Consider the following 56177-nt stretch of genomic DNA (forward strand, 5'->3'; position numbering starts at 1 on the left):
CGATGGTGCTGATCGGGGCGGCCTTCTCGATGCGCCACGTGCGATTCGGCGGCCTGGGGCTGATGGCGCTGGGGGCGATCGGCACGGGGCTCGCCTATTTCTTCCTCGCCAACGTCACCCAGGCCTTCGGCGGATCGGGGGCGATCGCCGCCCCGCTCGCGGCCTGGATCCCGCCGGTCGCGATGACGTTGTTCGCCCTCGGCTTGCTCCTGCATCTCGAGGACGGCTAAAGGAGGGGGGCGGCCGGCCCTGCCCGGCGACCGATCCGGAGCTCCCGACCCCGTGCAGTCCCGCGCCCCCTCCGCCGACCGTTCCGCCCTGCGCGCGTCCCGCCGTCGTTCCGCCCTCGCCGTGCTGCTGGCCTCGGCCGCGGCGCTCTGCGCGCCGCCGGCGGCGATGGCGCAGGAGTCGCTTTCCGAGATGATGGCGGGCGAGTCGACCCAGGGCCCCGTCTCGCTGGTCGCCGACCGGGTCGAATACGACAACGAGGCCTCGACCCTGATCGCCGAGGGCAACGTCGAGGTCTATTACGGCGAGCGCACGCTGACCGCCTCGCGCATCGTCTACCAGCGCGAGTTCGACCGGCTGACCGCCGACGGCCCCATCGTGCTGCGGGGGCCGGAGGGGGCGACCGTGCTCGCCTCGGCCGCCGAGCTCGACACCCGGCTGCGCAACGGCATCGTCCGCGGCGCGCAGGCGGTGATGCGCGACAACCTCAAGTTCGCCGCGACCGAGGGCCGGCGCATCGACGGGCGCTACAACGTGATGAGCCGGGCGGTGTTCTCCCCCTGCCTCGTCTGCCCGGAGGACCCGACCCCCCTGTGGCGGATCCGCGCCGAGCGCATCGTCCACGACGAGGAGGCGCGCACGATCCACTACGAGGACGCGACCTTCGACCTGTTCGGCGTGCCGGTGGCCTGGACCCCCTACTTCCGCCACCCCGACCCGACGCTGGAGCGCGCCTCGGGCCTGCTGCCGCCGGAATACCTGCAGAGCTCCAACTTCGGCTACGCGCTGAAGGTCCCCTACTACTGGGTCATCGACGAGCAGACCGACGCCACCGTCACCCCCTACGTGACCACCGACGACGGGCTGATCGTCGAGGGCCAGTTCCGCCGCGCCTTCCGCCGCGGATCGATCGCGCTGCAGGGCTCGGTCACCCAGCAGGACTACGACGGCTCGGAGGAGCTGCGCGGGCACATCTTCGGAACCGGCCTCTACCGGCTGGCCGAGGTCGAGGGCGGGGGGATCGAGGCGGGCTTCTCGCTCCAGCAGGCCTCCGACGACGGCTACCTGCGCCGCTACGAGTACACCAACGACGACCGGCTCGAGTCCGAGCTGTTCCTGCGCGGCTCGGACGCGAAGGGCTGGGGCGAGATCAGCCTGGTGCGCTTCCAGTCGCTGCGCGACAACGAGCCCTTCGGCCAGATCCCCATGGCCCTGCCGGTGTTCGAGGGGCGGCGCGTCTGGGACGGGCCGCTGGGCACGCAGTTCGGCGCCACGCTCTCGGGCTACGCGCTCAAGCGCACGGCGGGGCAGGACACGGTGCACGGCTTCGGGCGGGTGGACGTCGAGCGGCAGTGGCTGACCGACTCGGGCGTCCAGCTCACCGCCTTCGGCGCCGTGCGCGGCGACGTCTGGCGGCTGAACGACGAGACCCCGGGAACCCCGGACGAGGAGCAGCGCGTGGCGCCGATCGCGGCGCTCGACATGCGCTACCCGCTGCTGCGGCGCGACGAGGGGGGCGACCTGCTCTCGCCCCTGCTGGGCGCGGGCGCCGTCACCCACGTGATCGAGCCCATCGCCCAGGCGGTCGCGGCCCCCTACTACTCCGACGTGCCGCCGTTCCCCAACGAGGACAGCCTGGTCGTGGAGTTCGACGAGACCTCGCTCTTCGACGTGCGCCGCCACGCGGGCTACGACGGGTTCGAGGAGGGTCCGCGCCTGAACCTCGGCCTGCGCTATGCGCGCATCGCCGACGACGGGGCGCGGCTGGCGGCCGCGGCGGGGCGGGTGTTCCGCACGCGCGAGATCGCCTCCTTCCCCGCGGGCCTGGGGCTGAACAAGCGCGAATCCGACTGGGTCGGCGCCTGGTCGCTGGAGATCCCGGACCTGGTCAAGCTCGCTCACCGGGTGCGGGTGGGCGACGATCTCGACCTGAACCGCAACGAGGTCTACGGCGCCGTCACCTTCGAGAACCTGGAGGTCGCGGGCTCCTACGTGTGGCTGGCGCAGGACGCGATCACCACCATCGACCGCCACGAGGTCACCGCCGAGGCGCGCTATGCGCTGACCCGCAACTGGTACGTGGGCGGCGAGCTGCAGCGCGACCTGCAGAGCGAGCGCTGGGTCGAGACCGAGGCGCTGGTCGGCTACGCCAACGAATGCGTGGACGTGGCCTTCTACGTCGGGCGGCATTTCACCTCGACGGTGGACGTGCCGGCCTCGACCTATATCGGCGCCCGGGTGAACCTGTGGGCGCTGGGCGGCGCGGGCGCGCCGGGCCCGAAGGCGGGCGCCTGCGCGCCCCGCTTCGAGTGACCGGCGCGGATCGCGCGCCCCGGAACGGCGCGCCCGGACGCACGGCGCGCGCGGACGCACGGCGCGTTCCGGCGCGCCCGGATGCACGGCGCGCGACGTCGCGCGCGGGCTCGCCGGGCTGGACTGGGGGCGCCTGCTGCGGCATGGGTGGCGCATGGCTGAGGAACTCCGAATGACTCCGATCTCTTCGCGCCCCGGGCGGCGCGCGCGCGCCCTGCTGGCGGGTCTGGCCGCGGCGCTGGCGCTGCTGGCCGCCGCCGCGCCGCAGGCGCGGGCGCAGGCCGCCCCCGACGCCTTCGCCGCCGCGGCCTTCGTCAACGGCCGGGCGGTGACCAACTTCGACGTCGACCAGCGCCAGAAGCTGATCGCGATCGCCGGCGCCGGCGCCGACGACCGCGAGACCGCCCTGCAGTCGGTGATCGACGACCGCTTGAAGCGCGGCGCGGCCGAGGCCGCGGGCATCCGGATCCCCCCCGAGGAGATCGAGGCCGCGCTGGGCCGCTTCGCCGCCTCGCTGGGCGTCAGCGGGCCGGCGGCGCTGGAGGCGCGGCTGAGCCGGGCCGGCGTCTCGCTGCCCGTGGCGCGCGAGTTCATCGAGACCGAGCTGCTGTGGTCCGCCCTGGTGCGCCGCGACTTCCTGCCCGGCGTGCAGGTGACCGAGGCCGAGGTCGACGCGCAGATCGAGGCGATGGGCCTCGACAAGCGGGTCAGCTACTCGATGGGCGAGATCGCGGTCCCCGACGAGGGCGACCCGGTCGCCAAGCGCGACGAGGTCCAGCAGTGGGTCGAGGAGCTGCGCGCCGGCGCCGACTTCGAGGCGATGGCCCGCGCTCGCAGCCGCTCGCGCACCGCCGCCGAGGGCGGGCGGATCGGCTGGGTGCCGGCCTCGGAGCTGCCGGGCGCGCTGGCCGCGATCCTGGCGCAGCTTCCCGCCGGCGGCGTCACCGACGCGCTGACCGCGCAGGGCGCGGTGGTGGTGCTGAAGGTCTTCGACAAGCGCGAGGAGCCGCGCGAGCTGAGCGCCGAGGACCGCGACCAGATCCGCGCCCAGATGCTCGAGCAGCGCCTGGCCCGCCAGGCCGAGGGCCGCTTGCAGCAGCTCCGCGCGCGGGCCTATGTCGAGCGGCGCTGAGGTCCCTGCCGCAGGGGCCGGCGCGCCGCCGCTGGCCCTCACCTGCGGCGATCCCGCCGGCATCTGCGCCGAGATCGCCGCGGGCGCCTGGTCGCGCCTGCGCGGCGCGGCGCCCCTGTTCCTGATCGGCGACGCCGACCACGCCGCCGCCCACGGCCCCGTGCAGCGCATCGCGGCGCCCGAGGAGGCGACGGCCGAACTCTGCGCCCACGCGCTGCCGGTCCTGCACCGCCCGCTCGCGGTCCCGCCCCTGCCCGGCCGCCCCGCCCCCGAGAACGCCCCCATGGTCGTCGCCGCGATCGAGGAGGCCGTGGCCCTCTCGCGCGCCGGCCGCGCGGGCGGGGTGGTGACCTGCCCGATCAACAAGAAGGCCCTCTACGACGGGGCCGGCTTCGCCTTTCCCGGCCATACCGAGTTCCTGGCCGACCTCGCCGGCGTCGCCCGCCCGGTGATGATGCTGGCCGGCCCGCAGCTGCGGGTGGTGCCGGTCACCATCCACATCGCGCTCGCCGCCGTGCCCGCCGCCCTGACGCCCGCGCTGCTGGAGGAGACGATCCGGGTGACGCACGCGGGCCTCGTCCAGGACTTCGCCCTGCCGAGCCCCCGCATCGCCGTGACCGGCCTGAACCCCCACGCGGGCGAGGGCGGCGCGATGGGCCGCGAGGAGATCGAGGTGATCGCCCCGGTGCTGGAGCGTCTGCGCGCCGAGGGCTTCGACCTCGCCGGTCCCCTGCCCGCCGACACGATGTTCCACGAACGGGCCCGGGCGCGCTACGACGCGGCGGTGTGCATGTATCACGACCAGGCGCTGATCCCGATCAAGGCGCTGGACTTCGACCGCGGGGTGAACGTGACGCTGGGCCTGCCCTTCGTGCGGACCTCGCCCGACCACGGCACCGCCTACGACATCGCCGGCCAGGGGCTGGCGGACCCGACCTCGCTGGTCGAGGCGATCCGGCTGGCCGCGTCCATGTCCGCGGCGCGGATGGGGGCGGGCGCGTGAGCGGTTCGCCCGACGGGTTGCCGCCGCTGCGCGAGGTGATCGCGACCCACGGGCTGGCGGCGAAGAAGAGCCTCGGCCAGAACTTCCTGCTGGATCTCAACCTCACCCGGCGCATCGCGCGCGCCGCGGGGCCGCTGGAGGGCGTCGAGGTCTTCGAGGTCGGCCCCGGCCCCGGCGGCCTGACCCGCGCCCTGCTGATCGAGGGCGCCGCCCGCGTGGTCGCCGTCGAGCGCGATGCCCGCTGCCTGCCGGCGCTCGCCGAGGTGAGCGCGGCCCATGGCGGCCGGCTGGAGGTGATCGAGGGCGACGCGCTGCAGGTGCAGGCGGCCGAGATCATGACCGCGCCCTGGCGGGTGGTGGCGAACCTTCCCTACTACGTGGGCACCGAGCTGCTGGTGCGCTGGCTGACGCCTGGCTCCTGGCCTCCGGGCTGGGAGAGCCTGACGCTGATGTTCCAGAAGGAGGTGGCGGAGCGGATCGTGGCCGGGCCGGGCTCGAAGACCTGGGGTCGGCTGTCGGTGCTGGCGCAGTGGCGCTGCGACGCGCGCATCGCCTTCGACCTGCCGGCCCGCGCCTTCACCCCGCCGCCGAAGGTCGATTCGGCGGTGGTGGTGCTGACCCCCCTGCCCGAGCCGCGCTTTCCCGCCGAGCCGCGCCTGCTCGACCGCGTCGTCGGCGCCGCCTTCGGCCAGCGCCGCAAGATGCTGCGCCAGTCGCTGAAGACCGCGACGCCCGCGGCGGCGGCGCTGTGCGAGGCGGCCGGCGTGACCGAGACGCTGCGGGCCGACGACGTCTCGCTGGAGCAGTTCTGCGCGCTGGCCCGGGCGCTGGGCGAGGCCTCGGCCGGCTGACCCTGCGCCCGCGGCCGGCGGAGCGATCCTGCGGCGCCCGCCGACGCGGGCATTCCCTCGTCTCGGCCCGCGCCTGCGCGCGGTCCTCGAGACGGCGGGCCGGAGGCCCGCCCTCGGCGCGGGCGGCGGGGCCCGGACTTGACCGGGGCAGGGTTCGGGGGGCGAATGGGGGCCCGCTCCCGTTTCGAAGGGTCCTCCCCCATGTCTCTCGACGCCTATGCCGCCGGCGCGGCCTATGTCGACGGCCGCTACATGCCCGTCGCCCAGGCCGCCGTTCCCGTCACCCATTTCGGCTGGCGCCGCTCGGACGTGACCTACGACGTGGTGGGGGTGTGGGAGGGGAGCTTCTTCCGGCTCGACGACCACCTCGCACGCTTCGCGGCCTCCCGCGCCGAGCTGCGCATGACCCCGGACGAGAGCGACGCGGACCTGCGCGCGATCCTGCACCGGGTGGTGGCGCTGTCGGGACTGCGCTCGGCCTACGTGTCGATGGAGTGCCTGCGCGGCGCGCCGGCGCCGGGCCAGCCGCGTCACCCGGCCTTCGTGCGGCCCTATATCCTCGCCTTCGCGATCCCCTGGGTGACGCTGGCCCCGGCGGAGATGATGGCGCGGGGGATGCACCTGATGGTCTCCGACACGCTCCGCATCCCGCCCGAGAGCGTCGAGCCGCGGGCGAAGAACTTCCACTGGGGCGACATGACCCGCGCCCAGTTCGAGGCGCTGGAGGCGGAGGCCGACTACGCCGTGCTGCCCGACCGCGAGGGCAACGTCACCGAAGGGCCGGGGTTCAACGTCTTCTCGATCACCGACGGGGTGGTGGCGACGCCGGTCCGCGGCGGGCTCGACGGGATCACCCGGCTGTCGGTGATGGAGCTCTGCGACGAGCTCGGCCTGCGCCTGGAGGTGCGCGCGATCCCGGTGGAGGAGTTCCGCGCGGCCGACGAGATCTTCACCTGCACCACGGCGGGCGGGATCATGCCGGCGAGCCGGATCGACGGGCGGCGGATGAACAACGACCGGCCGGGTCCGATCTCGACGCGCCTGCTCGAGCGGTTCTGGGAGAAGCGGGCGGAGGGTTGGCACGCGACGCCGGTGGACTACGCCGCGGCCGAGGAGATGGCCTGAGCGGTCGGCGCCGGGCCGCCCTCGCCGCCGCCGCCGCGCCGGCAGAACGGGCGACCGCGTCCCCCGCGGACGCTCCCGACCGGCGCGGCCTCGGCCTCGCGCCGCGGGCGGAACCGCGCGGCCGGCGCGCGGTTCGACGCGGCGCCTTCGGCGGGGTCGGGGCGGCGCCTTCGGCGGGAGCACGGAGTCGCCTTCGGCGGGGCCGGGGCGAGGGCTCAGTAGATGTAGCGGATATGGTCCATCCAGAACCGCTCGATCCGTTGCAGGGTGGCGTTGGCGTCCGGCAGGCGGCCCTGGCCGGCCATGGCGTCCTCGGCCAGGGCGCCGGCGTGGCGGCCGAAGAGCTCGGCCACGGTGTCGTGGATGAACCGGCCCCGGTCGGTCAGCCGGATGCGCACCGAGCGGCGGTCGACCTCCGAGCGCTCATGGTGGAGATAGCCCGCCTCCACCAGCTTCTTGAGATTGTAGGAGACGTTGGAGCCCTGGTAGTAGCCGCGGGTCTTGAGCTCCCCCGCCGTCACCTCGGCGTCGCCGATGTTGAACAGCAAGAGCGCCTGCACCGCGTTGATGTCGAGCAGGCCCAGACGCTCGAACTCGTCCTTCACCACGTCGAGCAGCAGGCGATGCAGACGCTCGACCTTCGACAGGAGATCCAGGTAGCACTCCCGATAGGCCGCCGGATCGGGCGCGGACGCCCCGGAACCGACGCCCGTGACCGACTTGGTCGCCTGAGCCGCCTTGGCCATAGCTCGACTCTCCCCGATGTGATCCTAGGCGGGGAAATTGAGAGCAAAAGCGAAACATGAGGTTAACGCGACCTGACCGGGCCGCGCCGGCGTCAGGCCAGGTAGTGGAAGCGGCGCACGGCGTCGAGCGCGGGCAGGTGCTCGGCCGGCGCCTCGCGCGCGCCGGAGACCCACAGGTAGAGGTCCTGGTCGTTCTCCTCCATCAACGCCTCCAGCGCGTCGAGGTCGCAGGTCTCGCGCCCCTCGACCAGCGCGTCGGCGTAGGGGCCCAGGATCATGTCCATCTCCTTGGTGCCCCGCCGCCAGCCGCGGATCTTGAGGCGGCGCAGGCGGCCCTCGAGGGCGGGATCGGCGCCCGGATCGGTGCGGGGATCGGTCATCGGGGGTCCTCCTCGTTCCACAGCCAGGCCGCGCCGCGCACGCCCGAGCTGTCGCCGTGCACCGCGCGGCGCACCTCCGTCTCGACCACGTCCGAGAACACGTAGGGCAGCATCGCCGCGCGCGCCCGCTCGGGCGCGTCGGGCAGGTTCGAGAGCCCCCCGCCCAGCACGATCACGTCGGGGTCGATCATGCCCGCCAGCAGCGCCAGCGCCCGGCCCCAGCGGTCGTAGAGGCGCGCGAAGGCGGCCTCGGCGTCGGGGTCGCCGGCGGCCTCCATCTCCGACAGCTCCCGGGCCGAGGGGCCGTCGCCCTCGCCGGCCCCGACCCTGCGCGCGAAGTCGGCCTCGAGCCCCGGGCCCGAGATCCAGACCTCGAGGCAGCTGCGCCGGCCGCACCAGCATTTCGGCCCGGGGAACTCGTCCTCGCGCGCCCAGGGGAGGGGGACGTGGCCCCACTCGCCGGCGATGCCGTTGCGCCCGCCCCAGGGCCGGCGGTCGACCACCAGGCCGCCGCCGACGCCGGTGCCGTTGATCGTGCCGAAGACCACCCGGCCGTCGGCGCCGGCGCCGTCCACGGCCTCGGACAGGGCGAAGCAGTTGGCGTCGTTCTCGATGCGCACGGGGCGGCCGATGGCCTCCATCAGGTCGCGGTCGAAGGGTTTGCCGAGCAGCCAGGTGGCGTTGCCGTTGCGCACGGTCCCGTCTCTGGGCGACAGCGAGCCGGGGATGCCCACGCCCACGCCCGGCGCCCGCCCGCCGGTCTGCGCCTCGAGGGCTGCGACCAGCTCGGCGATGGCGCGCACGGTGCCGGGATAGTCCTGGCGGGGCGTGGGGGCGCGCAGGCGGGCGAGCTCGGCCCCCTGGGCGTCCAGCGCCAGGCCCTCGATCTTGGTTCCGCCGAAGTCGATCCCGATGCGCATGCGCGGCCTCCCTGCCCTCGGGCGCGATCCGGCCCGGGTGGGCCCGAGCGGTAGCCGAGCCCGCCGGCTCAGGCAAGGCCGCGTCCTCGCCCCGCCGCCCCCCGCATCCCCGGCGGCCGGGGGCGGGCGGGGCGCGGGCCGGCCTCAGCCGGTCTTGCCGGCCTGGCGGATGCGCTTCTCCAGCCGGGCGAGGCGGTCGAGCAGGCGGCTCTGGGCCACGCGGATCTCGCGCATCTCGGCCAGCACGCCCTTGAGATCGGCGTCGGCGTCGTCCTCGGGCGAGACGCCGCCCTCCCCCTGCCCGGTCAGCAGCCAGATCATCGAGACGTTGAGGATGCCGGCGATCATCTGCAGCTTGTTCGCCCGCGGCTCGGAGCGGTCCCCCTCCCAGTTCTGGATGGTCGAGAGGCGCACGCCGGAGCGCGAGGCGAGCTGCGCCTGGCTGAGCCCCAGCGCCTCGCGCGCGGCGGCGAGACGGTCGCCGAAGGTGGCGGCGTCGTCGCTGTAATAATCGTCGTCGGTCATCTGCGGTCCTTCCCTCCGGGGGGTGGGAGACTCGGCCCCCTTGGCCGCAGTCTGCACCGGACCCAACGTCGCACCTGCGCCCCGGGCCGACCCCTTGGGGCGCGAAAGCGGCGGCGGGGCGCCCGCCCCAGCCGGCCGGCCGACAGGATGGCTCGACAGCGCCGGCCCCCGCGCGCAGGATCCGGGTCGCCGGCCGCCCCTCGCGGGGCGACAAGACCGTCCGGAGACGACGGCGGGAGGCGGGAGGACGAGATGCGCATGAGCGACCGCGCCTGGGCGGAGATGATGCTGCTCGGGCTGATCTGGGGAGCGTCCTTCACGACGGTCGCCGTGGCGATCCGCGAGATGGGACCCTTCCAGGCGGTGCTGTGGCGCACGGGCCTGGGCGCCGTGGTGCTGTGGGGGGCGGTCGCGTCGATCCGCGCGCGGGCGCCTGCGACCTGGCGCTTCTGGGGCGCCTGCACGGTGATGGGGATCCTCAACAACGTGATCCCCTTCACGCTGATGGCCTGGGGCCAGCAGAGCATCGAGAGCGGGCTGACCTCGATCCTCAACGCCTCGGCGGCGGTGTTCGGCGCGCTGGTCGCCGCCGCCGTGCTGCGCGACGAGCGGCTGACGGCGCGCCGCGCCATGGGCGTGGCGCTGGGGGTGGCCGGGGTCGCGGCGATCACCGGGGCGGAGGCGCTCACCGGCCTCGATCCGCGCAGCCTCGGCCAGCTCGCGGTGCTGGGCGGCGCGCTGAGCTACGCCTTCGCCTCGACCTGGGGGCGCCTGACGCTGGGCGGCGCCTCGCCGATCGCCGCCGCCGCGGGGATGTGCACGATGGCGTTCCTGACCATGATCCCGCTGACGCTGGCGATCGAGGGGCCGCCGCCGCTGGATCTGTCGCCGCGCGCCTGGGCGGCGGTGGCCTTCTACGGGATCGCGGGGACCGGCTTCGCCTATGTCATCTACTGGCGCCTGATCGCGAGCGCCGGCGCGGCCAACGCGCTGCTGGTGACGCTGGTCACGCCGCCGGCGGCGATTCTCCTCGGCCGGCTGCTGCTGGACGAGACGCTGCCCCCCCACGCCTACCTCGGCCTGGGGCTGATCGCGGCCGGGCTCGCGGTGATCGACGGGCGGCTGATCGCCCGGTTCCGGCGCCGGCGGGACGCAAGGATCGGGGGAAATGCGCCCTGAGCGGCGTTCGAGGGGCCGCTTTCGCTTGCCCTGCCGCGCCGTCGGGCCTATCAGTCCGACGCCCCGACGTGGGGCGAAATCCAACACCCGGGAGCATCATCATGGCCTTTCTCGCCGACAGCCTCGCCCGCGTGAAGCCCTCCGCCACCATCGCCGTGACCAACAAGGCGCGTGAGCTGAAGGCCGCCGGCAAGGACGTCATCGGCCTCGGCGCCGGCGAGCCTGACTTCGACACGCCTCAGCACATCAAGGACGCCGCCAAGGCCGCGATCGACGCGGGCCAGACCAAGTACACCGCGGTCGACGGCATCCCCGAGCTGAAGCAGGCGATCTGCGAGAAGTTCGCGCGCGAGAACGGCCTGACCTACACCCCCTCCCAGATCACGGTTTCGACCGGCGGCAAGCAGGTGCTCTACAACGCCCTGATGGCGACCCTGAACCCGGGCGACGAGGTGCTGATCCCCGCGCCCTACTGGGTCAGCTACCCCGACATGGTGCTGCTGGCGGGCGGCGAGCCGGTGGCGATCGACACCGGCATCGAGACCAATTTCAAGATCACGCCCGCGCAGCTCGAGGCGGCGATCACCCCCAAGACCAAGTGGCTGATCTTCAACTCGCCCTCCAACCCCTCGGGCGCGGGCTACACCGAGGCGGAGCTCAAGGCGCTGACCGACGTGCTGATGAAGCATCCGCACGTCTGGGTTATGACCGACGACATGTACGAGCACATCGTCTACCCGCCCTTCGTGTTCTGCTCGCCCGCCCAGGTCGAGCCCGGCCTCTACGACCGCACGCTGACCTGCAACGGCGTCTCCAAGGCCTACGCGATGACCGGATGGCGGATCGGCTATGCCGGCGGGCCGGAGGAGCTGATCAAGGCGATGGCCAAGATCCAGTCGCAGTCGACCTCGAACCCCTGCTCGATCTCGCAGTACGCGGCGCTCGCCGCGCTGACCGGGCCGCAGGACTACATCGACGAGAGCCGGGTCGCCTTCCAGCGCCGCCGGGACCTGGTGGTCTCGGCCCTGAACCAGTGCGAGGGGATCGAGTGCCCCGAGCCCGAGGGCGCCTTCTACGTCTACCCCTCGGTCGCCGGCTGCATGGGCAAGACCGCGCCGTCGGGCAAGGTGCTGGAGACGGACGAGGACTTCGTGACCGAGCTGCTGGAGACCGAGGGCGTCGCCGTGGTCCACGGCTCGGCCTTCGGCGCCGGCCCCTGCTTCCGCGCCTCCTACGCGACCTCGGACGAGTCGCTGACCGAGGCCTGCAACCGCATCCGCCGCTTCTGCGGCGCGCTGAAGTAAGCGCCCGGCCCCAGGCCGGGCCCATCGCCGGAACGACGCGGAGCGGCCCCTCGGGGCCGCTCCGTTTCGTTTCGGGCCGCCGTCAGGCGGCCAGGCGAGGCCGGCCGGGGGCGCGGCGCCCGCCCCCTCTCCCCGACGCCCTCGGCCGGCCTGCGCCGCCCGCCGCCGGCGCGCCGTGCGGCCCTCGCCCCGCCTCCGCCGCCGGCGCTCGCCCGCCCCCCGGCGCCGCGCCAGCCGCGCGCCGCGGGCGAGACCTTGCGGCCGGCGCGGCCGCCGACGCGGCGCTTCCCCGGGCCCGGCCGCCGCCGCCGGCCGCCCTCGGGGCGGTCTGCGACGAAAAACGCCCCCGCGCAGGGGGCGCGGGGGCGTCGGATCCGTCTTGGGCCGGATAGGGGTCGGCTCAGACCTGGGCGCCGAAGTTGGTGCCGGCCTTGGGGTCCTTCTCCGGCTTCGACCAGTCGCGGCTGACGCCCAGCTTCAGCAGGAAGAAGGCCGCGATGAAGATCGAGGAGTAGGTGCCCACCACCACGCCCCAGATCATCGCGAAGGTGAAGCCGCGGATCACCTCGCCGCCCAGCGCGTAGAGCGCGATCAGCGCCAGCAGGGTGGTGCCGGAGGTCATCACGGTGCGCGACAGCGTCTCGTTGATCGAGAGGTTGAGCACGCCCGCCAGCGGCATCTGCTTGTACTTGCGCAGGTTCTCGCGCACCCGGTCGAAGACGATGACGGTGTCGTTGAGCGAATAGCCCACGATGGTCAGCAGGGCGGCGATGATCGAGAGGTTGAACTCGAGCTGCAAAACCGAGAACAGCCCCACCGTCAGCAGCACGTCATGGACCAGCGCGATCACCGCGCCCAGCGCGAACTGCCACTCGAACCGCAGCCAGATGTAGATCAGGATCGCCCCGATCGAGAGGGCCAGCGCCAGCAGACCGTCGGTGATCAGCTCGCCCGAGACCTTGGGCCCGACCACCTCGACGCGGCGGAACTCGATGCCCTCGAACTCGGCCGAGAGCGCGTCCTGCACCTGGCCGACGACCGCCATCTGCGCGTCGCCGTCGCCGTCCACCGTGCCGATGCGCAGCATCACGTCGGTGGGGGCGCCGAACTCCTGCACCTGCACCTCGCCGAAGCCGAGGTCGGAGGCGGTGGCGCGGATCGCGCCGATGTCGGCCGGCCCCTGCGTGCGGGCCTCGATCATCGTGCCGCCGCGGAAGTCGATGCCGAAGTTCAGGCCCATCACCACGACCAGCGCGATCGAGGCGAGGATGCCGGCGATGGACAGGCCCGCGGCCCACTTGCCGAGCGACATGAAGTCGAAGGACGTCTCCTCGGGAACCAGCTTGAGACGCATCGTTCCCTCCTCAGACCTTGAGCGTCTTGGGACGCGCCCGGTCGAACCAGGCGGCGACCATCAGACGGGTGACCAGGGTGGCCGAGAACACCGAGGTGACGATGCCCAGCGCCAGCGTCACCGCGAAGCCCTTCACCGGGCCCGAGCCCATGAAGAACAGGATCGAGGCCGCGATCAGCGTGGTGACGTTCGCGTCCACGATCGAGGTGAAGGCGCGGGCGTAGCCGGCCTCGATGGCGCGCGCGGGGCCGCGGGCGGTCTTCAGCTCCTCGCGTATGCGCTCGAAGATCAGCACGTTGGCGTCGACCGCCATGCCGATGGTCAGGACGATGCCCGCGATCCCCGGCAGGGTCAGCGTGGCGCCGATCAGGCTCAGCAGCGCCATCAGCATCGCCACGTTCAGGAGCAGCGCGATGTTGGCGAAGAAGCCGAAGAGGCCGTAGCTGACGAACATGAAGATCAGCACCGCGGCGAAGGCCACGACGACCGCGATCTCGCCCGCGGCGATCGAGTCGGCGCCCAGGTCCGGGCCCACCGTGCGCTGTTCGAGCACGGTGATCTCGGCCGGCAGCGCGCCGGCCCGCAGCAGGATGGCGAGCTGGCTCGCCGTCTCCACCGTGAAGGAGCCCGAGATCTGGCCGGAGCCGCCGGTGATCGCCTCGCGGATGGTGGGCGCGGTGATCACCGCGCCGTCGAGCACCACGGCGAAGGGCCGGCCGACGTTGGCGGCGGTGACCTCGCCGAAGCGGCGGGCGCCGGCGGCGTCGAAGCGGAAGTTCACCACCGGCTGGCCCGAGCGGCTGTCGAAGCCGGGCTGGGCGTCGGTCAGCCGGTCGCCGGTGATCAGCGCGGCCTCTTCGAGCAGGTAGAAGACGCCCGGCTGCTCGGCGTCGGGCAGCTTGATCTGGCCCGGGGGCGGGGAGGCGTCGGCGTCCTGGGTGGTGCCCTCGACCATGTGGAAGGTCAGCCGGGCGGTGGTGCCGATGATCGCCATCACCTCCTCGGCCGAGCCGACGCCGGGGACCTGCACCAGGATTCGGTCGTCGCCCTGGCGCTGGATGGTCGGCTCGCGCGTGCCGGTCTCGTCGATGCGCCGGCGCACGATCTCCAGCGACTGCGCCATGGTGCGGTCGTCGATGGCGGCCTTGGCCTGGTCGGTCAGCTCGGCCGTGACGGTCGCGCCGTCGACCGAGACCGTCAGGTCCGGCCCGCCGCCGCCCAGAAGCCCCGCGTTGACCGGCTGGGCGAGGCCGCGCAGCACCTCGGCGGCGGCGTCGGCGCCCGCGGCGTCGTCGAGCCGGATCTCCAGCGCGTCGGGGCGGTCGCCCACCCGGCGGAAGGCGCCGACCTCGTCGCGCAGGTCGCGGAGCGCGCCGCGCGCCTCGGGCCAGAGCGCGTTCATCCGCTCGGCGTAGACGTCCGCGACATGCACCTCGACCAGCAGGTGGGCGCCGCCGCGCAGGTCGAGACCCAGGTTCACCAGGTCCGAGGGGGCCCATTCGGGCCAGGCCTCGGCCTGGGCCTGCAGCTCGGGGCCGTCGCGGCCGGCCTCGATCGCGGCGCGGGCGTCGTTGGCCTGCTCCACGGTCGGGTAAAAGAGGTTGGGCGCCGAGAACACGACGCCCGCCAGGCAGACGAGGATCACCGTCGCCATCTTCCACGTGGGAAACTGGAGCATGCGCCCCTCCGCCTTTCAGGCCTTCGCGGGGATCAGGCGTCCTTGACCGGCTCGGTCTTGGAGACGACCTGGGCGATGGTGCCGCGCACGACGCGGACCTTGACGCCCTCGGCGAGCTCGACCTCGACCTCGTCCTCGCCGTCCTTCACCCGGGTCACCTTGCCCATCAGGCCGCCCGCCGTGACCACCTGGTCGCCGCGGCGCAGGGCGTCGAGCATCGCCTTGTGCTGCTTGGCGCGCTTCTGCTGGGGGCGGATCATCAGGAAGTAGAAGATCGCGAAGATCAGGATCAGCGGGATGAAGGAGCCGAAGGCCCCCATCGGATCGCCTGCGGCCGTCTGGGCGTAGGCCGGGGTGATGAACATGCCGCCTCCTCGTTATGCGGTGCGTAGCTGCGTTGCGCGGAGGCATATGGGGAGGCACTCCCCGCCCCGCGAGGCCGCGCGGACTATAGCCGCGGGCGGCGCCGATGCAAGGCGGCCGGCCGCGGCAAGACCGGGCGCCCCCGCCGCCGGAGCGGCCGGGTCCGTTCACATCGCCGTGGGCGGGCCCTCGAACCCCGCCGGGCGCACTTGGATGCGCCCTCCCGTAGGGCGCATTTCAATGCGCCGTCCCGCCGCGCGCATGTCGACGCGCCGGCCGCCCCCCGATCAATAGGGCAGCCCCACGTAGTTCTGCGCCAGGGCCGTCTGGGCGGCCTCGTTCTCGGCCAGGAAGGCGAAATCGGCCTGCTGCATCCGCCGCTCGAAGGGCGACTGGTCGGGGAAGCGGTGCAGGAGCGTGGTCATCCACCAGCTGAACCGCTCGGCCTTCCAGACCCGCGCGAGCGCGCGGTCGGAATAACGCGCGATCCCCTCCTCCTCGCCGTCGGCATAGAAGGCCGCGAGCCCGTCGAACAGGTAGCGCACGTCCGAGGCGGCGGTGTTCAGCCCCTTGGCCCCCGTCGGCGGCACGATATGCGCCGCATCCCCCACCAGGAACAGCCGGCCCCAGCGCATCGGCTCGCAGACGAAGGAGCGCAGGGGGGCGAGGCTTTTCTCGATCGACGGGCCGGTGACCATGCTCTCGGCGATCTCGCCCGGCAGGCGGCGGCGCAGCTCGTCCCAGAAGGCCTGGTCGCTCCACGCCTCGACCCGGTCGGTCATCGGCGCCTGCACATAGTAGCGCGAGAGATTGGCGTTGCGCATCGAGCAGAGCGCGAAGCCCCGGTCGGAGGAGGCGTAGATCAGCTCCTCATGCACCGGCGGGGTTTCCGACAAGATCCCGAGCCAGCCGAAGGGATAGACCTTCTCGAACTCCCGGCGGACGGCGGCGGGGATCGTCTCGCGCGAGACGCCGTGGAAGCCGTCGCAGCCGGCGATGAAGTCGCAGTCGATGCGATGCTGCGTTCCGCCGTGGAGGTAGGTCACGAAGGGGGCGTCGCCGTCGGCCTCGTGGATCGCGACGCCCTCGCAATCGAAGCGCAGGTCCGCTCCCTCCGCCTCGCGCGCCTCGTAGAGGTCGCGGGTCAGCTCGGTCTGGCCGTAGACGAGGACATGGGCGTCGGCGAGCTTCGCGAAGTCGATGCGCAGGCGCCGCTCGTCGCAGGAGATCACGGCGCCGTCGTGGACGTAGCCCTCGGCCTCCATCCGCGCGCCGACGCCGGCCTCGCGCAGGAGGTCGGCCATGCCCCGCTCCAGCACCCCGGCCCGGATGCGGGAGAGGACATGCGCGCGCGTGCGCCGTTCGAGCACCACCGAGGCGACGCCCCTCCCCGCCAGAAGCTGCGACAGCAACAGGCCCGACGGGCCGCCCCCGATGATGCAGACCTGCGTGCGCATGATCCCTCCCTGACGTTTCGGGCGAAACTAGGCGGGGGGAGGCGACGCGCGAATGGATTTCCCGGCGCGATTCCGGCATTTTTCGACCATGTCCCGCGCCGAGTCCCCGCCCCCGACCACGCCCCCGATCCCCGCCTACGCGCTCTATGGCGAACAGCGCGAGTTCCCCGATGTGCTGCATTGCGAAGGGATCTGGGACCGGGCGCATCGCTACGACTGGGTCATCGCGCCCCACCGCCACCCGGGCCTGGAGCAGGTGTTTTTCATCGCCGAGGGCGGCGGCTGGGTGGAGCTCGACGGGACCCGCCGCGCGCTCTCGCCGCCCTGCGCGATCTGGGCGCCGCGGCGGGTCGTGCACGGGTTCCGCTTCGTCGAAGGCACGCGCGGCCACGTGATCTCGATCCCCTCGGCCGAGCTCGCCCCCGCCGTCTCCGCCGACCCCGACCTCGCCGCCTTCGCCCGGGCGCCGCGGCTGATGCCGGGCGACGCGGCCCTGCGCGGGGCGGTCGAGGCGCTGCACGAGGAATGGCGCGGCGCGGCCCCCCTGCGCGCGCCGCTGCTGCGCGCGCTGGCGCTGGCGCTGGTCGCGCGGCTCGCCCGCGCGTCGGCCGCGCAGGGGCGCGCGCCGGGGGCGGTCGAGGCGCGGATGGAGGCGTTCGAGGCGCTGGCCCGCGAGACGCTGTCGAAGGGCTGGAAGGTCGCCGACTACGCCCGCGCGCTGGGCTGCTCGGCCACCCACCTCACCCGCCTGACGCGGGTCCACGCGGGCCAGTCGCCGGCGGCGTTCCTCTCAGGGCTTCGGATGCAGGAGGCGCGCCGCCTGCTCGCCTACACGCTGATGGACGTGGCCGAGGTCGGCTACCGGCTGGGCTACGAGGACCCCTCCTACTTCTCCCGCGCCTTCCGGCGGGAGACGGGGCTCAGCCCCTCCGCCTTCCGCAGGCCGTATCGCAGCGACCCGTAGGGCGCATTTCAATGCGCCTGCCCACCACGCCCGCCCGCGCCAAGGCGCATCGAAATGCGCCCTACGTCTTCAGCCAGATCTCGTCCTGGCCGCAGAACTCCACCAGGCGATGGCCGGCGGCCTCCATGATCGCGCCGATCTCGGGGGTTCGGGTGTTGTTCTCGATGGCCCAGACGCGGACCGGGTGGCGCTCGAACGGGAACGCCTGGAGGGCGGCGACCTCGCCCCCCTCGATGTCGAGCGAGACGAAGTCGGGGGTTCGCGGCGCCTCGTCCAGGATCGCGGCGAGGGGTCGGAGGGGGACCCGGCGCAGGGTCTCGGCGTGGCGGGGGTCGGCGCGGACCCGGGCGAGCAGGCCGGGGTCGTAGCTGGCGGTCAGGCCGCTCATCTGGGTGTAGCCGGCGGAGACGTCGAGGAACTCGGCCTCCCCCTCCTGCGCCCCCACCGCGACGCCGAAGCAGGGGCAGCGGCGGACGGCGCGGGCGGTCTCGAGACGGGCGGGCGAGGGCTCGACCAGGACGCCGCTCCAGCCGCGGCGGCTCTCGAAGAACAGGGTGTTGGAGCCGGTGACGCCGTCGTAGCCGCCGATATCCGCGAAGACCCCGCCCGTCATCCCCTCCAGCAGCCGGTCCACGGCGCGGTCCTGGCCGGCCTGGCTCGCGTGGCCGCTGTCGGGGGCCAGCATCCGCTCGATCTCGTGCAGGCGCTGGTTGAGCATCCCGCGCCGCCGGGTGCGGTCCGTGCGCAGCGCCGCCCGCAACCCGTCGCGGGCGGCGATCAGCTCCCGCCGCGCGGCCTGCATCGCCGCGGCGGCGCGGGCCTCGGGCGAGGGATCGGGGTCGGGCATGGCGGCCTCCTGCCTTGGCGCCTCCCTGCAATGGCAAGCGGGGGCGGGCGGGGCAAGCGCTCAGGCGTTGCGGATGGTCATGCCGCCGTCGACCGGCAGCGCCGCGCCGGTGATGTAGCCCGCGGCGGGCAGGCACAGGGACAGGGTGGCGTGGGCCACCTCCTCGGGCTCGGCGTAGCGGCGCAGCGGCACCCGGCGGCGCACGAAGATCGCCTTGTGCTCCTCGGGGATGGCTTCGGTGATCGCGGTGCGCACCGGGCCGGGGCAGACCGCGTTGACGGTGATCCCCTCGGGGCCGAGATCCACCGCCAGCGCCCGGGTCAGGCCGATCACGCCGTGCTTGGCGGCCGTGTAGGGCGAATGCCGCGGCGAGGCGCCCAGCCCGTCGGTCGAGGAGACGTTGACGATCCGCGCGCAGTCCGAGCGGCGCAGCAACGGCAGCGCCGCCCGGATCAGCCGCTGGTGGGCGCTCAGCATCACCTCCAGCGTGCGCGACCAGACCGCCTCGTAGTCCTCGGCCTCCAGCGCCGAGGTCTGCAGGAAGCCCGCGTTGTTCACCAGCATGTCGAGCCGCCCGAAGCGCGCCTCGACCGCCGCCATCGCCGCGCGGCCCGCGGCCTCGTCGGCGACGTCGAAGGCGAGCGGCAGCACCTCGCCCAGCGCGGGGTTCGCCGCGCGCGCCGCGTCGATCTCCGCCGCCACGGCCTGCGCGGTCTCGGCGTGGAGGTCGGCGGCGACCACGTGGGCGCCTTCGGCGGCGAAGACATGGGCGGTGGCGCGGCCCATGCCCGAGCCCGCGCCGGTGACGAAGACGACGCGGCCTGCGACGGAGCGGGACAGGGAGAGGGGGGCGGACATGGCGGCTCCGATGCGGCCTCGGGCGAGGCGGGGCGGGATCGGACAGGCCGCCGCCCGCGCGGGATGCGCGGGCGCGTGGAACGCACCTCCCCGGCCGGGCCCCTGTGGCCGGGGCCTCGGCGGGCGCAGCCTAGGGGCGCCGCGGGGCGGGGGCAACGCGCGCGGCGCTCAGGCCCCCTGCCCCTCCGCCATGCCGTGACGGGCGAGGCGGCGGTAGAGCGTCATGCGCGAGCAGTTCAGCGCCCGCGCCGCCGCGGCCTTGTTGCCGCCGGCGCGGCGCAGGGCGGCCTCGAGCGTGGCGCGCTCGTCCTCGCCGGGGTCCTGCCAGCCGCCGGCGCCCTCGCCCACCCAGCCGGGGGGCCGCAGGCCGGGGGGCAGGTCGGCGAGGCGGATCTCGGCCCCCTCCCGCCCGATGGCCGCGACCTCGAGCGCGTTGCGCAGCTCGCGCGCGTTGCCCGGCCAGTCGTGGGCGGCGAGCGCGGCCGCCGCCGGTTCGGAGAGCCGCGCGGGCGAGGGCAGGCGCGAGAGCAGCAGGCGCGCCAGCGGCGCCACGTCCTCGCGCCGCTCGCGCAGGGGGGGCACGCGGATGCGGGCCACGGCGAGGCGGTAGAACAGATCCTCGCGGAACCGGCCCGCGGCGACCTCGGCCGAGAGGTCGCGGTTGGTGGCCGCGATCACGCGGGCGTCGAAGCGGGCGGGGGCGCGGGCGCCCAGCGCATGCACCTCGCGCGTCTCGATCGCGCGCAGCAGCTTGGCCTGCGCCGCGGCGGAGAGATCGCCGACCTCGTCGAGGAACAGCGTCCCCCCGTCCGCCAGCCGCATCTTGCCCGGATGGTCGCGCACCGCGCCCGAGAAGGCGCCGCGCACGTGGCCGAAGAGCTCGCCCTCGACCAGTTCGTCGGGGATCGCGGCGCAGTTCAGCGCGACCAGCGGGCCCGCGGCGCGGCGCGAGCAGCGGTGCAGCATCAGGGCCGCGCATTCCTTGCCGGCCCCGGTCTCGCCGGTGATCAGCGCGGTCGCCTCGCTCGCCGCCACCCGGCGCAGGAAGGCGCGCAGCTCGGCCACGGCGCGGCTGGCGCCGACGAGGCCGCAGCGCTCCGCCTCCCTGTCGGGGGCGGCGTCGGCCCCGGCCTGCGCCTCGCCGCGCAGTTCCGCGAGGTGGTGGGCCACCCGGGCCGCGAGGTCGGCGTCGCCGCCGGCGAGCGAGACGAAATCGTCCGCCCCCGCCCGCAGCGCCTGCACCGCGGCGGCCTGGCCGCGGTCGTCGCCCGCCACGATCAGCCGGGCCCCGGGCGCGGCCGCGCGCAGGCGGGCGAGCGCCGAGGCCTCGGCGGGGCCGACGCTGATCACCAGGGCCGCGCGCGGCGCGGCGCCGGCCGGGGCCTCTCCCGCGGCGCGGATCGGCGCGCAGCGCAGGCCGAGCTCCCGTCCCAGCGCCTCCAGTCTTGCGCGGCGGCGGTCGTCCGGATCCACGAGGACCAGCCTCGGGCGATAGGCCGGCGACGTCATGCAACCCCTCCCTGCGCGGCCGGATCGGACCGCGTCTTCCAGGTTTCGCCTCCCTCTCCGGCGAGTCCCGCCAGGGGCGGGCGGCCGGCACTCTGTATCGCGCGATGTAAACGATCTATGAACCTTCGTTTCAGAAAGATGAAGATCGCCTGCATCTGCGTAAGGTTTGCTTAATCCGGCAATGGATTGAAGTGACGAAACTCACAGACCGCGACGAGGTTCACATGGTTTTAATTGATTCCAACGTAATGTAATGCGCCCGTCGCTTGCCCAATGCTTCGCACAGGGGACCGATCGCCATGCCCGAAGACGCGACCCTTCTCGCCTTCGCCGGGGAGGCGGAGCTGATCTCCGACGACCGGCCCTACATCGAGGCGGCCGAGACGCTCGGCTGCGAAGTCGCCGCCGTGAAGGCGGTGGCCGAGGTGGAATCCCGCGGCGACGCCTTCCTGCCCGACGGCCGCCCCAAGATCCTGTTCGAGCGTCACATCTTCTCGCGCACCACCCGCAACGCCCATGACGCCGGGCATGGCGAGATCTCCAACCCCTCGCCCGGCGGCTACAAGGGCGGGGCCGCGGAATACGACCGGCTGGCCGAGGCGATCAAGCTCGACCGGGCGGCGGCGCTGGAATCCGCCTCCTGGGGCAAGTTCCAGATCATGGGCTTCAACGCCTCGACCTGCGGCTTCCGCACGGTGGAGGATTTCGTCGAGGCGATGTGCGCCTCGGAGGAGGCGCAGCTCGAGGCCTTCGTGGCCTTCGTGAAGCGCAACGGGCTCGACCGCGCGCTGCGCGCCCGCGACTGGGCGGCCTTCGCGCGCGGCTACAACGGCCCCGCCTTCCGCAAGAACAAGTACGACGAGAAGATGGCCGCCGCCTATCGCCGCCATGCCCAGGCCGCGGGCACGGGCTTCCGGGTCGAGACGGTGCGCGACCTGCAGGTGGCGCTGAACTTCCTGGGCGCCGACGCCGGCGACGCGGACGGGCTGATGGGCCCCAAGACCGCCGCCGCCATCCGCCGCTTCCAGTCCGAGTGCCGCCTGCCCGAGACCGGCCAGCCGACGCCGGCGCTGATGCAGGCCGTGCAGGCCGTCTACTTCGCCCTCGGCGGCAAGGAGGCGCGCGGGGTCGTCTGACCCCTCCCGCCCCCGCCCCGCCGCCCGGTTCCCGCCGCGCCGCTCCCGTGGCCCGGTTTCCGCCCAAGGAGGCGCCGATGCTGCCCGTGGTCCTTCCCCTGCTCACCTCGCTCGCGCCCGTGCTCGCCCGGGCCGTCACCGGCTCGGACCGGGCGGGCGAGGTGACCTCCGCCGTCTCCTCGGTCGTCGAGCGGGTGGCGGGGATCAAGCCGGACACGCCCGAGAAGGTCGAGCGGGTGCAGGCGATGATCCAGGCCGACCCGAAGCTGTTCATGGAGATGCGAACCCAGCTCCAGGCCATCGAGCAGGCGGAGCTGGAGGCCTATCTCGGCGACCGCAAGGACGCGCGCGCCCGCGACGTCGAGCTGCGCCGCCTGGGCGAGCCGGGCAACACGCGCGCCAACGTGATGCTGGCCATGGCCTTCGGGGCGATCATCGTGATCGCGGGGGCGCTGGTGCTGCTGAACGCCTACGGCCAGTCGAACGAGTTCACCGGCGCGATCTTCGGCTTCCTGACCGGGATCGGGGGGATGTTCGCGCGCAATGTCGGCTCGGCCTTCGATTTCGAGTTCGGCTCCTCGCGCGGGTCGCAGCAGAAGAGCCAGCAGCTCGAGAGCCTGACCGCCCGCCTGCAGGAGGTGCAGGGCCAGGCGGCCCAGGGCGCGGCGAGCGGCATCGCGGGCGGGGTGGTCGGCGGCATCGCCCGCGCGGCGCCCGAGGCGATCGAGGCGGTGCGCGAGGCCTTCGAATCCGACGATGCCGACGATCTCAACCGCAAGAGCCTGGGCGCCTTCCGCCGGCGGATGTCCGGCGCCTCCGCGGCCCCCGCCGCCGGCTGACGGCCGCCCGGCCCCCCCGGCCCGGCGGCGCGCCTCCCGGCCGCCCGCATCGGGCGGCCGCGAGGCCCGCGCGCATCACGACGCCCCGCCGCGGGGGCCCGGGACGGCGATTTCGCCGGCGATTTCAGGATGATGGCGGAGACGAAGGGATTCGAACCCTCGAAACCCTTCCGGGTTTACTCCCTTAGCAGGGGAGCGCCTTCGACCACTCGGCCACGTCTCCGCGGAGGGGTGTAGCAGCCGGAGCGCCCGAGTTACAAGGCTGATTCGACATCGGCTCCCAGCCTGCGGAGGCGGCGGCCAAGCGACTGGAAACGCTCGACAAGGCGGCGCGGATGCGGGCCCGGAGACCGAACGCCGCGGCCCGCGCCCCGCACATGACGTGGCGCCCCTCCCAGACCCGGCGCGATCCCCCGACAGGACGAGCGGCGCCCGCGGCGCCCCGCCGGGGCCCGCCCCCCCTCCTGACGACGGGGCCGCGGCGCGTCGGCTCAGCCGCGGGGGCCGGCGGGGCGGCCCTTGCGATGGGGCCTCGACGGGGGACCGGAGCGGCGGGGGCGGCCGCCGGGGCCGTCGCCGCGCTCGGAGCCCGGGGGCGGGCCGTCGGACGGGGCGACGCGCACGCCCTTCTCCAGCGTCCGGCCGGGCGAAATCGCGTCGAGGAAGGCCTCGGCCCGGTCGGCGGCGATCTGCACGTGGGTCGAGGTCTCGCCGATGCGGATCGCGCCGACGTCGCGCCGCTCGAGGTCGCCGCCCGACAGGATCATCGGCAGCAGCCAGCGGGGTTCCGCGCGCTGCTTGCGCCCGACCGAAAGCTCGAACCAGACGCTGGCGCCGAAGGCCTCGCGCGCGGGGCGGCGGGTCTCCTCGCCGGGGTCGGTCAGCTCTTCCGGCGCGGCCATGCCGGCGCGCAGGCGACGCAGGAAGGCGGCGGCCACGCGCTCGGGGCCGTGACGCTCCAGCAGCGCCGCGACCATCGCCTGCTCATCCTGCGCCACCGCCTCGGCGAGACCCGGGTCCTCGAGGATGCTGGCGTCGTCGCGGGCCTGGATCTCGGCCGGGCCCGGGGGCGAGGCCCAGGTGGTCTCGACGCCGGCGCCGGCCAGCAGCCGCTCGGCCTTGCGGCGCGCCTTCACCGGCACGATCAGCGCGCACAGGCCCTTGCGCCCGGCACGACCGGTGCGGCCGCTGCGGTGGACCAGCGTCTCGGAGTTGGTGGGCAGGTCGGCGTGGATCACCAGGTCCAGCCCCGGCAGGTCGATGCCGCGGGCGGCCACGTCGGTGGCCACGCAGATCCGCGCCCGCCCGTCGCGCATCGCCTGCAGGGCGTGGCTGCGCTCGGACTGGCTCAGCTCCCCCGACAGGGCCACCACCGGCAGGCCGCGGTTGGTGAAACGCGCGGCGAGATGGGCCGCGGACGCGCGGGTGGTGCAGAACACCAGCGCCCGCTCGGCGTCGTGGAAGCGCAGGAGGTTGTAGACCGCGTTCTCCCGGTCGGCGGGGATCACGGCGTAGGCGCGATAGTCGATGTCGGCATGGGCGCGCCGCTCGGCGGCGGTCGAGATGCGCGCGGCGTCGCGCTGGAAACGCTCGGCCAGCGCCGCGATCCCCTTGGGCACGGTGGCCGAGAACAGCAGCGTGCGGCGATCCTCGGGCGCGGCGGCGAGGATGAACTCCAGATCCTCGCGAAAGCCGAGGTCGAGCATCTCGTCCGCCTCGTCGAGCACCGCGGTGCGCAGGTCGGCGAGGTCCAGCGCGCGCCGCTCGATATGGTCGCGCAGGCGGCCGGGGGTGCCCACGACGATATGGGCGCCACGCTCCAGCGCGCGACGCTCGGCGCGCGGGTCCATGCCGCCGATGCACGACGCGAAGACGGCGCCGGCGGGGGCGTAGAGCCACTCCAACTCCCGGCGCACCTGCATGGCGAGCTCGCGCGTGGGCGCCACGACGAGGGCCAGCGGCGCCTCCGCCGGGCCCAGCCGCTCGGCGCCCTGCAGCAGGTCGGCGGCCATCGACAGGCCGAAGGCGACGGTCTTGCCCGAGCCGGTCCGCGCCGAGACCAGCGCGTCGCGCCCGGCGACCTCGGGGTCGAGCACGGCCTCCTGCACGGGGGTGAGATCCTCGTAGCCCCGCTGCGCGAGGGCGGAAAGGAGCGGAGACGGGACGAGCTGTGCGGCGAGCATCGGGACGACCTTCCTGGATAGCGGGCGAGTTCGACCCGGGCCGACGCAATGACGCGTCGCGGCGCTTGCCGCAAGTGCGTTCGCCCGCCCTGCGGGAGAAGGCGGACCTTCCGTCGCCGCAAGGCTCGGGCTCTGCGCCCCCGACCGGGGCGGCCGGGACCGTCGGCGACCGTCGGAGACCGGCCTGGCGCAAGGCTCGGGGATGCGGCGGGCTTTTGCAAGGCGCGCGCGCCGTTTCCGGCCTGCGGCCCTCCGCCCGGGGCGACGGCGCTACTTGCTGTCGGCGGCGACCGAGCCGTCCCAGTCGGGCGGCGGCGGGGCGGCGCGGAAGGCCTGGGCCTGGCGGATCATCGCGGCGGCGTAGACGGCGGCGGCGGGCTCCTGCGCGGCGAGGCGGGTCCAGGCCTCGACCGCGGCGGACCAGTCGCGCCCACGGTAGAAGCGCAGCGCCGCGGCCTGCACCTCCGCCGCCCCGGCCGCGGGCCACAGCGCGGCGGGCGCGTGGATGCGGGTCGGCGCGGCGCGGCCCTTCACCGCGATCAGGTCGAGCTCGATCAGCCCCGGCCCGTCGGGCGCAAGCGCCGCCGCGCCCTCTCCCACCAGGATCGTCGCGCCGTAGCGCTTGGTCAGCCCCTCCAGCCGGGCGGCGAGGTTCACCGCGTCGCCCAGCGCCGTGTAGTCGAAACGCCGGTCGGAGCCCATGTTGCCTACCACGCAGTCGCCGCTCTCGATCCCGATCCCGCAGGCGAGGCCGACCGGCGGGCGGCCGGCGGCGCGGGCCTCGGCGTCGATGCGCGCCGACAGGCGCTCCACCCGCCCGGCCGCGTCCAGCGCCGCCGCGATCGCCCGGGCGGCGTGGTCGGGCAGGTCGAGCGGGGCGTTCCATACGCCCATCACGCAGTCGCCGATGAACTTGTCGACCATGCCGCCGCTTTCCAGCACCGCGTCCGCGATCTCGGTCAGGGCGCGGTTGAGGATCTCGGTCAGCGCCTCGGGGCGGTCCTTCATCCGCTCGGTCAGGGTGGTGAAGCCGCGCAGGTCGCAGAACATCAGCGTGGTGGTGCGCCGCTCGCCGCCCAGCCGCAGGGCCTGCGGGTCGTCGGCGAGGCGGCGGACCATCTCGGGGGCGAGGTAGCGCTCGAACGCGCGCAGGATCCGCCGGCGCGCCAGCCGCTCGGCCGCGTGCTCGAGCCCGGCGTGGCCCAGCCCGCCGGCCAGCGCCGCGAAGGCCGGCGCCGCGGGCGGCAGCCAGACCCCGGCCGCGAGCCCCCCCGCGCAGGCGGCCGCCGCGACCAGCGCCACGCCCGCCGCCGCCGCCGCGCCGGCGGGAGGCGGCGCGCGGCGGGCGAGCGCCACCGCGGCCCCTGCGGCCGCGACGGCCGCGAGCGGCGCGGCCCAGCCGGGGGCGGGGACCGTCCAGCGGCCGCGGGCCAGGGTCTCGATGGCGCGCGCATGCATCTCGACGCCCGAGGCGAGGCCCGCCCCCCGCGCGGTCCAGGCGCTGCGGAAGCGGTCGGGGCCGGCCTCGGCCCCTCCGGGCCCGGCGCGCAGGTCGAAGCCGACCAGCGCCACGCGCCCGGCCAGCAGCTCCGGCGGCAGCATCCGCGCCGCGTCGAGCGCCTGGTAGACCGAGACCCGCGGCAGCCCGCCCGGCGGGCGCGACATGTCGATCAGCGCGCCCGGCGGCGGCGTCGGCGCCCCCGTCGGCAGCGCCTGCGCGGCGAAGGCGTCCGCCCGCCCCGGCAGCCGGCGCAGCGCCCCGTCGGGGTCGAGCGGCAGCCCCACGTCGCCGCAGCGCGCCCCGCGCCCGGCGAGGACCGGGGCCGGCGTCACCCGCTGGGTCAGCACGCCCTGGGGCGTCTCGATCCGCGCCTCGTCGCAGCCCAGCGTCACGTCCGGGCCCAGCGCCGCGGCCAGCGCCGCGTCCTCGGCGGGGTCGGAGGCGTCGGCGAACAGGATGTCGACGGCGACCGCCGCCGCGCCCGCGGCGCGCAGCGCCTCGATCAGCCGGGCGTGCAGGCTGCGCGGCCAGGGCCAGGGCAGGCCGATCTCCTCGAACGAGGGTTCGTCGATCGCCACGATCACCACCGGCGCCGGGCCCTCGGGCGCGGGCAGCCGCGTCGCCGCCTGGTCGTAGGCCGCCCGGTCGAGCGTCGCGAAGACCCCGAAGGCCGAAAGGCCCGCCGCCGCCGCCCCCGCCAGCGCCGCGACGGCGAGGCTCGCGCGCAGGGGCACGCGGTGGGACGCCCTGCGGGAGGGGCGGCGGGCGGGGCGGGCGGCCATCTCAGAACCGGACCGCGGCGGTCAGCCAGATCGAGCGGCCGAGCGGGCGCTGGCCGAAGGGCCGCTCCAGCTCTGCGTCGAGCAGGTTGCGCAGCTCCGCGGCCAGCGACAGGCGCTTCTCGAACGGCTCCCAGCTCGCGGCGGCGTCCAGGGTCCACACCGGCCCCAGCCGCCCCTGCCCCGGCCCCGCCCAGGCGTCGGAGGTCCAGACCGCCTCGAGCGAGGCGCGAAGCTGCGCGGGGTTCGCCCAGGCGAGCCCCGCCCGCGCCGTCCAGTCGGGCGCGTCGGGCAGCCGGCGCCCCGTCGCCGGCCCCTCGTCGATGCGGCTTCTCGCATGCACCACCCCGGCCGACAGCCCGAAGCCGCCCCCCAGCCACAGGTTCGCCGTCGCCTCGGTGGCGTGCAGGGTGGCGCGGGCGACGCCGAAGTCGACCAGCATGTCGCCGGTGTCCCAGCTCAGCCCCTCCAGCCGCAGGCTCTGGTGTTCGATCGCGAGATGCAGGCGCGCGCCCAGGTCCGCGTCCCAGCGCGCGATGCCGCCCCACAGCTCCCCGTCCGCGTCGAAGCCCGGGCGCAGCGGCGCGAGGCCGAGCACCGTCGCCGGCGCCAGCGAGACCGAGGCCGGCGCCGCCTCGCGCAGGATCGCCGCGCGGAACCGCCCCCCCACGGCCGGGCGCCAGGCGAGACCGGCGCGCGGCGCCGCCCAGGGCTCCCCCCCGCCCTCGTCCCGGACGCCGAGGCCGAGGCCCGCCTGCGCCTCCAGCTCCGGGGTCAGGCGCTGGCGGCGGTCGACGAAAAGCTGGCCGAGGGTGGAGGAGTCGCGGCTGCGCTCCGGCGTCACCACCAGCCCGCCGGTCCCGAGGTCCAGCAGCCCCAGCGCGCCGGTCGTGCGCGAACGGGCGCCCTGCGCCTCGAGCCCCGCCGTCCATTCCCCGCGCGCGTCCGCCGCCCGCCAGCCGAGGCCCGCGAACCAGGACTCCGCCCGGCGCGAGGCCTGCGCCTCCAACAGCGAGGGCGTGGGCCGGGCCAGCAGGCGCAGGGCCGCCGAGTCGCTCTCCTGGCGCGCATAGGTGGCGAAGGCGGTCAGGAACGAGCGCCCCTCCAGCCGCAGGGAGCCGCCGAGCCCCACCGAGACGTCGCGGCGTCGCTCGGCGTCGGAGGCGGGCAGGCCGCCCACCGGCTCGTCGTCACGCGGCCCGTCCTCGGCCCAGGACAGCAGGCCGAAGGCCCCCAGCCGCGACGTCGGCGCGGCCCCCAGCAGCAGGTCCGCGTCGCGGGGCGAGGCGGAGGTCCGCCCCGGCCCGTCGATCTCGATCCCCCCCAGTCCGGCCGAGAGCGCCAGCGGCGTCCAGCTGCGGTCGAAGGCCTCGAGCCGCATCCGCCCGCCGCGGGCGTCCACGTCGTCGAAGCCCGCGACCGCCGAGGCCTCCAGGTCCAGGAACGGGCGGCGCAGAAGGTCGGTTGTGCGCAGGCGGGAGCTCGCCGCCAGCGGCTCGATCTGCAGGCCCTGCACCGCGCCCGCGTCCCCGCCCGAGGCGTCGATCCCCCCGCGCCCGACCGAGATCCGCCGCGCCACGCTGTCGGCGAAGAGGCTGTCGGCGGACAGCGGATCGTGCGCCGCGTCGCCCACGTCGCGCGCCCAGTCGTCGAGCCCGATGAAGGAGAACGCCTCCGCCAGCCGCGAGCCCCCGCGCCGGTCGGCGGCGAGCCGCCAGGCCTGCCCGCCCTGGCTGCGCTGCAGGCGCAGCGCCTCGCGCGCCTGCACGATCGCCGCGTCCGCCTCGGCCCGGTCGAGCGCGATGACCGCGCCGATCTCGGCGGCCAGCGGATCGTTGGGGTCGAGCCTTCGGGCGGCGTCGAGCTCCTGCTCCGCCCGGCGCAGGTCGCCCGACTGCCAGGCGGCGATGGCCAGCATCAGCGAGGTCTCGGCCGCCGCCGGCTGGGCCGCGAGCGCGCGCAGCAGCGTGTCGCGGGCCTGGGGCGCGCCCTCCTGGATCTCGACCCGGCCCAGCGCCCGCAGGCCCAGGTAGCCGCCCGGGTCGTCGCGCAGCAGCGCCTCCGCCTCCGCCCGCGCCTCGGCCGCCCGCTCCTCGTCCATCAGCAGGATCGCGAGGTTGGCGCGCGCCTCCGGCCGCCCGGGGGCGAGGGCCACGGCCTCGCGCCAGGCCGCCTCCGCCCCCACCAGGTCGTCGAGCGCATAGCGCGCGAGGCCGAGCGCGTTCCACAGCGACTCGCGTCCCGGGTCGAGGGCCAGCGCCTCCAGCAGGCGCGCCTCCGCCGCGCGGTGGTCGCCCTCGAGGTCGGAGAGGCGCATCGCCTCCGCCTCCAGCGCCGGCAGGGCGCCCGGATGCTCCGCCGCCAGCCGGGCCGAGAGCGCCTCGGCCCCCGCCCGGTCGTCGCGCAGCACCGCCACCTGCAGCGCGGCGGCGAGGTCGGCGGCCGTCGCCCCGCGCGACAGCACCTCCTGCGCGGCCTCGAGCTCGCCCGCGAAGGCCAGCGCCACGCCGCGCCCCGTGACGTCGATCGCGGCGCCCGAGGGGGGCGGGGCCGCGAAGCCCCCGCCCGCCGCGGCGCGCGCGAAGGCCGCGAGCCAGGCCGCCGCGGCCCGCCCCTCGGGGTCGAGCCCGGGGGCGGCGGCCTCGAAGCCCTGCGCCGCCGCCTCGGGCCGGCCTGCGTCCAGCGCCTCGACCGCGGCGGCGAAGCGCGCCCGCGCGGCCGGGTCGCCGCCGGGACCGGCCAGCGCCGCGGCCGCGTCCAGCAGCGGCTCGTAGGCCGCGTCGGGGGAAAGGGTGTAGAGCATCTGCGCCTGCTCGCGCCGCGGCGCCACCAGCAGCTTCACCGGCGCCCGCCCCGGCGCCGCCAGCGCCTGCTCCCCCTGCCCCGCGGTGACCGAGCCCAGCGCGTTCGAGAGCGCCACCGACCCGTCGTAGACCGAAAGCCGCGTGGTCCCGTCGGCCGCCACCTCGACCGCCCAGTCGGTGCCGCGCACGGCCGCCGCGGCGGTGGGGGTGCGCAGCGCGGTCCCCCCCTGGCCGCGGCGGCTGCGCGCCCAGATCGCTCCGCGCTGGAGGGTCAGGTCGGCGCCCTCGGGCGTGACCGCGTTCACCACCAGCTCGCTGTCGCGATGCAGGCGCATCACCGTGCGGTCGGCGAAGAGGATCGAGACCAGCCCCGCAGGCCCGGTGCGCAGCACGTCGCCGGCCAGCAGGTCCTGGCCCAGCACCAGCGGGTCGAAGGCGGCCTCGGCGACGAAGCGGATGGTCTCCCCCGACTGGCGCGCCACGACCGAGCCGCTCGCGGCCCCGGCCCGCGGCACGGGCCCGTCGGCCGCCGCGACAGGGCCGCCCGCCGCCAGCAGCGCCAGCGCCAGGAGCAGGCCGCGCCGGGACGCGCGACGGGACGCGGCGCTCATGGCAGGACGAGCGCGGCGCTCAGCGCCGTGACGTAGATCCCCACCAGCACCACGCCCGCGCGCATCCGCCGGCGCTTGGCGAGGTAGATGCCGTGCAGCACCCCGACCGAGGCGGCGTAGTCCACCGCGAAGTCCGGGGCCGCCACATGCGCCGCCACCTCGGCCGGGCTGCGGGCGGCGTCGAAGAGCATGCCGCTGCCCCGCGGGCCCGAGCGGGGCAGCAGGCACAGGATGAACAGCAGCGTCGCCGCGCAGAAGAACCCCGCCTGCAGCGCCCGGGTCCAGAACGGCAGATGCGCCTCCGACAGGCGCGCGGCCAGCGGCGAGACGGTGATGGTCAGCACCGCCAGGAAGATCTGCGCCTTGGTGTCGAGCGCGCGGATCGCGCCCTCGTACATCCGCAGGACCGTATCGTGCGCGTCAGCCATCGCGATCCGCCGGACCGGCCGCGACCGGACCGCGCGGGCCTGCCGCCCGCCGCCGCCGACTCGTCATCGTCCAGGGCCCCCCAACCGAAAGCCGCAGGATGCGACGCGAACGACGGGGCCCGCTCGCCCGATCCCGACGCGCCGCGCCGCATTCGGCGCCCGCGCCCCTGGGCCGCGGCGCAAGGCGCGGCGTGCGCGGGCCCGGAGCCCTGCTCAGGCGTCTTGCGGACCCGGGGCGCGGCCGCCGGCGCGTTCAGGCGGCGGCGGCGAGCATCCCCTCCAGCTCCGCCGACGTCAGCGCGGCCGGGTTGGCCTTCATCGAGGAAGAGGCCGCGGCCGCCTCGGCCGCCGCGCGCCGCTCCCCGGGCGCGAGGCCCATGGACGAGAGGCCCGGCAGGCCCTGCGCCGTGCTCCAGGCGTCGAGGGCGGCGAAGGCCTTCTCGGGGGCCACGTCCAGCGCCCCGGCGATCCAGCCGCGGACCCGGGCGATGCGGCGGGCGGGCTCTCCCCCCGTCCGGGCCGCGTTCAGCGCGAGGCCGTGGGGCAGCAGCCGCCCGCAGATCGCCCCGTGCGGCGCGCCGGTCATGCCGCCGAGCACGCCCGCAAGCCCGTGCACCACCCCCAGCCCCGCGTTGGCCAGCGCCAGCCCCCCGCAGAGGGCGACCCAGGCCATCTCGTCCCGCGCGCCCGGATCCTCCCCCTGCGCGAGCCGCATCAGGGCGGCGAGACCCCGCGGAATCGCCGGCTCGCACAGCGCGTCGGTGAAGGGGGTGGCGCGGGAGCAGATCCAAGGCTCGATCACCTGGGTGACCGCGTCGAGGCCGGAGGCGAGCGTCACCCCCCACGGGCAGCCGTCGGCGAGCGCCGGGTCGACCAGCGCCAGCCGCGGCAGCATCCGTGCGTCGCGCAGCGAGACCTTGCGGCGGTGCTCGGGCACCTCGACGACGGCGTTGCGGGTCGCCTCGGCGCCGGCGCCGGCGGTGGTGGGGATGGCGACGAAGGGGAGGGGGGCGGCGGGCAGCGGGCGGCCTTCGCCGACCACCTCGAGGTAGCGCAGCGGCGGGCCGTCGGCGGTCGCCAGCGCCGCGGCGGCCTTGCCGAGGTCGATGACCGCGCCGCCGCCCAGCGACACGACCACCTGCGCGCGCCGCGCGGCCTCGGCCGCGGCGGTCACCGCGGCGAGCGTCGGCTCGCCCTGCCCCGCGATCTCCTCGACCTCGCAGCCCTCGGCACGCAGGGCGTCGCGCAGCCAGCCGGCGCGGGCGGGCGAGCCGCCGCGGACCAGCAGCACCCGGGCGCCGAAGGCCGCGATGCGGGGGGCGGCCTCGGCGGCGGCGCGGCCCCGGCCGAAGACGATCTCGGCGGGGCCGGCGAAACCGAAGGGCGGCCGGGTCATGGCAGGGGCTCCGCGGGCGATGGGCAGGGGCGCAAAAGATGCGCGGCGCGCCCGGGGGACGCGCCGCGCGAAGGGTCGCATCCGGCCGCGCGCAGGCGGCCGGCGGGCGCGGGCCCGGCCGCCCGAAGGCGGCCGGAGGGGGTCAGTTCGACCAGGACTTGATCAGCTCGTCATAGGCGATGGTCTTGGGCTCCTCGTCCTCGTTCTCCAGCTTCGCCTTGGGCGAGCCGGGCTGGTCGAGCCACCACTGGGGGTCCTTCTCCTCGTTGAGCTTGGGACCGATGTCGCCCTGCACGCCGGCGCGCTCGAGGCGGGCCATCACGCTCTCCTGGGCTTCGCAGAGGGCGTCGAGCGCCTCCTGCGCGGTCTTCGCCCCCGACATCGCGTCGCCGATGTTCTGCCACCACAGCTGCGCCAGCTTGGGATAGTCGGGCACGTTGGTGCCGGTCGGCGACCAGGCGACGCGCGCAGGCGAGCGGTAGAACTCCACCAGGCCGCCCAGCTTGTCCGCCCGCTCGGAGAAGTGGTCCGAGTTGATGGTCGACTCGCGGATGAAGGTCAGGCCCACGTCGGCCTTCTTCACGTCCACGGTCTTGGAGGTGACGAACTGGGCGTAGAGCCAGGCCGCCTGCGCCCGGTCGACCGGGGTCGACTTCATCAGCGTCCACGAGCCCACGTCCTGGTAGCCGATCTTGGTCCCCTCCTCCCAGTAGACGCCGTGGGGCGAGGGGGCCATGCGCCACTTGGGCGTGCCGTCCTCGTTCATCACCGGCAGGTCGGGCTTGACCGCGTCGGCGGTGAAGGCGGTGTACCAGAACATCTGCTGGGCGATGGCGCCCTGCCCCGGGATCGGCCCGGCCTCGGAGAAGGTCATGCCTGCGGCCGCGGGGGGCGAGTACTTCTGCAGCCACTCGATGGCCTTCTCGACCGCATAGACCGCGGCCGGCCCGTTGGTGGCGCCGCCGCGCGCGACGCAGGAGCCCACGGGACGCGAGTTCTCGTCGACCCGGATGCCCCACTCGTCCACCGGCAGGCCGTTCGGCTCGCCCTTGGACCCCACGCCGGCCATCGACAGCCACGCGTCGGTGTAGCGCCAGCCCAGCGACGGGTCCTTCTTGCCGTAGTCCATGTTGCCGTAGACTTCGCCGGTCACGCCCAGGTGGCTCAGGTCGCGGCCGGTGAAGAACTCGGCGATGTCCTCGTAGGCGGACCAGTTCACCGGCACGCCGAGGTCGTAGCCGTATTTCTCCTTGAAGTCGGCGCGGTTCTTCTCGTCGTTGAACCAGTCGTAGCGGAACCAGTAGAGGTTCGCGAACTGCTGGTCGGGCAGCTGGTAGAGCTTGCCGTCCGGCGCCGTGGTGAACTGGGTCCCGATGAAGTCCTCGAGGTCCAGCGTCGGCGAGGTCACGTCCGCGCCCTCGCCCGCCATCCAGTCGGTGAGGTTGCGCACCTGCTGGTAGCGCCAGTGGGTGCCGATCAGGTCCGAGTCGTTGACGTAGGCGTCGTAGATGTTCTCGCCCGACTGCATCTGCGTCTGCAGCTTCTCGACCACGTCGCCCTCGCCGATCAGGTCGTGGGTGACCTGGATGCCGGTGATCGCCGAGAAGGCGGGGGCGAGGACCTTGGACTCGTACTCATGGGTGGTGATCGTCTCCGACACCACCTTGATCTCCATGCCCTGGAAGGGCTGGGCGGCGTCCACGAACCACTGCATCTCCGCTTCCTGCTCGGCGCGGGACAGCGTGGACATGTCCCCGATCTCGGCGTCGAGGAAGGCGCGCGCGGCGTCCATGTCCGCGAAGGCCGGTCCCGCGGCGAGGGCGAGGCCCAGCGCCGTGGTGGTTCTCAACATAAAGCTCATGATGTCCTCCCTGACGAGCTTTCTCTCTGGCGCGGGGCCGCGGGGGCCCTCGCGCATCGCAGGCCGGGTCCCTGTCAGACCCAGCGGAACACCGCCGCCGCCCAGACGAGCGACAGCGCCAGCCCCCACCATTGCGAGGCGTCGGAGAGCCCCAGCCAGGCGAGGTTGATGAAGGCCGACCCCAGCAGCGTGATGAAGAGGCGATCGCCGCGCGTCGTCTCGATGCGCAGCACGCCGGTGCGGGGCGTCTCGGGCCAGCGGATCGCGAGGATCGAGAAGACGATCAGCAGGATCGCGATCACCGCGAAGAAGGCCGCCGTGGGCCAGGTCCAGGCCATCCATTCCATGGGCGAGCCTCCTTCAAACCCGGCCGAGGGCGAAGCCCTTGGCGATGTAGTTGCGCACGAACCAGATCACGAGCGCGCCCGGCACGATGGTCAGCATCCCCGCCGCCGCCAGCACGCCCCAGTCCATGCCCGAGGCCGAGACGGTCCGCGTCATCGTCGCCGCGATCGGCTTCGCGTCGACCGAGGTCAGCGTGCGCGAGAGCAGCAGCTCGACCCAGGAGAACATGAAGCAGAAGAAGGCGGCGACCCCGATGCCCGAGGCGATCAGCGGCATGAAGATGCGCACGAAGAAGCGCGGGAAGGAGTAGCCGTCGATATAGGCGGTCTCGTCGATCTCGCGGGGCACGCCGCGCATGAAGCCCTCCAGGATCCAGACCGCCAGCGGCACGTTGAACAGGCAGTGCGCCAGCGCCACGGCGATGTGGGTGTCGAAGAGGCCGACCGAGGAATACAGCTGGAAGAACGGCAGGGCGAAGACCGCGGGCGGCGCCATGCGGTTGGTCAGCAGCCAGAAGAACAGGTGCTTGTCGCCCATGAAGCTGTAGCGGCTGAAGGCGTAGGCGGCGGGCAGCGCCACCGCCACCGAGATCACCGTGTTCATCACCACGTAGATCAGGGAGTTGACGTAGCCCATGTACCACGAGGGGTCCGTCAGGATCACCTCGTAGTTGCGCAGCGTCGGCGCCTGCGGCCACAGCGACAGGGTGTTGAGGATCTCCGTGTTCGTCTTCAGGCTCATGTTGAAGAGCCAGTAGATCGGCAGCAGCAGGAACAGGAGATACAGCACCATCACGACGGCGGAGCGGTTCATTTCGGGCCCTCCGCTTTGTCGAGGTTGGTCATCACCGTGTAGAACACCCAGGAGATCAGCAGGATCACCAGGAAGTACATGATCGAGAACGCCGCCGCGGGCCCGAGGTCGAACTGCCCCAGCGCCATCTTCACCAGGTCGATCGAGAGGAACGTGGTGGCGTTGCCCGGGCCGCCGCCGGTGACGACGAAGGGCTCGGTGTAGATCATGAAGCTGTCCATGAAGCGCAGCAGGATCGCGATCATCAGCACGCCGCGCATCTTCGGCAGCTCGATGTAGCGGAACACCTTCCAGCGGCTCGCCTGGTCGATGCGCGCCGCCTGGTAGTAGGCGTCGGGGATCGAGCGCAGGCCGGCATAGGCCAGCAGCGCCACCAGCGAGGTCCAGTGCCACACGTCCATGACGATGACCGTGGTCCAGGCCGAGACGATGTCCTGGGTGTAGTTGTATTCGATCCCGAGGCTCTCCATCGTCGCCCCCAGCAGGCCGATGTCGACGCGCCCGAAGATCTGCCAGATGGTGCCGACCACGTTCCACGGGATCAGCAGCGGCAGGCTCATCAGCACCAGGCAGACCGAGGACCACACCCCCTTCTTGGGCATGTTCAGCGCCACGATCACCCCCAGCGGCACCTCGATCGCGAGCACGATCAGCGAGAACACCGCCTGGCGCTGCAGCGCCTGCCACATCCGGTCGCTGTCGAGCAGGTCGGAGAACCACTCCAGCCCCGCCCAGAAGAACTGGTTGTTCCCGAACGTGTCCTGGACCGAGTAGTTGACCACCGTCATCAGCGGGATCACCGCCGAGAAGGCGACCAGCGCCAGCACCGGCAGCACCAGGAACCAGGCGCGATGGTTGACGGGCTTCTCCATCAGGCGGCCTCCCCCTCAAGTCGCCAGTCGTCGCGATAGACGTTCACGTGGGCCGGGTCGAAGACGACCCGGGTCATGTCGGCGCCGATGGGCGGCCCCTCGGGCATCACGATGCTGATCGGGGTCCCTTCGAGCGTCGCGCGCACGATGCGGTGGCGGCCCACGTCCTCGACCCGGTCGATGCGCACCGGCAGGCCCTCGGTCGCCGACAGGCGGGCGAACTCCGGCCGCACCCCGATCTCGACCCGCCCCGACGGCGCGCCGTAGCCGCGCGCGAGCGGCGTCGCGCCGCCGTCGAGATGGGCGGTCGCCCCCTCCACCCGCGCGGGGATCAGGTTCATGCCGGGAGAGCCTATGAAGTAGCCCACGAAGGTGTGGGCGGGCCGCTCGAACAGCTCCTGCGGGGTGCCGATCTGAACCACCTGGCCGGCGTGCATGACGACCACCTTGTCGGCGAAGGTCAGCGCCTCGGTCTGGTCGTGGGTGACGTAGATCATGGTGTGGCGGAACTCGTGGTGCAGCGACTTGAGCTGCGTGCGCAGGCGCCATTTCATGTGCGGGTCGATGACGGTCAGCGGCTCGTCGAAGAGCAGCGCGTTGACGTCCTCGCGCACCATCCCCCGGCCGAGACTGATCTTCTGCTTGGCGTCGGCGGTCAGGCCCTGGGCGCGGCGGTCGAGCTCGGCCTCCATCCCGATCATCTCGGCGACGGCAGCGACGCGGCTCGCGACATAGGCCCGGTCCCGGCCGCGGTTCTTGAGGGGAAAGGCCAGGTTCTCGCGCACCGTCATGGTGTCGTAGACCACGGGGAACTGGAACACCTGGGCGATGTTGCGCTCGGCCGTCGGCGCGTCGGTCACGTCCTGCCCGTCGAACAGGATCCGCCCGCGCGAGGGGCGCAGCAGGCCGGAGATGATGTTCAGAAGCGTCGACTTCCCGCAGCCGGAGGGGCCGAGCAGCGCGTAGGCCTCGCCGTCCGCCCACTCCAGGTTCAGCGGGCGCAGGGCGTAATCCTCGTCCCGCTTCGGATCGGGCAGGTAGGAATGGGCGAGGTCGTCGAGGGTGATGCGGGCCATGCGGTCCTCCCGGCTCAGGCGGCGGCCGCGTAGGCCGCGGGCGCGACCAGCGCCCCGTCCTCGCCGAACACGTAGACATGGGCGGGATCGAGATGGACCTGCAGCGGCGCTCCGATCTGCAGCTCCCGCACCCCGTGGACCAGGCCCACCCAGCGCTCGCCGTGGTGGTCGAGATGCACGAAGGTCTCCGATCCGGTGATCTCGGCCACCGCCAGATGGGTGGTGAAGGCCATGGCGTCGGGGCCGTGGCTCTCCAGCTCCAGGTGGTTGGGGCGGAACCCCGCGAGGTAGCGCCCGTCCGAGAGCCGCGCCAGCGGACCCGCGGCCGCCACCGCCTGCCCGTCGCCGAAGGCCAGCCGGTCGCCGCGCTTCTCGATGGCGAGGAAGTTCATCGGCGGGTCCGAGAACACCCGCGCCGTGGTCGCATCCTGCGGGCGGCGGTAGACCTCGGGCGTCGGCCCGAACTGGGTCACGCGCCCCTCCCACAGGGTGGCTGTGGAGCCGCCCAGAAGCAGCGCCTCCTCCGGCTCGGTGGTGGCGTAGACGAAGATCGCGCCCGAGGCCTCGAAGATCCGCGGGATCTCGACGCGCAGCTCCTCGCGCAGCTTGTAGTCGAGGTTCGCCAGCGGCTCGTCGAGCAGCACCAGGCCCGCGTCCTTGACCAGCGCGCGCGCCAGCGCGCAGCGCTGCTGCTGGCCGCCCGACAGTTCCAGCGGCTTGCGGTCGAGCATCGGGGTCAGCTTCATCATCTCCGCCACCTCGCCCACGCGCCTTCGGATCTCGTCCCGGGGGCGGCCCTTCAGGCGCAGGGGGGAGGCGATGTTCTCGAACACCGTCATCGCGGGGTAGTTGATGAACTGCTGGTAGACCATGGCCACGCCCCGGTCCTGCACCCGCATGCCGGTGACGTCCGCGCCCTCCCACAGCACCCGGCCCGAGCTCGGCGCGTCCAGCCCCGCCATCAGCCGCATCAGGGAGGTCTTGCCCGCCAGCGTCGGTCCCAGCAGCACGTTCATCGTGCCGCGCGCCAGCGTCAGGTCGGTGGGGTGGATGTGCACCCGCCCGCCCACGGATTTCGAAACGCCCTCGAGCGTCAACGCCATGCGGTCTGTCCTCCCGGTCCCGGCCGGACGGCCGGGTCTGTCGCGTCGCCTCGCGGCGCGCCGTCGTCTCTGCTCGCGGGAGCGGTCTGCGGCGCGCGATCCTCCCTCGCCCGCCGCCGATCCCCCTGCGGTCGAGCCGACGAAAGCACCTCGCGCGGAACGGAGTCAAAGCATCTCTTTCGCATACGCGCGTTTTTGATGTGGATCGCGCCATGCTGCAGCGCGTCATCGCTCGTTTTCGGCCTGAACCGCGCATGTCGCTTGCAATGGGCGCGGGTTCGCGCACATTCGAACCTCCGCGAAGACGCCGCCCGGAGGCCGCCCTGTCCATCCGTCGCCACGAGATTCTGGAGATCGCCCGCCGCGAGGGCCGCGTGCTGGTCGAGGACCTGGCCGGCCGGCTGGGCGTCAGCGTGCAGACCATCCGCCGCGACCTGGGCGAGCTCGCCGACGACGGCCGGCTCGAGCGGGTGCACGGCGGCGCGATCCTGCCATCGAGCGTGCGCAACATCGGCTACGAGCAGCGCCGCGCCCTGAACGGCGAGGCCAAGGCCGCCATCGCCGCGCTCTGCGCCCGCGCGATCCCCGAGGAGGCCTCGCTGTTCCTCAGCATCGGCACCTCGACCGAGGCGGTGGCCCGCGCCCTGCTCGCCCATCGCAACCTGCTGGTGGTGACCAACAACCTCAACGTGGCGAACATCCTGACCGCGAACCCCTCGTGCGAGATCGTGCTGACCGGCGGCTCGCTCCGGCGCAGCGACGGCGGGCTGGTGGGCGAGATGACCCTGCAGGCGATCGAGCGCTTCAAGGTCGACCTCGCGGTCATCGGCTGCTCGGCGCTGGACGAGGACGGCGACATCCTCGACTACGACCCGCAGGAGGTCGGCGTCAGCCGGCGCATCGTGCGGCTGGCGCGGCGCAGCTTCCTGGTCGCCGACCACACCAAGCTCCAGCGCAGCGCGCCGGTGCGCATCGCCTCGCTGCGCGACCTGGCGGGGGTGTTCACCGACCTGCCCTTCCCCGAGGCGCTGACCCGCCTGTGCCGCGATTCCTCCACCGCCCTGGAGGTCGCCTGGCCCGAGGGCGCGCCCGCCTCGGTCGAGGATTCGGCGCTCGCCTGACCGCGACATCCGGGGGGGTCCGGACGGCGGCGCGCCCGGTCATGCTGCGGCGCACATGGAAATTCTCATGTAACGCGATGGCCTTGCCGCTGCGCACCCAAATCGATCCGGGCCCGACTTCAATTCACCGTTGAATATTAACAAGTGATTACAAGTTAATTCATGTGAAACGGATATAGTTCCGGCACTCATCGCTCGCGGCGTTTCCGACATTCCGCAAGACCTGCGCCTGGGGAAGGGCATGGGGTCTCCGCACGCGCCCGCTCGCGCGATCGGGGAGGGCGTCGGCGCGGCCACGGGCGCAACAGCCACCTCGAACCCTTGGGGGGAGGAAGCCATGACCTGCCGCTCGCTCGTATTCACCATACCCGGGCCTGTCGACACCATCGTCACGGTCGAGGAGATCGTCGCCGGAGACGGCTCGATCGATCTGCGGTTCACCGTCGAGGTGGACGAAAGCGGCGGGGTCCAGGCGGACCTGCGCGGCCTGTTCTGGGACGTCGCGGACGAGTCCGTGCTGCCCGGCATGACCGTCGTGGGCGCCGAAAGCCCCGACGTGACCGACTCGCAGTTCGCGGCGAACGCGGTCGACGACCTGGGCAACGGCGCCAACATGAAGGGCGCGATCACCAAGAAGGGCGCCGCCTTCGACGCGGGCGTCGAGTTCGGGACCCAGGGGATCGGCAAGGACGACGTCGACGCGACCAGCTTCACCCTCTCGGGCGCCGACGGGGTGGACCTCTCGCTCGACGACATCGGGGGGATGCGCTTCGGCGTGCGGCTGACCTCCGTCGGCGAGGACGGCTCGCGCGAGGATTCGCTCAAGCTCGCCGCCGTGGCGCCCAATGCGCCCGACGCGGTCGACGACGACTACAGCCAGGAGGAGGACACGATCCTCACCGGCAACGTGCTCGACAACGACGTCGACGCCGACGGCGACCCGCTGACGGTGACCGAGGTCGACGGCTCGGCCGCCGCCGTGGGGACCGAGATCGCCATCGCCGGCGGCTGGCTGACGCTGAACGCGGACGGGAGCTTCTCGTTCACGCCTGTCACCGGCTTCACGGGCGAGGCGAGCTTCGAATACACCGTCTCCGACGGCGACGGGGGCGAGGACTGCGCCGAGGCCACGATCGTGGTGAACGAAGTCGCCGGCATCGTCGCGAGCCTGGGCGACGGGCTGGCGATCTCGCCGGCCTCGCTGACGCTCGACGACGACGACGGCGGCGTCTCCAACGTGGTGCGCGGGCCGGACGGCACGGTGACCTTCACGCTCAACGTGGCGGTGCCGGACCTGCCGGAGAAGGCCGACATCGTGCTGGCGCAGGACCTGTCGGGCTCGTTCCTCAACGACCTGCCGGCGCTGCAGAACGGGAACTTCGTGGCCGACCTGCTGGCGGACCTGACGCTGGCGGGGGCCGAGGACGTGGGCTTCGGCATCGCGAGCTTCATCGACTACCCGTTCTCGCCCTTCGGCGTCGGCTCGGACTTCGTCTACACCACCAACCAGGGGGTCACCGCCAACGCCGCCGTCGCCGACGCGGCCATGGACCTGCTGACCACCGGCGGGGGCAACGACACGCCCGAGGCGCAGCTCGTCGCGCTCCAGCAGGTGGCCGCCCGCGCCGAGGGCGAGATCGGCTACCGCGCCGACGCCCAGCGCTTCGTGGTGCTGTCGACCGACGCGCCGTTCCACTTCGCAGGCAACTACGCCGCCGGCGGGGCCAACGACAACGACGCGGACCTCGGCGACGGGCTCGGCATGTTCTCGCTCGAGGACTATCCCTCCGTCGCCCAGGTGGCGGCGCTGCTGGCGGCGGCGGAGATCACGCCGATCTTCACCGTCACCGCGAACATGGTGGGGACCTACCAGAACCTGCTCCAGCAGATGAACGTGCTGCAGCCGGGGCTCGGCGGCTCGGTGCAGACGCTGGCCTCCGACAGCTCCAACCTGGCGGCGGCGATCACCGCGGGGCTGGCGGAGTCGACCACCGACGTCGACATCTTCGTCTCCTCCGACGACTACGGCTTCGTGCAGAGCGTGACGCCGACGAGCTACGCCGACGTCGCGGGGCCGGCCACGGTCTCCTTCGAGGTCTCGCTCTCGGCGCCGGGCAGCTACGGCGACGACCAGATCACGCTCACCGTGCCGGGCTTCGGCCAGGTGACGCTGGACCTGAGCTTCGGGGTCGAGGCGCTGACCGGCACCGTCGGGCGCGACCAGCTGACCGGCAACGGGAACGCCAACCTCATCGAGGGCGGCGCGCGGTCGGACAAGCTCTGGGGCGAGGGCGGCGACGACATCCTCGTCGGCGGCCTGGGCAGGGACAAGATGTGGGGCGGCGAGGGCGACGACGTCTTCGTCATCGAGGACGCGCCCGAGTTCCGCGGCAAGGACTGCATCAAGGACTTCGTGCTGGACGAGGACGTGGTGGAGCTCGTGGGCTTCGGCGGCATCGGCTTCGGCGATCTGGTGATCACCGACAGCGTCGGGGGCCACGCGCGGATCTTCGTCGCCGACGGCAAGCACGACGACCCGGTGGCGGTGCTCAAGAACATCGCCTCGGCCGATCTCGACGCCGGCGACTTCATCTTCTCCTGACGCATCCGGGACCCCGCCCTCGCGGCGGGGTCCCGAACCGACGACGGCCGGGCGGGGTCTCCCCTGCCCGGCCGTTCCGCGTTGCGCCCTCCCTCAGATCGAGAGGTAGCGGTCGGTGATCTCGCGGTTGGCGCGCAGGCCCGCGATGGTGTCGCGATAGACCACCACGCCCTTGTCGATCACCGCCGCGTGGGTGGCGACGGCGAGGCAGAAGTGCATGTTCTGCTCGGCCATCAGGATGGTGACGCCCATCTCGCGCAGGGTTCCGATCAGCTTGCCGATCTCGGCCACGATGATCGGGGCGAGGCCCTCCGAGGGCTCGTCGAGCAGCACCAGGTCGGGGTTGCCCATCAGGGTGCGGGCGATGGTCAGCATCTGCTGCTCGCCCCCCGACAGCCGCCCGGCCATGCGCCCCTTCATGCCCGCGAGGATCGGGAACACGTCGTAGACCCGCTCCAGCGTCCACTCGCGCTTGCCGGTGGGGCCCTTCTTCTCGCCGATCAGCAGGTTGTCCTCGACCGAATGCTCGGGGAACACCTGCCGGTCCTCGGGGACGTAGCCGATGCCCGCCCGCGCGATGCGGTGGGGGGCGGCGCCCGCCATCTCCCGCCCCCGCAGGCGGACCGAGCCGCGCCGCGGCGGCGCGATGCCGGCGATGGCCTTGAAGGTGGTGGACTTGCCCGCCCCGTTGCGCCCGAGCAGCGCCACCGTGTCCCCCTCCCCGACCGCGAGGCCGAGCCCGAACAGGATCTGGCTGGCGCCGTAGTAGACGTCGAGGTTCTCGACCTCCAGCAGCGCCGCGCGCGCGGCGGCGGGGCGGTCTTCAAGCGTGGCGGCTTCGGCCATCAGGCGCCCTCCGTCGCGACGTGGTGGTGGTCCTGGCCCAGGTAGGCGTCGATCACGTCCTGGTTGCGCTTGATCTCCTCGGGCGTGCCTTTCGCCAGCACCTGCCCGTAGCTGAGCACGTCGATCGACTGGGCGATCTGGAAGACGATGTCCATGTCATGCTCGATGAAGATCACCGTCAGGTCCGTGCCCTCCCACAGCGCATGGACCTTCTCGATCATCCGCCAGCGTTCTTCCGCGCCCATGCCCGCGGTCGGCTCGTCCAGCAGCAGCACCTTGGGGTCGAGCGCGAGCGCGAGGCCGATGTCGAGCAGCTTCTGCTCGCCATGGGAGAGGTTGCGCGACAGCGCCTTCGCCCGCGGGGTCAGGCCGAGCAGGTCCATGATCTCGCCCGCCCGCGCCTGCGCCTCCGGCAGGGGCGCGCGGCGGAGCATCGAGAAGAGCTCCCCCCGGTGCGCGGTGACGGCGGCGACCAGGCTCTGCTCCATGGTCATGTCGGGGAAAATGCTGGCGACCTGGAAGGCCCGGGTCATGCCGCGGCGCACGACCTGAAGGCTCGACAGCCCCACCAGCTCCTCCCCGTCCAGCTTCACCGAGCCGGCGTCGGGCCGGATCGCGCCGGAGATCAGGTTGAAGAACGTGGTCTTGCCCGCCCCGTTCGGCCCGATGATGGCGGTCAGCGAGCCCGCGGGGAAGTCGAGGCTGACGCCCCGCATCGCCTCCACGCCGCCGAAGGATTTCGCGAGATCGCGGATCTGGAGCATCGCCTCGGTCATGCGTTCCCCCTCGCCGCGGGAAACGGCGCATAGGTGGTCCAGGCGGGGCCCGAGAGCCAGCCCCCGTCCACCGGCACCGTGATCCCGCTGATCGCCGAAGACGCCTCCGAGCACAGGAAGCAGACCGCCGAGGCGATCTCCTTCGGCCGCACCAGCCGGCCCATCGGCGTCATGTCCTGCATGGGTTTCGGATCGCGCTCGCCGTTCTCGAAGCGCTCGGCGAGCGCAGGGGTGAGGGTGAAGCCCGGCGAGACCGCGTTCACCCGCACGCCCGAGCGGCCCCATTCGGTCGCGAGGCACTCGGTCATCGAGATCACCGCGGCCTTGGCGGGCGAATAGGCGTGCAGCGGCAGCGCCCGCATCCCCGCGACCGAGGCGATGTTGACGATGGACCCGGTCCCCCGCAGCGCCATCCGCCGCCCCCAGGCGACGCAGCTGACCCAGACGCCGCGCTGGTCGACGGCCACGACCCGGTCCCACTCGGACATCGGCAGGTCCTCGGGCGGCTGCGGCAGCTGCAGCACGCCCGCCGAGGTCACCAGCGCCGAGGCCGGGCCCATCTCGGCGTCGAGCTTCGCGGCCAGCGCCTCGACGGCCGCCTCGTCGCGCACGTCGAGGAAGGCCGCGGCGTGGCCCTCGCCGCTTAGCCCCGCGGCCACCGTCTCGGCGCCGGCGAGGTTCACGTCGACCACGGCGACGCGGGCGCCGAGGTCGGCCAGCATCGCGCAGCAGGCCGCGCCGATGCCGCTGGCGCCGCCGGTGACGACCGCGACGCGGCCGGTCATGTCCATCATGCGTTTCCTCCCGAGGCGGCGGGGTTTCCCGAAGGCTCGCGCCCGGCGTCGCGGTCGGCGGCGAGCCGCCGCTCGCGCCGCGCCTCGCGCCAGTCGAGCGCGAAGTCCGCCAGCCCCCGGCGCAGGCCCAGCACCGCGACGACGATGACGATGCCCAGCACCAGCCCGTGATGCTCGGTCACCGCGGTGACGTAGTGGTTCAGCCCCTGCAGCAGCACCGCCCCCAGCAAGGGCCCCAGGAACACCCGGCTGCCGCCCAGCATGATCATGAAGATCGCCTGGCCCGACATCGTCCAGTAGGCGAACTCCGGATAGGCGCCCGAGGCGAACAGCGCCAGCAGGATCCCCCCGACCGAGGCGATGGAGCCCGCCAGCACGAAGCTGACGAGCTTGGCGCGGTAGATGTTCACGCCCAGGAACTCGGCCCGCCCCGGATTGTCGCGGATCATGCGCAGGGTGTAGCCGAACGGGCTCTGGACGATCTGGCGCAGGATCAGGATGCAGATCACGAAGACGATCATGCAGAACGTGTAGAACGCGCCCGGCGAGGAGAGGTCGATCCCCCAGAACGCCGGCCGCGGGATGCCCCCCATCAGCCCCTGGTCGCCGCCCGTCAGCGACACCCAGGTCAGGATGATCGAGTGGAACATCATCTGGAAGGCGAGCGTGAGGAAGGCGAAGTAGATCTCCTTCAGCCGCACGCAGATCGCCCCCACCACCAGCGCCGTCAGCGCCGAGAAGCCCACCGCGATGGCGAAGGCCGCGGGGATCGAGACCGTCCCCGACTGCATCAGCAGCCCGAAGGAATAGGCGCCCGAGGCGAAATAGGCCGCGTGCCCGAAGCTCACCAGCCCGGTGTAGCCGGTCAGCAGGTTCAGCGACATCGCCAGCAGCCCGTAGGCGGCGACGTAGATCATGAAGTCGATCAGCCCCGCCGATCCCACGAGCCCGGGGATCGCCAGCAGCACGACCAGGGCGACGACGCCCAGCCCCAGGTCCCGCAGAAGTCCGCTCGCCATGCTCACACCTGCCGTCCGAAGAGGCCCGAGGGCCTCAGCACCAGCACCAGCCCCATCATCACGAACATCGCGCCGTCCACGAAGAGCGGGAAGCCGATCGACCCGAAGGACCGCGTCAGCCCGATCAGCAGCGAGGCCACGAAGGCCCCCACGATCGAGCCCATGCCCCCGATGACGGTGACGATGAAGCTCTCGATCAGGATCGAGAGGCCCATGCCCGGCGTCAGCGTCCTGACCGGCGCCGCCAGCGCCCCCGCCAGCCCCGCCAGCAGCGAGCCGATCCCGAAGACCGAGGCGTAGAGCACCGAGGTGTTCACCCCCAGCGCGCCGACCATCTGCGGGTTGATCGCGGCCGCGCGCACCAGCTTGCCGAAGCGGGTCTTGGCGATGCCGATCCACAGGATCGCGCCGACGACCACCGAGGCCGAGATCATGAACAGGTAGTAGGGCGGCACCGGCCCGCCGCCGATGAACATGGGCGGCAGGGCGAAGCTCTGCGGCATGCCCATCATCTGGTACTCGGCGCCCCAGATGATCTTCACCATGTCGTCGAGGATCAGCACGAAGGCGTAGCACAGCAGCAGCTGCATCAGCACGTCGCGCCCGTAGATGCGCGAGATGAACAATCGCTCGAAGATCGCGCCGAACAGCGCCATGCCCCCCGCGCCCGCGGCCATCGCCACGACGAAGTTGCCGGTCAGCTGGTAGCCGGCCAGCGCGAAATACGCGCCCAGCATGTAGAAGGCGCCGTGGGCGAAGTTGATCACCCCCAGCACGCCGAAGATCAGCGACAGGCCCGAGGCGACCAGGAACAGCAGCATTCCGATGATCAGCCCGGTCGACAGCTGGGTGACCGCGCAGGCGGGCACGCTCAGGCAGCCGGTCAGCGCCGTGAGGTCCATGAAGGTCTCCCGATCAGGGGTGTTGGGAGCGGTCCCGCCCCGGCCGCGGGGCCGGGACGGACGCGAGGTCGAGGGGAAAGGCCGCGTCGGTCAGGCCCGCCGCGGCCGCGCGCTCAGGCGTAGCCCTGGCGCTTCTTCCACTCCTGCTCCATCGACAGGATCTCGTCCCAGTCGCCGCGCTCCCAGTTCTGGAAGCCCTTGGGATCGGGGCGCGACTGGCCCCACGCCACCGGGTAGCCGATGATCGTGTGGTCGCTCTCGCGCATGGTGATCTCGCCGGTCTCGGTGAACGGGCTCTCGACCTTGGCGCCCTTGATCGCGTCGGCGAGCGCCTGGCCGTCGGTGTTCCCGCTCGTCGCGCCCAGCGCCTGGTCGATGAACTGCACGGCCGTGTAGGTCTGCCAGGCCCAGTTGGTCGGCTCCGTCTCCGAGATCTCGGTGAAGCCCTGGTAGAAGTCCTTGTTGGCCTGGCTGTCGGGATAGTCCGGATCGTAACGGAAGACCGAATGCAGGCCCGCGGGGAGCTGCTTGAGCGCATTGACGATCGGCGGATCGGCGAGCCCGCCGGAGAACCACTGCAGCCCGCCCGCGAAGATCTGGTAGAGGTTCGCCTGCTCGAGGAACGAGACCAGGTCGCCGCCCCAGAGCGCCGAGTAGATCGCGTCCGGCTGCACCTGCAGGACCCGGGTGACATAGGCGGTGTAGTCCGGCTCGAACAGCTTGGGCCAGGCCTCGTTCACCACCTCGATCTCGGGGGCGAAGATCTTGAGATACTCGACGAACTGCGCGGTGTTGTCCCGGCCGTAGGCGTAGTCGGGCGAGCAGGTCATCCACTTCATCAGGTTGTCGCGCTTGGCGATGTTCGCGGCGTATTTGCCGCCCGCCACCGCGTCGTGGATGCCCTGGCGCGCGGCGCGGAACGCCGTCGGCTTGTGCAGCTTCGGATCCGCCGTCAGCGCCGAGGTCTCGGAGCAGGTGTGCAGGCACAGCACCCCCAGCTCGCCCACCACCTCGTGCACCGCGAAGGAGCCCGAGGAGGCCTCGGCGTCGATGATGATCTCGCAGCCCTCGGTGTTGACCAGGTCGCGGGTGACGCGGGCGGCCTCGTCGGGCTGGCCCTTGGAGTCGCGCACCACCAGCTCCACCTCGCGGCCGCCGAAGCCGCCGGCGGCGTTGAACCGGTTGACGGCCAGCGTGGCGGCGTCGCGGCTCGACGTGCCCAGGATGGCGACGCGGCCCGACAGGATGGTGGGCATGCCGACGCGGATCTTCGCCCCCTGGCCGCGGGCCACGAAGGGCGCGCCCAGCGCCGCGACGGCCGTGGCCGCGCCGACCGTCGCCAGCACCTGGCGACGGGACGGAGTCGGTCCGTTGCTTCGAGTCATGTTCGTTTTTCCTCCCATGCGCCGGGCGCGTCGTTGGCGCGCGCCCTGGCCGGCCGACCCTGCAGAACCCGTTCCGCGGGCCGACCTTTCGCCATCCTGACCAGCCGCCCGGCGGCCCGTCAAGGATTCATGCGACCGCCCGTCGCACCCCGGCGCGGCCACGCGGAAACCCCGCGCCGGAGCGGTCCCGGCACGGCGTCGGAGGGGGCGAACCCTGGCGTTTCGGGGCGCCTCGCGCGCCCCTGGCGGCGCCCCGGGCTCGACCCGGGGCCTCTCGCGGCCGGCCGCAGGCAGGACCGCCGCGCCCCGGGCGCCCCGGGCGGGCGCCCCGCTCAGGCGGGCGCCCGGCCGCGGCCGAGCCTCAGACGCCCGGCGCCTCGACCAGCGAGGTCCGGGCGTCGGCCGGGTATCCCGGCAGCGGCGGCGCGTCGGGGCCGGTCATCTCGGCCAGCACCGGGGGCGGGGGCGCGGCCGGATCGGCGGGCGCGCCCATGGCGAAGCCCTCGTAGCCCCGCGCCGCCACCGCGTCGCAGATCTGGCGGAAGCGCACCATGCCGCCCGCATAGGGCATGAACACCCGCGGCTTGCCCGGCACGTTCGCGCCCAGGTACCAGCTGTGCCCCGCCTGCGGCAGCAGGGTGGCGTTGGCCGCGTCGCCGACATGGGCCATCCAGGCCTCGGCCGCGGCGGGGGTCGCCTCGATGCGCTCCACGCCCTCGCGCCGCATCGTCTCGATGCAGTCGGCGATCCACTCCACATGCTGCTCGATGGGCACGATCATGTTGGCGAGCACCGAGGGGCTCCCCGGCCCGGTCACGGTGAAGAGGTTGGGATAGCCCGGGATCGCCACGCCCACCCAGGTCTTCGGCCCCGCCGCCCAGTCGTCGCGCAAGCGGCGCCCGCCCGCGCCCTGGAAGTCGATGGACAGCAGCGGCCCGGTCATCGCGTCGAAGCCGGTGGCGAAGACGATCACGTCCAGCTCGTGCACCGCGCCCGATTCGAGCTCGATCCCCTCCGGCACGATCCGCCGGATCGGATCGGCCCGCACGTCGACCACCGAGACGTGGTCGAGGTTGAACGTGTCGAAATAGTTGGTGTCGATGGGCGGCCGCTTGGCCGCGTAGGGGTGGTCGATGTCCGAGAGGATCCGCGCCGTCTCCGGGTCCTTCACGATCTCGCGGATCTTGCCCTTGAGGAACTCGGCGGCGGTGTCGTTCGCCTCCTTGCTCAGCAGCAGGTCGTGGAACACGGCGCGGAAGCGCAGGCCGCCGATGTCCCAGGCCTTCTGGTAGCGTTCCAGCCGGGTCGCCTCGTCCTGGTCCAGCGCCCTGTCGGTCGAGATCCGGAACGGGTGCGCGTTGGGCGTCGACTGCACCAGCTTGCGCACCTCCTCGAAGTTGTCGCGCCACTCCTTCTTGCGCTGCTCGTTCAGCGGCCCGTTGCGGGCGGGGACCGAGTAGTTGGCGGTGCGCTGGAAGACGGTGAGGCTGCCGGCCGTCTCCGCGATCACCGGAACCGCCTGGATCCCGGTCGAGCCGGTGCCCACCTGCCCCACGCGCTTGCCGGCGAAATCCACGCCCTCATGCGGCCAGCGGCCGGTGTGGTGCCACTCGCCCCTGAAGTCCTCCAGCCCCGGAATGTTCGGCACGTTGGCCGAGCTCAGGCAGCCCACCGCGGTGATCAGCCACTGGCAGGCGAAGCGCTCGCCGGCCTCGGTGGTCACGGTCCAGCGCCCGGCGGCCTCGTCCCAGGCCGCCGCGGTCACTTTGGTCGAAAGCTGGATGTCCGGCCGCAGCGCCAGCTTGTCGGCGACGTGGTTGAGGTAGGCGCGGATCTCCTCCTGGCCCGGGTAGCGCTCGGAGTAATCCCAGCTCTCGTGCAGCTCCTTCGAGAAGAAGTAGCGGTAGGAGTGGCTCTCCGAGTCGCAGCGCGCGCCCGGATAGCGGTTCCAGTACCAGGTGCCGCCGACCCCGTCGGCGGTTTCCAGCACGCGGGTCTTCAGGCCCAGGCGATCGCGCAGCAGATGAAGCTGGTAGAGGCCCGCGAATCCCGCGCCGATCACGATGGCGTCGTAGGATTGGGGGCTTCCGCCGGTCGCGGTGGTCATTCGGTTCTCCTCCCGGTCTCGCCGTTCTCGGCGACCTGTGCGGACCGCGGGCGTCCGCCCGGATCCGTCTTTGTCCGCAGTTTCCGTCGAGGCGGGGGGCGATTGCAAGGCCCGCTTACGATGCCGTTGCCAGCGCGGCCGCGCGGCGGCAGGCTGGCGGGACCGAGGGAGCCCGGGCGCGAAGACCCCGGGCCGGGGAGGATGAGATGACCGACCGATCCGCGGAGGCCGCGCGATGAGCCGCCCCGTCGTGCGCTGCTACACCGACTACAAGAGCCCCTACGCCTTCGTGGCGCTCGCCCCCACGCTGGCGCTGGCGGATCGCTGGGACGTGGAGCTGGAGTGGCGCCCCTACACCCTGCGCATCGCCGAATTCATGGGCACGGTCGAGGCCCGCACCCCCCATTTCTGGCGCAAGGTCCGCTACGCCTACATGGACGCGCGCCGTTATGCGAATAAGCAGGGCCTGACGCTGAAGGGGCCGCGGAAGATCTACGACGGCTACTGGTCGAACGCGGGGATGCTGTTCGCCCAGGCGAACGGGATCTTCGAGGGCTACCACCGCGCGGTCTTCGAGAAGTTCTGGCGCCATGAGCTCGACGTCGACGCGCCCGAGGACATCTGCGCCGAGATCGCGGCCCAGGGCGGCGACGTCGCCGCCTTCCGCGCCTATGCCGAGGGCCCGGGCCGCGAGGAACAGGCCGCCATCGTGGCCGAGGCCGAGGCGCTCGGCGTCTTCGGCGTCCCCAGCTTCCTCTTCGAGGGCGAACTGTTCTGGGGCAACGACCGGCTGGGCATGCTGGAAGAACGGCTGAAGACGCGGGCCGCGGCGCGATGAGCGCGGCCCCCTTGACCCGGGCGCCTGCTGGGCTTGGTTAGTCGCACCCGCCCCGATCAGGAGCCCCAGATGACCCGAACCGCCGTGATCACCGGCGCCGGCCGCGGCATCGGCCGCGCCTGCGCCGCCCGCCTGCTGGCCGAGGGCTGGCGGGTGGCCGCGCTGGAGAAGGACCCCGCGATGGTCGCGGCGCTGGCCGCCCGCCACCCCGGCGACGCCCTGCTGGCGCTCGAGACCGACGTCGCCGACGAGGCCGCCGTCGCCGCCGCCTTCGCCCGCATCGCCCGGTGGTCGCCGCAGGGCCTCGACCTGCTGGTCAACAACGCCGCCATCGCCTCCGCCCCTCGGATACCGGTCGAGGAGCTGAGCCTCGCCGAATGGCGCCGCCAGCTCGACGCCGGCCTGACCAGCGTGTTCCTGTGCACCCGCGCGGCGATCCCGGCCCTGCGGGCGCGGGGCGGCTCGGTGGTCTCGATGGCCTCGACCCGCGCCTTCCAGTCGGAGGCGCACACCGAGCCCTATGCGGCGGCCAAGGGCGGGATCGTGGCGCTGACCCACGCGCTCGCCGTCAGCCTCGGCCCCGCGATCCGGGTCAACGCCGTGGCGCCCGGCTGGATCGAGACGGGGCACCTGCAGGGGCCGCAGGACGGCGCCTTCCCCGAGCACGCCGAGGCCGACCGGAGGCAGCACCCCGCCGGCCGCGTGGGCCGGCCCGAGGACATAGCCGAGGCGGTGCTCTACCTCGCCGACGCGGGCTTCGTCACCGGCCAGGTGCTGACGGTCGACGGCGGGATGACGCGCAGGATGATCTACGAGGACTGAGGGCGCAGGGCGACGCCTCCTTCCCCGCGCCGCGCTTGCGGCGGGCGGCGAGAGGCCCCGGGTCAGGCCCGGGGCGCCTGTGGCGGGGGGGCGCGCCGGAGGGCGGTCAAGCGATCCCGTCGATGGCCGGCGAAGGGGCGCCCCGCGGGGCGCTCCTTCGCGCTCAGACGCCGGAGAGCTCGGCGGCGAAGCGGCCGGCGACGGAGGCCGCCAGCAGCGCCGGCGCCCCGTGGATCGCGGCGGCGCGGGTCCGGGCCGCGTGGGTGTAGCTGATGCAGTCCATCGCCACGAGGTCGGGGGCCTCGGCCGCCATGGCGCGGGCCGCGGCCTCGACGGCGGCGGCGTCCGCGTCGGGGGAGAGGGGGATCGCCGCCGCCTCCACCCCGCTCGCCGCCCAGCGGGCGACGGCGTTGGCGGCCTGCGCCGGCGAGGGGATGAAGACCCCCAGCCGGCCGCCCTGCGGCAGGCAGGCGGCCACCGCGCCGGCCAGCAGGTCGGAGGCGAAATGCACCCCCGGCGCCGCCAGTCCCTCGAACTTGCCGGTGCAGCAGACGATGGCGGCGGCGGCCCCCATCGCCGACAGGTCCGCCAGCCGCGCCTTCATCCCCTCCGTCACCGCCGCCTTGGAGACCAGCGTGGTCGAGCCGTCGGGCAGCGTCGTGAACAGCGTGTCGGCGTCGGAGGTCGGCGGATGCGCGCGCACCTCCTCGTCGCTCAGGTGATCGAGGGCGCCGAGCATGCGCAGCTCCGCCCCCCGCGTCACCCGGGCGATCTCGGCCAGCAGGGTCGGGCGGGGGGCCTTGCCCACCACCAGCAGCCCGATCAGGGGTGGGGCGGAGGCCTGCGCCCCCGCCCCGCCGCCGGCCCGGGGCCCGAGGTCGACCGCGCTCACTCGGCGGCCTCGGGCGCAAGGGCGGCGGCTTCGCCGACCACGCGCACGCGGGTGCGGATGGCCTTGCCGGGAAGGTAGCTCAGCGGCAGGTCCTCGACGTCGATCACCTTGATGGTGGCGGGGTCGGCGCCGGCGCGGGCCGCGCTCTCGACCGCCTCGGCGCGGGCCATGGCGATGGCCTCGTCGCGCTCCACGTCGCGATAGATGCGGTCGGTCTCGCCCGAGATCTGGGCGATGGCCGCGCCCACCGCGTTGGCGACGTTGGAATGTTCGACGTGCACGACCTCGGAGATGCCGGGGATGCGGTCGGGGATCAGCATCGCGCCGCCGCCGACGGCCAGAAGCGGAACCTCGGTCGCGTCGGTCTTCATGCGGTCGACGCTCTCGGCCACGGTCTCGTGGATCTTTGCAAGGGCCGCCTTCACGAAGGCCGGGTCCAGGTGCGCGACCTTCGAGCGGTCGCCCAAGTCGATCAGGCCCGAGGCGACCGCGATGTCGGTCGAGGTGACGGTGGAGCCGCCGAAGACCAGCGCCTCCTGCCCCAGCCGGTAGCCGACCGAGCGGGGGCCGACGGTGATCGGGTCGCTCCCGATGATGGTACCGCCGCCCACGGCGATGGAGAGCAGGTCGGGCATGCGGAACAGCGTCCGGACCCCACCCACTTCCACTACGTTGTTGGCCTCTCTCGGAAAACCGTTCACCAGGCAGCCGATGTCGGCGGTGGTGCCGCCCACGTCGCAGACCATGGCGTTCTCGATCCCCGCCAGCAGGGCCGCGCCGCGCATCGAGTTGGTGGGGCCCGAGGCGAAGGAGAACACCGGGTATTCCCGCGCCGCCTCGGCCAGCGCCACGGTGCCGTCGTTCTGGGTGATGTAGAGCCGCGCGTTCAGCCCAGAGGCCGCGACCGCGTCGACGAAGGCCTGCGTGGTCTCGCGCGCCAGATCGATCAGGGATGCGTTCATCAGCGCCACGTTCTCCCGCTCCAGCAGGCCGATGCGGCCGAGCGCGGAGGACAGGGTGACGTGGCAATCGGGATGCTCGTTGCGCACGATCTCGGCCGCGCGCTCCTCGCAGGCCGCGGTCAGCGGGGAGAAGGTGGCGGAGATGGCCACCGCGTTGACGCCGGCGGCGCGGATGGCGCGGGCGGCGGCGGCGACCTCGGCCTCGTCCATCGGGACCAGCTCGCGCCCGTCGTATTCGTGGCCGCCGTGCACGAGATGCACGCCGCCGACCACCTGCGCGGCGAGATCGGCCGGCCAGTCGCAGAACGGCTTCAGCGAGGCCGAGGCGGGCAGCGACACGCGGATCGCGGCGGCGCGGCCGAGGTTGCGCCGCTCCACGACCGCGTTGGTGTAGTGGGTGGTGCCGATCATCACGGCGGTCACGCCCTCGGCCGCCGGCCCGGCCTTGGCGACCAGCTCCTTGAGCGCGGTGCGCACGCCGGAGGTGACGTCGGCGGTGGTGAAGGTCTTCACCGCCGCCAGCACCTTCGACCCGTCGAGGAGGGCCGCGTCGGTGTTGGTGCCGCCGACGTCGATGCCGATGCGCTTCATGGGGGTGCTCACGCCGACGCTCCTTCGAAGACGGACTTGAACGGGATGTCGAAGCCGAAGGCCTTCGGGCCCACGGCGGAGAGGCCGGCCTCCGACAGGAACACCTCCGGCGCCGGCAGGGCCAGCACCGAGACGCGCTGGCCGAAGCGGATCACGTCGGTGCCGATCCCCTCGCCCGAGACGGTGTCGAGCAGGCAGATCAGGTCCGGGGTCATCACCACCGGCACGTCGCCCTTGAAGGCCACCGAGAACTCGTTCTGAAAGTGGACGACCATGTCGGAGCCGGCGTCGGGGCCGAGCCCCTCCAGCTTGGCCTTGCCCCGCAGGAAGCCTTCGGTCGCGCGACGCTCGACGTCGGTGATCTTGCCGGTGAAGATCAGCTTGCCGTGGCCGGCCTCCAGCACCGCCTCGATCGGGTCGGCATGGGCGCGCCGCGCCTGGGCGACCTTGCGGCCAAGGTCGATGGCTTTCGACACCGAGTAGAGGATGCCGTGCTGCTTCACCTCGGCGCCGGTGCGGGGCGCCTTGCAGGTGGCGGCGACCGAGCCGATCTCGGTGCAGGCTTTGCGAGAAATCCGCTCCATCCAGCGCCAGGAGGCGGCGCGCGGGAAGATGATCTCGTTGTCGCGAATGTCGGCCATGGTCAGCGGGTAGCAGCGCAGGCCCGCGACGGCGACCGAGGTCATCTGCGCCTCGGGATAGGCGCGGCCCATGGTGTCGGCGTCGACCACCGGGTAGCCGGTCATCGCGGCGACCATCATCGGATGCACGCCGTTGCCGCCGCCGATCTCCAGCGCCATCACCGCGTCGAACTTGCGGCCCAGGTGCTCCTCCATCATCCGCAGGGGCTTCACGGCGAAGTCGGGGTCGGCCAGACGCTCCTGCCCCACCAGGGGGGCGCCCATGTTGGACAGCACCGCCACCAGCGCGTCGTCGGGCAGCGCCATCGGGTCGATCAGCTCGACCGAGCGGCCCTCGGCGTAGAGCTGCCGCATGTTGAGGAGCTTGTGGTAGGGATCGCCGCCGCCGCCGGTGCCCAGGATCCAGGCGCCGATGGCCAGCGCCTCCATGTCGTCGGCCGTCAGCGCCCTGTGGGTCTGGCTGGGGCTGCGTCGCGCAAGCGTGCTCATCGGGCGGGGTCCTCCGGGATCGACGACATGAGGTCGGCGCGGCTGCCGGCCGCGACGGGGTGTCGGGCGACGTCGGGCCCGCCGGAAAGGGGGCGGTCGGGCTGCGTCGCCTCTCGAAGAGACCCGCCCCCCCTTGTCCGCGCAAATAACGAAGACGGATGCCCGTCATCCGTCCAGCCTATGGCGCCGGCCCGGCCGGATGACCCCGCGGGGCCGCGCGGCGTGAATCCGGGCCTTTCCGGCGCTGGGGCGCCCAGCCTCCATGCAGTTCGCCCGCAAAGGCGGCGCCGGTCCGGACCTTTCATAGGCCCCGCGAATACCGCGCATCAGGAATGGCTAGTTTTCCTGCTGTCACGCATCTGACTTGAATGCTCCCGCCGAAGCTCTCCGGCGTTCGACCTGTCCGCAGGGGCGGGAGGGACGCCAGCTCAAGGCGCCGGGACGCGGGTCGGAGCCATCCCTCCGACCCGCGGACCCTGCGCCCCCCGACAGGAAGGATGCGAAACGTGATGTGGAAGGCCCTGAAAGGCGGGCGCGCCGCCGCGGCGGCGCTGGCGCTCGCCGCCGCCGTCGCCGCCGTGTCGCCCGCGAACGCGGTCGAGAAGGTCGACGGCAAGTTCTGGATGGTGATCGGGGGCCGGCAGGCCGTCTCCCACGTCGATCCCGGCCAGTCCTACGACTACGCGATCCGGATGATGACCCAGGCCCTCTACGACGGCCTGGTGAAATACGAGGGCGATCCCCCGCAGGTGAAGCCCTGGCTCGCCGAAAGCTGGGAGACCTCGGAGGACGGGCTGACCTGGACCTTCCACCTCGCGCAGAACGCGACCTTCCACAACGGCGACCCGGTGACCGCCGAGGCGGTCGTCTATTCCTACCAGCGCGTGCTGAACATGAACGAGGGCGT

Annotated in this window: 48 protein-coding genes and 1 tRNA gene (2 of these 49 cut by a window edge); 16 read left to right on the plus strand and 33 right to left on the minus strand. The window is 73.3% G+C overall.

Annotation, left to right across the window (positions count from 1 at the left end):
- The 6 genes from lptG to BM064_RS19555 form a co-directional block, all read left to right on the plus strand.
- On the plus strand, window positions 1-230 hold the 3' portion of the coding sequence (gene lptG / locus BM064_RS19530; protein WP_092862496.1) for an LPS export ABC transporter permease LptG. The gene continues 949 nt to the left of window position 1, outside the view; 230 of the gene's 1179 nt are visible here — the last part of the coding sequence; its start codon lies beyond the left edge, outside the window; the stop codon is at window positions 228-230.
- 52 nt (window positions 231-282) lie between these two features.
- A complete protein-coding gene (locus BM064_RS19535) occupies window positions 283-2541 on the plus strand; it encodes an LPS-assembly protein LptD (RefSeq protein ID WP_092862499.1) in 2259 nt (752 codons plus the stop codon).
- A 172-nt stretch (window positions 2542-2713) separates the two neighbouring features.
- Complete coding sequence (locus BM064_RS19540; RefSeq protein ID WP_143103389.1) at window positions 2714-3673, plus strand: peptidylprolyl isomerase; 960 nt, start codon at window positions 2714-2716, stop codon at window positions 3671-3673.
- Window positions 3657-4676, plus strand: a complete 1020-nt coding sequence (pdxA, locus tag BM064_RS19545; RefSeq protein ID WP_092862505.1) for a 4-hydroxythreonine-4-phosphate dehydrogenase PdxA — start codon at window positions 3657-3659, stop codon at window positions 4674-4676. Before BM064_RS19540 ends, pdxA begins: the two co-directional genes overlap by 17 nt.
- Complete coding sequence (gene rsmA / locus BM064_RS19550) at window positions 4673-5527, plus strand: 16S rRNA (adenine(1518)-N(6)/adenine(1519)-N(6))-dimethyltransferase RsmA (RefSeq protein ID WP_092862508.1); 855 nt, start codon at window positions 4673-4675, stop codon at window positions 5525-5527. The genes pdxA and rsmA overlap by 4 nt, the downstream gene beginning before the upstream one ends.
- Window positions 5528-5728: 201 nt before the next feature.
- Complete coding sequence (locus BM064_RS19555) at window positions 5729-6652, plus strand: aminotransferase class IV (protein WP_218161081.1); 924 nt, start codon at window positions 5729-5731, stop codon at window positions 6650-6652.
- Between the two features lie 215 nt (window positions 6653-6867).
- Here the strand turns inward: BM064_RS19555 and BM064_RS19560 are convergent, their stop codons facing one another.
- The 4 genes from BM064_RS19560 to BM064_RS19575 all read right to left on the minus strand — a co-directional run bounded on the left by BM064_RS19560 (window position 6868) and on the right by BM064_RS19575 (window position 9223).
- Entirely contained in the window at window positions 6868-7398 is a 531-nt protein-coding gene (locus BM064_RS19560; RefSeq protein WP_092862514.1) for a MarR family winged helix-turn-helix transcriptional regulator, read from the minus strand.
- 92 nt (window positions 7399-7490) lie between these two features.
- Complete coding sequence (locus tag BM064_RS19565) at window positions 7491-7778, minus strand: FAD assembly factor SdhE (protein WP_092862517.1); 288 nt, start codon at window positions 7776-7778, stop codon at window positions 7491-7493.
- Entirely contained in the window at window positions 7775-8698 is a 924-nt protein-coding gene (locus BM064_RS19570) for an ROK family protein (protein ID WP_092862520.1), read from the minus strand. The genes BM064_RS19565 and BM064_RS19570 overlap by 4 nt, the downstream gene beginning before the upstream one ends.
- Before the next feature lie 144 nt (window positions 8699-8842).
- Entirely contained in the window at window positions 8843-9223 is a 381-nt protein-coding gene (locus tag BM064_RS19575; RefSeq protein WP_092862522.1) for a helix-turn-helix domain-containing protein, read from the minus strand.
- Window positions 9224-9481: 258 nt separating this feature from the next.
- On the opposite strand from BM064_RS19575, the gene BM064_RS19580 reads away from it, so the two are divergent.
- Together BM064_RS19580 and BM064_RS19585 are read left to right on the plus strand one after the other, a co-directional pair.
- A complete protein-coding gene (locus BM064_RS19580; RefSeq protein WP_092862970.1) occupies window positions 9482-10402 on the plus strand; it encodes a DMT family transporter in 921 nt (306 codons plus the stop codon).
- 101 nt (window positions 10403-10503) lie between these two features.
- Window positions 10504-11706 carry a pyridoxal phosphate-dependent aminotransferase gene (locus BM064_RS19585; RefSeq protein ID WP_092862525.1) on the plus strand — a complete coding sequence of 401 codons (1203 nt, stop codon included), beginning with the start codon at window positions 10504-10506 and terminating at the stop codon, window positions 11704-11706.
- Between the two features lie 400 nt (window positions 11707-12106).
- Here BM064_RS19585 and secF read toward each other — a convergent pair whose 3' ends face one another.
- From secF to pobA, 4 genes are all read right to left on the minus strand, one after another.
- The gene (secF, locus tag BM064_RS19590) at window positions 12107-13060 is read right to left on the minus strand and encodes a protein translocase subunit SecF (RefSeq protein ID WP_092862528.1); all 954 of its coding nucleotides are present in this window, start codon (window positions 13058-13060) and stop codon (window positions 12107-12109) included.
- 10 nt (window positions 13061-13070) lie between these two features.
- The gene (gene secD, locus BM064_RS19595; protein WP_092862531.1) at window positions 13071-14738 is read right to left on the minus strand and encodes a protein translocase subunit SecD; all 1668 of its coding nucleotides are present in this window, start codon (window positions 14736-14738) and stop codon (window positions 13071-13073) included.
- A gap of 32 nt (window positions 14739-14770) precedes the next feature.
- Window positions 14771-15103, minus strand: a complete 333-nt coding sequence (gene yajC, locus BM064_RS19600) for a preprotein translocase subunit YajC (protein WP_177236331.1) — start codon at window positions 15101-15103, stop codon at window positions 14771-14773.
- A gap of 285 nt (window positions 15104-15388) precedes the next feature.
- On the minus strand, window positions 15389-16558 hold the full coding sequence (pobA, locus tag BM064_RS19605) for a 4-hydroxybenzoate 3-monooxygenase (protein WP_092862534.1): 1170 nt from the start codon (window positions 16556-16558) through the stop codon (window positions 15389-15391).
- A 52-nt stretch (window positions 16559-16610) separates the two neighbouring features.
- Between pobA and BM064_RS19610 the strand changes: the two genes are divergently transcribed.
- Complete coding sequence (locus tag BM064_RS19610) at window positions 16611-17522, plus strand: helix-turn-helix domain-containing protein (protein WP_092862537.1); 912 nt, start codon at window positions 16611-16613, stop codon at window positions 17520-17522.
- A 61-nt stretch (window positions 17523-17583) separates the two neighbouring features.
- Here the strand turns inward: BM064_RS19610 and BM064_RS19615 are convergent, their stop codons facing one another.
- The 3 genes from BM064_RS19615 to BM064_RS19625 form a co-directional block, all read right to left on the minus strand.
- Window positions 17584-18369 (minus strand): FkbM family methyltransferase, encoded by a 786-nt coding sequence (locus BM064_RS19615; RefSeq protein ID WP_245779222.1) that lies wholly within the window; start codon window positions 18367-18369, stop codon window positions 17584-17586.
- Window positions 18370-18429: 60 nt separating this feature from the next.
- Window positions 18430-19227 carry an SDR family NAD(P)-dependent oxidoreductase gene (locus BM064_RS19620; RefSeq protein ID WP_092862539.1) on the minus strand — a complete coding sequence of 266 codons (798 nt, stop codon included), beginning with the start codon at window positions 19225-19227 and terminating at the stop codon, window positions 18430-18432.
- A gap of 168 nt (window positions 19228-19395) precedes the next feature.
- Window positions 19396-20736, minus strand: a complete 1341-nt coding sequence (locus BM064_RS19625; RefSeq protein ID WP_092862542.1) for a sigma-54 interaction domain-containing protein — start codon at window positions 20734-20736, stop codon at window positions 19396-19398.
- A 299-nt stretch (window positions 20737-21035) separates the two neighbouring features.
- On the opposite strand from BM064_RS19625, the gene BM064_RS19630 reads away from it, so the two are divergent.
- Together BM064_RS19630 and BM064_RS19635 are read left to right on the plus strand one after the other, a co-directional pair.
- Window positions 21036-21872 carry an N-acetylmuramidase domain-containing protein gene (locus BM064_RS19630; protein WP_177236332.1) on the plus strand — a complete coding sequence of 279 codons (837 nt, stop codon included), beginning with the start codon at window positions 21036-21038 and terminating at the stop codon, window positions 21870-21872.
- A gap of 77 nt (window positions 21873-21949) precedes the next feature.
- Window positions 21950-22711: a hypothetical protein gene (locus BM064_RS19635; protein WP_092862545.1), complete on the plus strand. Its 762-nt coding sequence runs from the start codon at window positions 21950-21952 to the stop codon at window positions 22709-22711.
- A gap of 133 nt (window positions 22712-22844) precedes the next feature.
- Here the strand turns inward: BM064_RS19635 and BM064_RS19640 are convergent.
- From BM064_RS19640 to BM064_RS19695, 12 genes are all read right to left on the minus strand, one after another.
- Window positions 22845-22934: transfer RNA gene (locus BM064_RS19640), tRNA-Ser, on the minus strand.
- A gap of 268 nt (window positions 22935-23202) precedes the next feature.
- Window positions 23203-24894: a DEAD/DEAH box helicase gene (locus BM064_RS19645; protein ID WP_092862548.1), complete on the minus strand. Its 1692-nt coding sequence runs from the start codon at window positions 24892-24894 to the stop codon at window positions 23203-23205.
- A gap of 270 nt (window positions 24895-25164) precedes the next feature.
- Entirely contained in the window at window positions 25165-27177 is a 2013-nt protein-coding gene (locus BM064_RS19650) for an adenylate/guanylate cyclase domain-containing protein (RefSeq protein WP_092862551.1), read from the minus strand.
- A gap of 1 nt (window position 27178) precedes the next feature.
- Window positions 27179-30589 (minus strand): TonB-dependent receptor domain-containing protein, encoded by a 3411-nt coding sequence (locus tag BM064_RS19655; RefSeq protein ID WP_092862554.1) that lies wholly within the window; start codon window positions 30587-30589, stop codon window positions 27179-27181.
- The gene (locus BM064_RS19660; protein WP_143103390.1) at window positions 30586-31017 is read right to left on the minus strand and encodes a Pycsar system effector family protein; all 432 of its coding nucleotides are present in this window, start codon (window positions 31015-31017) and stop codon (window positions 30586-30588) included. The genes BM064_RS19655 and BM064_RS19660 overlap by 4 nt, the downstream gene beginning before the upstream one ends.
- A gap of 253 nt (window positions 31018-31270) precedes the next feature.
- The gene (locus tag BM064_RS19665) at window positions 31271-32413 is read right to left on the minus strand and encodes an iron-containing alcohol dehydrogenase (protein ID WP_092862559.1); all 1143 of its coding nucleotides are present in this window, start codon (window positions 32411-32413) and stop codon (window positions 31271-31273) included.
- Between the two features lie 142 nt (window positions 32414-32555).
- Window positions 32556-34274 carry an ABC transporter substrate-binding protein gene (locus BM064_RS19670; protein WP_092862562.1) on the minus strand — a complete coding sequence of 573 codons (1719 nt, stop codon included), beginning with the start codon at window positions 34272-34274 and terminating at the stop codon, window positions 32556-32558.
- 74 nt (window positions 34275-34348) lie between these two features.
- Window positions 34349-34621 (minus strand): DUF2160 domain-containing protein, encoded by a 273-nt coding sequence (locus BM064_RS19675; protein WP_092862565.1) that lies wholly within the window; start codon window positions 34619-34621, stop codon window positions 34349-34351.
- A 13-nt stretch (window positions 34622-34634) separates the two neighbouring features.
- A complete protein-coding gene (locus BM064_RS19680) occupies window positions 34635-35432 on the minus strand; it encodes a carbohydrate ABC transporter permease (RefSeq protein WP_092862568.1) in 798 nt (265 codons plus the stop codon).
- Window positions 35429-36304 (minus strand): carbohydrate ABC transporter permease, encoded by an 876-nt coding sequence (locus BM064_RS19685; protein WP_092862571.1) that lies wholly within the window; start codon window positions 36302-36304, stop codon window positions 35429-35431. Before BM064_RS19685 ends, BM064_RS19680 begins: the two co-directional genes overlap by 4 nt.
- Window positions 36304-37380, minus strand: a complete 1077-nt coding sequence (locus BM064_RS19690; protein WP_092862574.1) for an ABC transporter ATP-binding protein — start codon at window positions 37378-37380, stop codon at window positions 36304-36306. Before BM064_RS19690 ends, BM064_RS19685 begins: the two co-directional genes overlap by 1 nt.
- A gap of 14 nt (window positions 37381-37394) precedes the next feature.
- Window positions 37395-38483: an ABC transporter ATP-binding protein gene (locus BM064_RS19695; protein WP_092862578.1), complete on the minus strand. Its 1089-nt coding sequence runs from the start codon at window positions 38481-38483 to the stop codon at window positions 37395-37397.
- Window positions 38484-38749: 266 nt separating this feature from the next.
- On the opposite strand from BM064_RS19695, the gene BM064_RS19700 reads away from it, so the two are divergent.
- Both BM064_RS19700 and BM064_RS27575 read left to right on the plus strand, forming a co-directional pair.
- Window positions 38750-39604 carry a DeoR/GlpR family DNA-binding transcription regulator gene (locus BM064_RS19700; RefSeq protein ID WP_092862581.1) on the plus strand — a complete coding sequence of 285 codons (855 nt, stop codon included), beginning with the start codon at window positions 38750-38752 and terminating at the stop codon, window positions 39602-39604.
- Between the two features lie 337 nt (window positions 39605-39941).
- Window positions 39942-42206, plus strand: coding sequence for an Ig-like domain-containing protein (locus BM064_RS27575; protein ID WP_177236333.1), 2265 nt, complete (start codon window positions 39942-39944; stop codon window positions 42204-42206).
- 93 nt (window positions 42207-42299) lie between these two features.
- On the opposite strand, the gene BM064_RS19710 is transcribed toward BM064_RS27575, so the two are convergent.
- The 7 genes from BM064_RS19710 to BM064_RS19740 all read right to left on the minus strand — a co-directional run bounded on the left by BM064_RS19710 (window position 42300) and on the right by BM064_RS19740 (window position 50035).
- Window positions 42300-43052 carry an ABC transporter ATP-binding protein gene (locus BM064_RS19710; protein WP_092862587.1) on the minus strand — a complete coding sequence of 251 codons (753 nt, stop codon included), beginning with the start codon at window positions 43050-43052 and terminating at the stop codon, window positions 42300-42302.
- The gene (locus BM064_RS19715; RefSeq protein WP_218161082.1) at window positions 43052-43828 is read right to left on the minus strand and encodes an ABC transporter ATP-binding protein; all 777 of its coding nucleotides are present in this window, start codon (window positions 43826-43828) and stop codon (window positions 43052-43054) included. The genes BM064_RS19710 and BM064_RS19715 overlap by 1 nt, the downstream gene beginning before the upstream one ends.
- Window positions 43825-44622, minus strand: coding sequence for an SDR family NAD(P)-dependent oxidoreductase (locus BM064_RS19720; protein WP_218161083.1), 798 nt, complete (start codon window positions 44620-44622; stop codon window positions 43825-43827). The genes BM064_RS19715 and BM064_RS19720 overlap by 4 nt, the downstream gene beginning before the upstream one ends.
- Window positions 44619-45641, minus strand: coding sequence for a branched-chain amino acid ABC transporter permease (locus tag BM064_RS19725; RefSeq protein WP_092862594.1), 1023 nt, complete (start codon window positions 45639-45641; stop codon window positions 44619-44621). The genes BM064_RS19720 and BM064_RS19725 overlap by 4 nt, the downstream gene beginning before the upstream one ends.
- A gap of 2 nt (window positions 45642-45643) precedes the next feature.
- Window positions 45644-46543: a branched-chain amino acid ABC transporter permease gene (locus BM064_RS19730; protein ID WP_092862598.1), complete on the minus strand. Its 900-nt coding sequence runs from the start codon at window positions 46541-46543 to the stop codon at window positions 45644-45646.
- Window positions 46544-46656: 113 nt separating this feature from the next.
- The gene (locus BM064_RS19735; protein WP_092862601.1) at window positions 46657-47928 is read right to left on the minus strand and encodes an ABC transporter substrate-binding protein; all 1272 of its coding nucleotides are present in this window, start codon (window positions 47926-47928) and stop codon (window positions 46657-46659) included.
- A gap of 361 nt (window positions 47929-48289) precedes the next feature.
- A complete protein-coding gene (locus tag BM064_RS19740) occupies window positions 48290-50035 on the minus strand; it encodes a flavin-containing monooxygenase (RefSeq protein ID WP_092862604.1) in 1746 nt (581 codons plus the stop codon).
- 235 nt (window positions 50036-50270) lie between these two features.
- On the opposite strand from BM064_RS19740, the gene BM064_RS19745 reads away from it, so the two are divergent.
- Together BM064_RS19745 and BM064_RS19750 are read left to right on the plus strand one after the other, a co-directional pair.
- Window positions 50271-50873: a 2-hydroxychromene-2-carboxylate isomerase gene (locus tag BM064_RS19745; protein WP_092862607.1), complete on the plus strand. Its 603-nt coding sequence runs from the start codon at window positions 50271-50273 to the stop codon at window positions 50871-50873.
- A 69-nt stretch (window positions 50874-50942) separates the two neighbouring features.
- On the plus strand, window positions 50943-51695 hold the full coding sequence (locus BM064_RS19750; RefSeq protein WP_092862610.1) for an SDR family oxidoreductase: 753 nt from the start codon (window positions 50943-50945) through the stop codon (window positions 51693-51695).
- 163 nt (window positions 51696-51858) lie between these two features.
- Here the strand turns inward: BM064_RS19750 and BM064_RS19755 are convergent, their stop codons facing one another.
- Genes BM064_RS19755 through BM064_RS19765 form a run of 3 tightly spaced genes read right to left on the minus strand, consistent with a single transcriptional unit; the run spans window position 51859 to window position 55270 of the window.
- A complete protein-coding gene (locus BM064_RS19755) occupies window positions 51859-52587 on the minus strand; it encodes an AroM family protein (protein ID WP_092862613.1) in 729 nt (242 codons plus the stop codon).
- On the minus strand, window positions 52584-54152 hold the full coding sequence (locus BM064_RS19760) for a hydantoinase/oxoprolinase N-terminal domain-containing protein (RefSeq protein ID WP_245779223.1): 1569 nt from the start codon (window positions 54150-54152) through the stop codon (window positions 52584-52586). Before BM064_RS19760 ends, BM064_RS19755 begins: the two co-directional genes overlap by 4 nt.
- Complete coding sequence (locus BM064_RS19765; protein ID WP_092862616.1) at window positions 54149-55270, minus strand: S-methyl thiohydantoin desulfurase family protein; 1122 nt, start codon at window positions 55268-55270, stop codon at window positions 54149-54151. The genes BM064_RS19760 and BM064_RS19765 overlap by 4 nt, the downstream gene beginning before the upstream one ends.
- Window positions 55271-55779: 509 nt before the next feature.
- On the opposite strand from BM064_RS19765, the gene BM064_RS19770 reads away from it, so the two are divergent.
- Window positions 55780-56177: the 5' end (the start) of an ABC transporter substrate-binding protein gene (locus BM064_RS19770; RefSeq protein WP_092862619.1), read on the plus strand. 1201 nt of this gene lie beyond the right edge of the window; 398 of the gene's 1599 nt are visible here — the first part of the coding sequence; the start codon lies at window positions 55780-55782; its stop codon lies off the right edge, out of view.

It is taken from the genome of Albimonas pacifica (genome assembly GCF_900113695.1).
Classification (GTDB): Bacteria; Pseudomonadota; Alphaproteobacteria; order Rhodobacterales; family Rhodobacteraceae; genus Albimonas; species Albimonas pacifica.

What these genes read in the sequence shown, in the direction of transcription:
- BM064_RS19540 (WP_143103389.1), top strand. Translation starts at nt 2,714, where the DNA reads ATGACTCCGATCTCTTCGCGCCCCGGGCGGCGCGCGCGCGCCCTGCTG.
- pdxA (WP_092862505.1), top strand. Translation starts at nt 3,657, where the DNA reads ATGTCGAGCGGCGCTGAGGTCCCTGCCGCAGGGGCCGGCGCGCCGCCG.
- BM064_RS19555 (WP_218161081.1), top strand. Translation starts at nt 5,729, where the DNA reads ATGTCTCTCGACGCCTATGCCGCCGGCGCGGCCTATGTCGACGGCCGC.
- BM064_RS19560 (WP_092862514.1), bottom strand. Translation starts at nt 7,398, where the DNA reads ATGGCCAAGGCGGCTCAGGCGACCAAGTCGGTCACGGGCGTCGGTTCC.
- BM064_RS19565 (WP_092862517.1), bottom strand. Translation starts at nt 7,778, where the DNA reads ATGACCGATCCCCGCACCGATCCGGGCGCCGATCCCGCCCTCGAGGGC.
- BM064_RS19570 (WP_092862520.1), bottom strand. Translation starts at nt 8,698, where the DNA reads ATGCGCATCGGGATCGACTTCGGCGGAACCAAGATCGAGGGCCTGGCG.
- BM064_RS19575 (WP_092862522.1), bottom strand. Translation starts at nt 9,223, where the DNA reads ATGACCGACGACGATTATTACAGCGACGACGCCGCCACCTTCGGCGAC.
- BM064_RS19580 (WP_092862970.1), top strand. Translation starts at nt 9,482, where the DNA reads ATGAGCGACCGCGCCTGGGCGGAGATGATGCTGCTCGGGCTGATCTGG.
- BM064_RS19585 (WP_092862525.1), top strand. Translation starts at nt 10,504, where the DNA reads ATGGCCTTTCTCGCCGACAGCCTCGCCCGCGTGAAGCCCTCCGCCACC.
- secF (WP_092862528.1), bottom strand. Translation starts at nt 13,060, where the DNA reads ATGCGTCTCAAGCTGGTTCCCGAGGAGACGTCCTTCGACTTCATGTCG.
- secD (WP_092862531.1), bottom strand. Translation starts at nt 14,738, where the DNA reads ATGCTCCAGTTTCCCACGTGGAAGATGGCGACGGTGATCCTCGTCTGC.
- yajC (WP_177236331.1), bottom strand. Translation starts at nt 15,103, where the DNA reads ATGTTCATCACCCCGGCCTACGCCCAGACGGCCGCAGGCGATCCGATG.
- pobA (WP_092862534.1), bottom strand. Translation starts at nt 16,558, where the DNA reads ATGCGCACGCAGGTCTGCATCATCGGGGGCGGCCCGTCGGGCCTGTTG.
- BM064_RS19610 (WP_092862537.1), top strand. Translation starts at nt 16,611, where the DNA reads ATGGATTTCCCGGCGCGATTCCGGCATTTTTCGACCATGTCCCGCGCC.
- BM064_RS19615 (WP_245779222.1), bottom strand. Translation starts at nt 18,369, where the DNA reads ATGCCCGACCCCGATCCCTCGCCCGAGGCCCGCGCCGCCGCGGCGATG.
- BM064_RS19620 (WP_092862539.1), bottom strand. Translation starts at nt 19,227, where the DNA reads ATGTCCGCCCCCCTCTCCCTGTCCCGCTCCGTCGCAGGCCGCGTCGTC.
- BM064_RS19625 (WP_092862542.1), bottom strand. Translation starts at nt 20,736, where the DNA reads ATGACGTCGCCGGCCTATCGCCCGAGGCTGGTCCTCGTGGATCCGGAC.
- BM064_RS19630 (WP_177236332.1), top strand. Translation starts at nt 21,036, where the DNA reads ATGCCCGAAGACGCGACCCTTCTCGCCTTCGCCGGGGAGGCGGAGCTG.
- BM064_RS19635 (WP_092862545.1), top strand. Translation starts at nt 21,950, where the DNA reads ATGCTGCCCGTGGTCCTTCCCCTGCTCACCTCGCTCGCGCCCGTGCTC.
- BM064_RS19645 (WP_092862548.1), bottom strand. Translation starts at nt 24,894, where the DNA reads ATGCTCGCCGCACAGCTCGTCCCGTCTCCGCTCCTTTCCGCCCTCGCG.
- BM064_RS19650 (WP_092862551.1), bottom strand. Translation starts at nt 27,177, where the DNA reads ATGGCCGCCCGCCCCGCCCGCCGCCCCTCCCGCAGGGCGTCCCACCGC.
- BM064_RS19655 (WP_092862554.1), bottom strand. Translation starts at nt 30,589, where the DNA reads ATGAGCGCCGCGTCCCGTCGCGCGTCCCGGCGCGGCCTGCTCCTGGCG.
- BM064_RS19660 (WP_143103390.1), bottom strand. Translation starts at nt 31,017, where the DNA reads ATGGCTGACGCGCACGATACGGTCCTGCGGATGTACGAGGGCGCGATC.
- BM064_RS19665 (WP_092862559.1), bottom strand. Translation starts at nt 32,413, where the DNA reads ATGACCCGGCCGCCCTTCGGTTTCGCCGGCCCCGCCGAGATCGTCTTC.
- BM064_RS19670 (WP_092862562.1), bottom strand. Translation starts at nt 34,274, where the DNA reads ATGAGCTTTATGTTGAGAACCACCACGGCGCTGGGCCTCGCCCTCGCC.
- BM064_RS19675 (WP_092862565.1), bottom strand. Translation starts at nt 34,621, where the DNA reads ATGGAATGGATGGCCTGGACCTGGCCCACGGCGGCCTTCTTCGCGGTG.
- BM064_RS19680 (WP_092862568.1), bottom strand. Translation starts at nt 35,432, where the DNA reads ATGAACCGCTCCGCCGTCGTGATGGTGCTGTATCTCCTGTTCCTGCTG.
- BM064_RS19685 (WP_092862571.1), bottom strand. Translation starts at nt 36,304, where the DNA reads ATGGAGAAGCCCGTCAACCATCGCGCCTGGTTCCTGGTGCTGCCGGTG.
- BM064_RS19690 (WP_092862574.1), bottom strand. Translation starts at nt 37,380, where the DNA reads ATGGCCCGCATCACCCTCGACGACCTCGCCCATTCCTACCTGCCCGAT.
- BM064_RS19695 (WP_092862578.1), bottom strand. Translation starts at nt 38,483, where the DNA reads ATGGCGTTGACGCTCGAGGGCGTTTCGAAATCCGTGGGCGGGCGGGTG.
- BM064_RS19700 (WP_092862581.1), top strand. Translation starts at nt 38,750, where the DNA reads ATGGGCGCGGGTTCGCGCACATTCGAACCTCCGCGAAGACGCCGCCCG.
- BM064_RS27575 (WP_177236333.1), top strand. Translation starts at nt 39,942, where the DNA reads ATGACCTGCCGCTCGCTCGTATTCACCATACCCGGGCCTGTCGACACC.
- BM064_RS19710 (WP_092862587.1), bottom strand. Translation starts at nt 43,052, where the DNA reads ATGGCCGAAGCCGCCACGCTTGAAGACCGCCCCGCCGCCGCGCGCGCG.
- BM064_RS19715 (WP_218161082.1), bottom strand. Translation starts at nt 43,828, where the DNA reads ATGACCGAGGCGATGCTCCAGATCCGCGATCTCGCGAAATCCTTCGGC.
- BM064_RS19720 (WP_218161083.1), bottom strand. Translation starts at nt 44,622, where the DNA reads ATGATGGACATGACCGGCCGCGTCGCGGTCGTCACCGGCGGCGCCAGC.
- BM064_RS19725 (WP_092862594.1), bottom strand. Translation starts at nt 45,641, where the DNA reads ATGGCGAGCGGACTTCTGCGGGACCTGGGGCTGGGCGTCGTCGCCCTG.
- BM064_RS19730 (WP_092862598.1), bottom strand. Translation starts at nt 46,543, where the DNA reads ATGGACCTCACGGCGCTGACCGGCTGCCTGAGCGTGCCCGCCTGCGCG.
- BM064_RS19735 (WP_092862601.1), bottom strand. Translation starts at nt 47,928, where the DNA reads ATGACTCGAAGCAACGGACCGACTCCGTCCCGTCGCCAGGTGCTGGCG.
- BM064_RS19740 (WP_092862604.1), bottom strand. Translation starts at nt 50,035, where the DNA reads ATGACCACCGCGACCGGCGGAAGCCCCCAATCCTACGACGCCATCGTG.
- BM064_RS19745 (WP_092862607.1), top strand. Translation starts at nt 50,271, where the DNA reads ATGAGCCGCCCCGTCGTGCGCTGCTACACCGACTACAAGAGCCCCTAC.
- BM064_RS19750 (WP_092862610.1), top strand. Translation starts at nt 50,943, where the DNA reads ATGACCCGAACCGCCGTGATCACCGGCGCCGGCCGCGGCATCGGCCGC.
- BM064_RS19765 (WP_092862616.1), bottom strand. Translation starts at nt 55,270, where the DNA reads ATGAGCACGCTTGCGCGACGCAGCCCCAGCCAGACCCACAGGGCGCTG.